This window comes from Neobacillus sp. NRS-1170, from assembly GCF_050468025.1.
Genome location: NZ_JBITPF010000060.1, coordinates 1 through 57,671, shown reverse-complemented (window position 1 = coordinate 57,671; position 57,671 = coordinate 1). Strand labels below are relative to the sequence as shown.

54 protein-coding genes (1 of these 54 running past the window's edge) are annotated in these 57,671 nt (G+C 39.3%); 52 read left to right on the top strand and 2 right to left on the bottom strand.

All coding sequences use genetic code 11. The annotated features are described in order from the left end of the window. From ribF to ACIFOT_RS23430, 38 genes are all read left to right on the top strand, one after another. Positions 1-496: the 3' portion of a bifunctional riboflavin kinase/FAD synthetase gene (gene ribF / locus ACIFOT_RS23615; protein WP_430068665.1), read on the top strand. It extends 458 nt beyond the left edge of the window; only the last 496 of its 954 coding nucleotides appear in the window; its start codon lies beyond the left edge, outside the window; its stop codon occupies positions 494-496. 170 nt (positions 497-666) lie between these two features. Beyond that, entirely contained in the window at positions 667-936 is a 270-nt protein-coding gene (gene rpsO / locus ACIFOT_RS23610; protein WP_115450510.1) for a 30S ribosomal protein S15, read from the top strand. A 305-nt stretch (positions 937-1,241) separates the two neighbouring features. Then, a complete protein-coding gene (gene pnp / locus ACIFOT_RS23605) occupies positions 1,242-3,359 on the top strand; it encodes a polyribonucleotide nucleotidyltransferase (protein ID WP_430068662.1) in 2,118 nt (705 codons plus the stop codon). Positions 3,360-3,505: 146 nt separating this feature from the next. Next, a complete protein-coding gene (locus tag ACIFOT_RS23600) occupies positions 3,506-4,453 on the top strand; it encodes a polysaccharide deacetylase family protein (RefSeq protein ID WP_430068659.1) in 948 nt (315 codons plus the stop codon). A 98-nt stretch (positions 4,454-4,551) separates the two neighbouring features. Then, positions 4,552-5,790: a M16 family metallopeptidase gene (locus ACIFOT_RS23595; RefSeq protein WP_430068656.1), complete on the top strand. Its 1,239-nt coding sequence runs from the start codon at positions 4,552-4,554 to the stop codon at positions 5,788-5,790. A 269-nt stretch (positions 5,791-6,059) separates the two neighbouring features. Further along, on the top strand, positions 6,060-6,302 hold the full coding sequence (locus ACIFOT_RS23590; RefSeq protein WP_430068653.1) for a YlmC/YmxH family sporulation protein: 243 nt from the start codon (positions 6,060-6,062) through the stop codon (positions 6,300-6,302). A gap of 160 nt (positions 6,303-6,462) precedes the next feature. After that, positions 6,463-7,365, top strand: coding sequence for a dipicolinic acid synthetase subunit A (dpaA, locus tag ACIFOT_RS23585; RefSeq protein WP_430068650.1), 903 nt, complete (start codon positions 6,463-6,465; stop codon positions 7,363-7,365). Then, complete coding sequence (gene dpaB / locus ACIFOT_RS23580; RefSeq protein ID WP_430068647.1) at positions 7,362-7,961, top strand: dipicolinate synthase subunit B; 600 nt, start codon at positions 7,362-7,364, stop codon at positions 7,959-7,961. Before dpaA ends, dpaB begins: the two co-directional genes overlap by 4 nt. Before the next feature lie 187 nt (positions 7,962-8,148). Further along, positions 8,149-9,195 (top strand): aspartate-semialdehyde dehydrogenase, encoded by a 1,047-nt coding sequence (gene asd, locus ACIFOT_RS23575; RefSeq protein WP_430068645.1) that lies wholly within the window; start codon positions 8,149-8,151, stop codon positions 9,193-9,195. Between the two features lie 34 nt (positions 9,196-9,229). Next, a complete protein-coding gene (gene dapG, locus ACIFOT_RS23570; RefSeq protein WP_430068642.1) occupies positions 9,230-10,474 on the top strand; it encodes an aspartate kinase in 1,245 nt (414 codons plus the stop codon). A 32-nt stretch (positions 10,475-10,506) separates the two neighbouring features. Continuing rightward, positions 10,507-11,379, top strand: coding sequence for a 4-hydroxy-tetrahydrodipicolinate synthase (gene dapA, locus ACIFOT_RS23565; RefSeq protein ID WP_430068639.1), 873 nt, complete (start codon positions 10,507-10,509; stop codon positions 11,377-11,379). Between the two features lie 174 nt (positions 11,380-11,553). Beyond that, entirely contained in the window at positions 11,554-13,221 is a 1,668-nt protein-coding gene (locus ACIFOT_RS23560; protein WP_430068636.1) for a ribonuclease J, read from the top strand. Positions 13,222-13,343: 122 nt separating this feature from the next. Further along, positions 13,344-14,099, top strand: a complete 756-nt coding sequence (locus ACIFOT_RS23555) for a ClpP family protease (RefSeq protein ID WP_430068633.1) — start codon at positions 13,344-13,346, stop codon at positions 14,097-14,099. Continuing rightward, a complete protein-coding gene (locus ACIFOT_RS23550) occupies positions 14,096-14,332 on the top strand; it encodes a YlzJ-like family protein (RefSeq protein WP_430068631.1) in 237 nt (78 codons plus the stop codon). The genes ACIFOT_RS23555 and ACIFOT_RS23550 overlap by 4 nt, the downstream gene beginning before the upstream one ends. A 270-nt stretch (positions 14,333-14,602) precedes the next feature. Then, positions 14,603-16,948 (top strand): DNA translocase FtsK, encoded by a 2,346-nt coding sequence (locus tag ACIFOT_RS23545; RefSeq protein WP_430068629.1) that lies wholly within the window; start codon positions 14,603-14,605, stop codon positions 16,946-16,948. A 324-nt stretch (positions 16,949-17,272) separates the two neighbouring features. Then, the gene (locus ACIFOT_RS23540; protein WP_430068627.1) at positions 17,273-17,998 is read left to right on the top strand and encodes a GntR family transcriptional regulator; all 726 of its coding nucleotides are present in this window, start codon (positions 17,273-17,275) and stop codon (positions 17,996-17,998) included. A gap of 93 nt (positions 17,999-18,091) precedes the next feature. Continuing rightward, complete coding sequence (locus tag ACIFOT_RS23535; RefSeq protein WP_430068624.1) at positions 18,092-19,177, top strand: BMP family lipoprotein; 1,086 nt, start codon at positions 18,092-18,094, stop codon at positions 19,175-19,177. Positions 19,178-19,386: 209 nt separating this feature from the next. Then, positions 19,387-20,922, top strand: a complete 1,536-nt coding sequence (locus ACIFOT_RS23530) for an ABC transporter ATP-binding protein (RefSeq protein ID WP_430068621.1) — start codon at positions 19,387-19,389, stop codon at positions 20,920-20,922. After that, a complete protein-coding gene (locus tag ACIFOT_RS23525; RefSeq protein WP_430068618.1) occupies positions 20,915-21,964 on the top strand; it encodes an ABC transporter permease in 1,050 nt (349 codons plus the stop codon). The genes ACIFOT_RS23530 and ACIFOT_RS23525 overlap by 8 nt, the downstream gene beginning before the upstream one ends. A gap of 1 nt (position 21,965) precedes the next feature. After that, complete coding sequence (locus ACIFOT_RS23520; RefSeq protein ID WP_430068615.1) at positions 21,966-22,925, top strand: ABC transporter permease; 960 nt, start codon at positions 21,966-21,968, stop codon at positions 22,923-22,925. A 170-nt stretch (positions 22,926-23,095) separates the two neighbouring features. After that, the gene (yfmF, locus tag ACIFOT_RS23515) at positions 23,096-24,376 is read left to right on the top strand and encodes an EF-P 5-aminopentanol modification-associated protein YfmF (RefSeq protein WP_430068612.1); all 1,281 of its coding nucleotides are present in this window, start codon (positions 23,096-23,098) and stop codon (positions 24,374-24,376) included. Next, complete coding sequence (gene yfmH / locus ACIFOT_RS23510) at positions 24,376-25,671, top strand: EF-P 5-aminopentanol modification-associated protein YfmH (RefSeq protein ID WP_430068609.1); 1,296 nt, start codon at positions 24,376-24,378, stop codon at positions 25,669-25,671. Before yfmF ends, yfmH begins: the two co-directional genes overlap by 1 nt. A 67-nt stretch (positions 25,672-25,738) precedes the next feature. After that, on the top strand, positions 25,739-26,461 hold the full coding sequence (gene ymfI, locus ACIFOT_RS23505) for an elongation factor P 5-aminopentanone reductase (RefSeq protein ID WP_430068605.1): 723 nt from the start codon (positions 25,739-25,741) through the stop codon (positions 26,459-26,461). Positions 26,462-26,541: 80 nt separating this feature from the next. Further along, the gene (locus tag ACIFOT_RS23500; protein ID WP_430068602.1) at positions 26,542-26,793 is read left to right on the top strand and encodes a DUF3243 domain-containing protein; all 252 of its coding nucleotides are present in this window, start codon (positions 26,542-26,544) and stop codon (positions 26,791-26,793) included. A 155-nt stretch (positions 26,794-26,948) separates the two neighbouring features. Next, positions 26,949-27,737, top strand: coding sequence for a DUF3388 domain-containing protein (locus ACIFOT_RS23495; protein ID WP_223588453.1), 789 nt, complete (start codon positions 26,949-26,951; stop codon positions 27,735-27,737). Between the two features lie 21 nt (positions 27,738-27,758). After that, the gene (locus ACIFOT_RS23490; RefSeq protein ID WP_430068599.1) at positions 27,759-28,649 is read left to right on the top strand and encodes a helix-turn-helix domain-containing protein; all 891 of its coding nucleotides are present in this window, start codon (positions 27,759-27,761) and stop codon (positions 28,647-28,649) included. A gap of 73 nt (positions 28,650-28,722) precedes the next feature. Further along, positions 28,723-29,307, top strand: a complete 585-nt coding sequence (gene pgsA, locus ACIFOT_RS23485) for a CDP-diacylglycerol--glycerol-3-phosphate 3-phosphatidyltransferase (protein WP_430068596.1) — start codon at positions 28,723-28,725, stop codon at positions 29,305-29,307. Between the two features lie 19 nt (positions 29,308-29,326). Next, positions 29,327-30,577: a competence/damage-inducible protein A gene (locus tag ACIFOT_RS23480; RefSeq protein ID WP_430068685.1), complete on the top strand. Its 1,251-nt coding sequence runs from the start codon at positions 29,327-29,329 to the stop codon at positions 30,575-30,577. A gap of 392 nt (positions 30,578-30,969) precedes the next feature. Continuing rightward, entirely contained in the window at positions 30,970-32,013 is a 1,044-nt protein-coding gene (recA, locus tag ACIFOT_RS23475) for a recombinase RecA (RefSeq protein ID WP_430068594.1), read from the top strand. Between the two features lie 326 nt (positions 32,014-32,339). Then, complete coding sequence (gene rny, locus ACIFOT_RS23470; RefSeq protein ID WP_430068591.1) at positions 32,340-33,899, top strand: ribonuclease Y; 1,560 nt, start codon at positions 32,340-32,342, stop codon at positions 33,897-33,899. 110 nt (positions 33,900-34,009) lie between these two features. Continuing rightward, the gene (locus tag ACIFOT_RS23465; protein ID WP_430068588.1) at positions 34,010-34,807 is read left to right on the top strand and encodes a TIGR00282 family metallophosphoesterase; all 798 of its coding nucleotides are present in this window, start codon (positions 34,010-34,012) and stop codon (positions 34,805-34,807) included. Positions 34,808-34,966: 159 nt separating this feature from the next. After that, positions 34,967-35,227 (top strand): stage V sporulation protein SpoVS, encoded by a 261-nt coding sequence (gene spoVS, locus ACIFOT_RS23460; RefSeq protein ID WP_038541258.1) that lies wholly within the window; start codon positions 34,967-34,969, stop codon positions 35,225-35,227. 518 nt (positions 35,228-35,745) lie between these two features. Further along, the gene (locus ACIFOT_RS23455; protein WP_430068585.1) at positions 35,746-37,482 is read left to right on the top strand and encodes a 2-oxoacid:acceptor oxidoreductase subunit alpha; all 1,737 of its coding nucleotides are present in this window, start codon (positions 35,746-35,748) and stop codon (positions 37,480-37,482) included. Further along, on the top strand, positions 37,483-38,349 hold the full coding sequence (locus ACIFOT_RS23450) for a 2-oxoacid:ferredoxin oxidoreductase subunit beta (protein ID WP_335715205.1): 867 nt from the start codon (positions 37,483-37,485) through the stop codon (positions 38,347-38,349). It begins immediately after the preceding gene. A 306-nt stretch (positions 38,350-38,655) separates the two neighbouring features. Then, positions 38,656-40,200, top strand: coding sequence for a tRNA (N6-isopentenyl adenosine(37)-C2)-methylthiotransferase MiaB (gene miaB, locus ACIFOT_RS23445; protein WP_430068582.1), 1,545 nt, complete (start codon positions 38,656-38,658; stop codon positions 40,198-40,200). 1 nt (position 40,201) lies between these two features. Next, entirely contained in the window at positions 40,202-40,657 is a 456-nt protein-coding gene (locus ACIFOT_RS23440; protein WP_335715203.1) for a RicAFT regulatory complex protein RicA family protein, read from the top strand. Between the two features lie 204 nt (positions 40,658-40,861). Beyond that, complete coding sequence (locus tag ACIFOT_RS23435) at positions 40,862-41,404, top strand: outer spore coat protein CotE (RefSeq protein WP_430068579.1); 543 nt, start codon at positions 40,862-40,864, stop codon at positions 41,402-41,404. A gap of 275 nt (positions 41,405-41,679) precedes the next feature. After that, positions 41,680-41,880 carry a hypothetical protein gene (locus tag ACIFOT_RS23430; protein ID WP_430068577.1) on the top strand — a complete coding sequence of 67 codons (201 nt, stop codon included), beginning with the start codon at positions 41,680-41,682 and terminating at the stop codon, positions 41,878-41,880. A 17-nt stretch (positions 41,881-41,897) separates the two neighbouring features. On the opposite strand, the gene ACIFOT_RS23425 is transcribed toward ACIFOT_RS23430, so the two are convergent. Beyond that, positions 41,898-42,449 carry a GNAT family N-acetyltransferase gene (locus ACIFOT_RS23425; protein ID WP_430068574.1) on the bottom strand — a complete coding sequence of 184 codons (552 nt, stop codon included), beginning with the start codon at positions 42,447-42,449 and terminating at the stop codon, positions 41,898-41,900. Between the two features lie 148 nt (positions 42,450-42,597). Here ACIFOT_RS23425 and ACIFOT_RS23420 point away from each other — a divergent pair, with 148 nt between their 5' ends. The 10 genes from ACIFOT_RS23420 to ypfJ all read left to right on the top strand — a co-directional run bounded on the left by ACIFOT_RS23420 (position 42,598) and on the right by ypfJ (position 51,288). Then, positions 42,598-43,254 (top strand): serine/threonine protein kinase, encoded by a 657-nt coding sequence (locus tag ACIFOT_RS23420; RefSeq protein WP_430068571.1) that lies wholly within the window; start codon positions 42,598-42,600, stop codon positions 43,252-43,254. Next, positions 43,251-43,994, top strand: coding sequence for a prolipoprotein diacylglyceryl transferase (locus ACIFOT_RS23415; RefSeq protein ID WP_430068568.1), 744 nt, complete (start codon positions 43,251-43,253; stop codon positions 43,992-43,994). The genes ACIFOT_RS23420 and ACIFOT_RS23415 overlap by 4 nt, the downstream gene beginning before the upstream one ends. After that, entirely contained in the window at positions 43,987-45,408 is a 1,422-nt protein-coding gene (locus ACIFOT_RS23410; protein ID WP_430068566.1) for a radical SAM protein, read from the top strand. The genes ACIFOT_RS23415 and ACIFOT_RS23410 overlap by 8 nt, the downstream gene beginning before the upstream one ends. 17 nt (positions 45,409-45,425) lie before the next feature. Beyond that, a complete protein-coding gene (locus ACIFOT_RS23405) occupies positions 45,426-45,707 on the top strand; it encodes a hypothetical protein (RefSeq protein ID WP_430068563.1) in 282 nt (93 codons plus the stop codon). A 659-nt stretch (positions 45,708-46,366) separates the two neighbouring features. Next, entirely contained in the window at positions 46,367-46,831 is a 465-nt protein-coding gene (locus ACIFOT_RS23400) for a flavin reductase family protein (RefSeq protein WP_430068560.1), read from the top strand. Between the two features lie 373 nt (positions 46,832-47,204). Then, complete coding sequence (locus ACIFOT_RS23395; protein WP_430068558.1) at positions 47,205-47,978, top strand: 2-keto-4-pentenoate hydratase; 774 nt, start codon at positions 47,205-47,207, stop codon at positions 47,976-47,978. A gap of 84 nt (positions 47,979-48,062) precedes the next feature. Next, positions 48,063-49,046, top strand: a complete 984-nt coding sequence (locus ACIFOT_RS23390; RefSeq protein WP_430068555.1) for a fumarylacetoacetate hydrolase family protein — start codon at positions 48,063-48,065, stop codon at positions 49,044-49,046. A gap of 37 nt (positions 49,047-49,083) precedes the next feature. After that, a complete protein-coding gene (locus ACIFOT_RS23385) occupies positions 49,084-49,881 on the top strand; it encodes an ABC transporter ATP-binding protein (protein ID WP_430068552.1) in 798 nt (265 codons plus the stop codon). A 172-nt stretch (positions 49,882-50,053) separates the two neighbouring features. Next, positions 50,054-50,272: a spore germination protein gene (locus ACIFOT_RS23380; protein WP_430068549.1), complete on the top strand. Its 219-nt coding sequence runs from the start codon at positions 50,054-50,056 to the stop codon at positions 50,270-50,272. Between the two features lie 179 nt (positions 50,273-50,451). Next, the gene (gene ypfJ, locus ACIFOT_RS23375) at positions 50,452-51,288 is read left to right on the top strand and encodes a KPN_02809 family neutral zinc metallopeptidase (protein ID WP_430068547.1); all 837 of its coding nucleotides are present in this window, start codon (positions 50,452-50,454) and stop codon (positions 51,286-51,288) included. Positions 51,289-51,359: 71 nt separating this feature from the next. Here the strand turns inward: ypfJ and ACIFOT_RS23370 are convergent, their stop codons facing one another. Beyond that, positions 51,360-51,683 (bottom strand): winged helix-turn-helix transcriptional regulator, encoded by a 324-nt coding sequence (locus tag ACIFOT_RS23370; RefSeq protein WP_430068544.1) that lies wholly within the window; start codon positions 51,681-51,683, stop codon positions 51,360-51,362. Positions 51,684-51,866: 183 nt separating this feature from the next. On the opposite strand from ACIFOT_RS23370, the gene ACIFOT_RS23365 reads away from it, so the two are divergent. From ACIFOT_RS23365 to ACIFOT_RS23350, 4 genes are all read left to right on the top strand, one after another. After that, positions 51,867-52,967 (top strand): FAD-dependent monooxygenase, encoded by a 1,101-nt coding sequence (locus tag ACIFOT_RS23365; protein ID WP_430068542.1) that lies wholly within the window; start codon positions 51,867-51,869, stop codon positions 52,965-52,967. Between the two features lie 33 nt (positions 52,968-53,000). Continuing rightward, complete coding sequence (locus ACIFOT_RS23360) at positions 53,001-53,732, top strand: GTP cyclohydrolase II (RefSeq protein WP_430068539.1); 732 nt, start codon at positions 53,001-53,003, stop codon at positions 53,730-53,732. A gap of 76 nt (positions 53,733-53,808) precedes the next feature. Continuing rightward, entirely contained in the window at positions 53,809-55,014 is a 1,206-nt protein-coding gene (locus ACIFOT_RS23355) for a helix-turn-helix transcriptional regulator (protein WP_430068536.1), read from the top strand. A 120-nt stretch (positions 55,015-55,134) separates the two neighbouring features. Next, complete coding sequence (locus ACIFOT_RS23350; RefSeq protein ID WP_430068534.1) at positions 55,135-57,258, top strand: glycoside hydrolase family 3 protein; 2,124 nt, start codon at positions 55,135-55,137, stop codon at positions 57,256-57,258. Positions 57,259-57,671: the final 413 nt, after the last annotated feature.

The following is a 57,671-nucleotide window of genomic DNA, read 5'->3' as shown; positions in this document are numbered from 1 at the left end:
CATTGTTCCCAAGTTTTCAGAAGGGGACGAAAAGGTAAGCTCAACAAGAATCCGAAAGATGTTAAAGGATGGGAATATGGAGGATCTTCCAATTTTACTTGGGAGGTTTTATACAACTTCTGGAATAGTCATACATGGAGACAAACGGGGAAGAACCATTGGTTTTCCTACTGCTAATATAGGCGTTAATGAAGAGTATATCATCCCTCCGCTTGGTGTCTACGCAGTTAGAATGAAGGTTAAGAATCTTTGGTATAACGGTGTTTGTAATGTGGGATATAAACCTACTTTTAATAAGGAATCTTTAAGGGTTTCCGTTGAGGTTCATTTGTTTAACTTTAATCAAGAGATTTACGGAGAAGAAGTGGTCATCGAGTGGCATCCATACCTTAGAAAGGAACAAAAATTCTCGGGAATTGAGGAGCTCGTTGCCCAAATTGAAAGAGATAAAGAAACGGCATTAGCCTATTTTGAAAAAAATCGACATTCTTTTTAACTTTGGTCGTAATTAGAAGTTTTTCCTACATTATATGAAGGTTTTAGCTTGCTTTTTGACGTAAAAGGTTGTATTCTTAAATACGTATTAAAAATAACCTTTGCTTGGCAAGTCGAATCACCAACGCTTGCTCGGTAAATGGGGATTTGTAAATTTAGGAGGTGAACTGGATGGCAATCACTCAAGAACGTAAAAATGAACTAATCAATGAGTATAAAACTCATGAGAACGACACTGGCTCTGCAGAAGTTCAAATCGCTGTCCTTACAGAATCAATCAACAATTTGAACGACCACTTACGTACTCATAAGAAAGATCACCACTCACGTCGCGGTCTTTTGAAAATGGTTGGTAAACGTCGTAATCTTTTGACTTACCTACGTAACAAAGACGTTCAACGTTACCGTGAGTTAATCAATAAGCTTGGTCTACGTCGTTAGTCTACAGAAGCGGGAATTTTCCCGCTTTTTTATTAGGTTTTTTTAAAGAATAGGTTTTATAAAATTACATTGCTAATTTTTTTAACAATGTTGATTGAAGCGCAAATCACATCAAAAAATAAAGAATTTTTTATACATATTTTAAGACTGGACTTATTTGTGCATACTATTATATGTGATTGACTTGATAACATAAGCTTTTTAGGCTTTTTTTATAATAATTAAAAGATTTAGTAAGATGATTACAGTGAAAGTAATTCTTTCGTATCATCCTCTAAGTGATTTAGATAGAGAGGGGTAAAAATATGGAACAAACGAAACACGAGTACTCCATTGATTGGGCTGGCCGCAAGCTATCTGTCGAAATTGGACAATTAGCAAAACAGGCAAATGGTGCAGTCCTTGTACGCTATGGGGATACAGCAGTCCTAAGTACTGCAACAGCTTCAAAAGAACCTAAAAATTTAGACTTTTTTCCATTAACAGTTAACTACGAAGAGCGGTTATATGCAGTTGGTAAAATCCCAGGAGGCTTTATTAAACGTGAAGGCCGTCCAAGTGAAAAGGCTATTTTAGCCAGCCGATTAATAGACCGTCCAATACGCCCGCTTTTTGCTGACGGATTCCGTAATGATGTTCAAGTGATTAGCATTGTGATGAGTGTCGATCAAGATTGTTCGACCGAAATGGCTGCGATGTTTGGTTCATCTTTGGCACTTAGTACCTCCGATATTCCATTTGAAGGTCCTATTGCCGGTGTTGTTGTTGGCCGTGTAGATAATGAATTTATCATCAATCCAACTGTCGAGCAGGCAGAAAAAAGCGATATTCACTTAACGGTAGCCGGCACGAGGGATGCTATCAACATGGTGGAAGCAGGAGCACTTGAAGTACCAGAAGAAACCATGCTTAAGGCAATTATGTTTGGACATGACGAAATTAAACGCTTGATTGAATTCCAAGAAAAAATAGTCGCTGAAATTGGCAAGCCAAAAAGAGAAATATCTCTTTATGAAATTGATAAAGAACTTGAAGCAGAAGTTAGAGAACTTTGTGAAGCCGATATGGTAAATGCCATTCAGGTTCAAGAAAAGCATGCCCGTGAAGATGCTATTAAAGAAGTAAAAAACCAGGTCATTGCCCGCTTTGAAGATCAAGAAGCAAATGATGATGATTTAAAACAAGTAAAACAAATTTTGGACAAGATTGTTAAGGGTGAAGTTCGCCGCTTAATTACTGTTGAAAAGGTCCGTCCAGACGGCCGTAAAATTGATGAAATTCGCCCATTATCTTCACAGGTAGGCATCTTACCGCGTACTCACGGTTCCGGTTTGTTTACTCGAGGTCAAACCCAAGCCTTGAGCATTTGTACGCTTGGCGCAATGGGAGATGTCCAAATCCTTGATGGACTTGGAATTGAGGAAGAGAAACGGTTCATGCATCATTATAACTTCCCATCCTTTAGTGTTGGGGAAACTGGCCCAATCCGTGGACCAGGCCGCCGTGAAATTGGCCATGGTGCACTTGGGGAAAGAGCATTAGAACCGATTATCCCATCTGAAAAGGATTTTCCATATACAATCCGCCTTGTTTCAGAAGTCCTAGAATCAAATGGTTCAACATCTCAGGCGAGTATTTGTGCAAGTACTTTAGCCATGATGGATGCTGGGGTGCCGATAAAAGCACCGGTTGCAGGTATTGCGATGGGACTTGTAAAATCAGGTGAACATTATACTGTTTTATCTGATATTCAGGGAATGGAAGATCATTTGGGAGACATGGATTTTAAAGTAGCTGGAACAGCCAAAGGGGTTACTGCCCTGCAAATGGATATTAAAATTGAAGGTCTTTCCCGTGAAATTTTAGAAGAAGCTCTTCAGCAGGCGAAAGTAGGAAGAATGCATATTTTAAATTCTATGCTGGCTACTATATCGGTACCTAGAGAGGAACTTTCACAATTTGCTCCAAAAATCTTAACGATGAACATCAACCCTGATAAGATTCGGGATGTTATTGGACCAAGTGGAAAGCAAATCAATAAAATTATTGAAGAAACTGGTGTTAAAATCGATATTGAGCAGGATGGTACGATCTTCATCGCCTCTGCTAACCAAGAAATGAACCAAAAAGCGAAGAAAATCATTGAAGATATTGTTCGCGAAGTTGAAGTTGGACAGATGTACCTAGGAAAAGTGAAGCGGATTGAAAAATTTGGTGCATTCGTCGAAATTTTTGCCGGAAAAGATGGTTTAGTCCATATTTCTGAACTTGCCGAAGAGCGTGTAGGCAAAGTCGAGGACGTTGTTAAAATCGGCGACGAACTGTTAGTAAAAGTAACTGAAATTGATAAGCAAGGCCGAGTTAACCTATCACGGAAGGCCGTTTTGAAGGAACAGAAGGAAAAAGCGGAAGAAACAAAATAAAACATTAATCAAATAAGAAAGTCAGGGGGGCGCTCCTGACTTTTCGTATGTAATGTCTAGCTTCAGCGCCTGATCAAAGCGCTTCCGCTTTTCGTTCTACCTTGTCCCCTTTTCACATATTCTTTATGGAAGGGGGAAGAACGCTGATGAGAAAGTCATTTATTTTAATAATTATTATTTTTATTGCCTGGATTTCAGTCAACAATCCATTTGTAAACAAATATGTTGCTAAGTTGACGGAAACTGCACTTCCGGCAGCAAAACAGTCTGATTCTCTTTATCAAACAATCGAGAAAAAGGCACCTACATATGAAATTTCACCTTCCGACGCTAAAATAGATCGAGTCTGGAAGGCCATTCCTGGATATAATGGGCTGAAGGTGGATATTGCCGCCTCATATAAAAATATGAAATCAAAAGGCGTTTTTGATAAAAATAAACTGGTTTTTACACAAATTAGCCCAAAAGTTCACCTTAATGATTTGCCGCCTTCCCCTATTTATAAAGGCAATCCAGATAAACCGATGGTTTCCTTTATCATAAATGTTGCATGGGGCAATGAATATTTATCACAAATGCTCGCGACGCTGAAAAGACACCATATTTCCACAAGTTTTTTTCTAGAAGGTAATTGGGTCAAAAACAATCCAGAGCTTGCAAAAATGATAGTCAGTGCTGGTCATGAGGTAGGCAATCATTCCTATTCCCACCCAGATATGAAGAGATTGACGGCCGCTCAGGCAAGGCAGCAATTAATCAGGACCAATGAAGTGATAGAAGCAGCTACTGGAGAAAAAAGTGAATGGTTTGCACCTCCAAGCGGAAGTTACAGGGATGAAACAATCAAAGTAGCCAATGAATTACACATGAAAACAGTTATGTGGACTGTAGATACAATTGATTGGCAAAAGCCTTCGCCTGAAGTATTAATTAATCGTGTCATTACAAAAATTGATAATGGTTCTATGGTACTCATGCATCCAACTGCATCAACTGCTAAATCGCTGGATCGTTTAATCACTCTAATTGAACAAAAAAATTTTAAGATTGGTACGGTTTCGGAGTTAATGAGTGAAAATAGAATCATAAAATAAATATAGTAAGAGTTCCAAAAGTTTGGAGAAAATAGTCATTAAAAGTATAATTAACAATTGGATAGTAACATCTGCTGTTTAGAGACAGGAGGAAGTCGATGATAAATAAATACACTTGCCAAAATGGAGTAAGAATTGTATTAGAAAATATTCCTACCGTACGATCTGTTGCAATTGGGATTTGGATTGGAACTGGGTCTAGGAATGAAGATCCTGCGAGAAATGGTATTTCTCATTTCCTTGAGCACATGTTCTTTAAAGGAACATCTACACGTACAGCTAAAGAAATTGCTGAGTCCTTCGATAGCATTGGGGGACAGGTAAATGCCTTCACTTCAAAGGAGTACACATGCTATTATGCAAAGGTTCTTGATACCCATTCCAAATTTGCATTAGATGTATTAGCAGATATGTTTTTTAATTCCACTTTCGTTGAAGAGGAATTAAAGAAGGAGAAAAATGTTGTCTTAGAAGAAATAAAAATGTATGAAGATACACCAGACGATATTGTTCATGATTTATTAAGCAGGGCTGTATATGAAGATCATCCGCTTGGTTTTCCCATTTTAGGAACGGAAGAAACATTAAATACCTTTAGCGGTGAAACACTTAAAGAATATATTAAAGAAAGATATACGCCTGAAAACGTTGTTATATCAATTGCAGGTAATGTATCAGAAGCATTTATTCAAGAGGTTGAAAGCTATTTCGGCTCATATCAAGGCGGCGCCAAGGATACTCCAGAGAATATTCCCGTTTTCCATTCCAATCGTATTTCGCGAAAAAAGGAAACAGAACAAGCTCATTTATGTATTGGATTTGAAGGCTTAAAGGTGGGCCATGAAGACATTTACAGTCTAATAACCCTTAACAATATATTAGGCGGCAGCATGAGTTCAAGATTGTTCCAAGAGGTTCGTGAACAAAGAGGCTTAGCTTACTCCGTATTTTCGTATCACTCAGCCTATCAGGATAGTGGAGTGGTAACGGTATATGGTGGAACTGGAGCGAAACAACTGGATGTGTTATTTGAGACAATCCAAGAAACCCTTGATAAATTGAAACAAAACGGCATTACCGAAAAAGAATTAACCAATAGTAAAGAACAGTTAAAAGGAAGCTTGATGCTAAGTTTAGAAAGCACCAATAGCAGGATGAGCCGCAATGGTAAAAATGAACTGCTGTTAAAGCGCCATCGTTCATTAGATGAAATTATCGAACAAATTGATCTAGTTTCAAAAAGCAGTGTCGATGAAATGACTAGACAAGTCTTTAATGATAAATATTCTGTGACCTTAATTAGTCCAGATGGAGAATTCCCAAATAAACTTGCTTAAAACAGTTCGGTGTACGAACTGTTTTTCTTTATTCTAGGGCTTTGTTAAAGGACATTGTTTATTGAAGCGGAAGGCGCGAGACTCCTGCGGGAGGACGGGGCAGGTGAGACCCCGCAGGCGCATAAGCGCCGAGGAGGCTCACCGGACCGCCCGCGGAAAGCGAAGCGCCTGGAGCGCAATTCAACAGCCCCAAGTTTAACCCAGTCTATTCTAAAAAAAGACTTCCCTCTATACACTAATAGAAAGGAAAAAGAGGGGAGTTCTTTTAAATGAGGCTGAGTGAATTAAGCGGTAAAGAAATTGTCGATGTTAAAAAGGCAGAACGGCTCGGAGTCCTTGGTCAAACAGATTTAGAAATTAATGAAAGTACTGGACAAATCCAAGCGCTTCTCATTCCTTCTGTAAAATGGTTCGGTTTCCGCAAACAAGGTGAAGAAATTAGAGTCCCATGGCAGCATATTAAAAAAATAGGGTCCGATATGATCATTATTGATGTTCCAGAAAATGAATAGATATTCTTGCAGCCCAAGCAAATGAAACCTTGCTTGGGCTTTTTTTATTTTACTATGGGTGGAAAACTCACCTATTTTAAGCTACTTACATAAGATGTTGAAGTGATAAGAAGAAAAGGAATCCTAAAGGGATTTTTTTAAAAAGAAGGTGAGTGTTTTCATGCTGACAGGGATGCAGATAGCCGTGATTGGTGGAGATGCCAGACAGCTGGAAATCATCCGAAAGTTAACTGAATTAGACGCGAGAATATCGCTAATTGGTTTCGAGCAGCTTGACCATGCCTTTACGGGTGCGGTTAAGGAAAAAATGGATGAAGTTGATTTTTCGAATATAGACGCTATCATCTTACCGGTGCCCGGGGCAAATTTAGAAGGACAGGTGGAAACGATCTTTTCAAATGAAAAGGTTGTTCTCACAGAAGAAATGCTCGTAAAAACACCTGAACACTGTACGATTTATTCAGGAATTAGCAACGGCTATTTGAATGGTATTACCAAACAAAGCAAACGACCACTCGTGCAATTATTCGAACGGGATGACGTGGCTATCTATAATTCAATTCCAACCGTAGAGGGAACGATTATGATGGCCATTCAGCATACTGACTTTACCATTCATGGGTCCAATGTTACCGTTTTAGGACTCGGAAGATGTGGTATGAGTGTGGCAAGAACCTTTGCTGCACTAGGAGCGAAGGTTAAGGTTGGAGCAAGAAAAAGTGAACATTTAGCAAGAATCACAGAAATGGGTTTAACCCCCTTCCATTTAAACGATCTTGTAAATCAAGTGAAGGATACCGATATTCTAATAAATACAGCACCACATTTAATTGTTACAGCTTTAGTAATATCACAAATGCCTTCACATACCCTCATTATTGATCTAGCCTCAAAACCAGGCGGAACTGATTTCAGGTATGCCGAAAAACGAGGCATCAAAGCCTTGCTTGCACCAGGACTGCCAGGTATTGTCGCACCAAAAACAGCAGGTCAAATACTGGCAAATGTCCTTGCCCAACTGCTAGAAGAAGATTTACACAGGCGAAAGGGGAAAGTGAAATGAGTTTAAAAGGTAAAAGAATTGGCTTTGGTCTAACCGGCTCCCATTGTACTTACGATGCTGTATTCCCAGAAATTGAAAAGCTGGTGCTCGCGGGCGCAGAGGTACTGCCAGTTGTGACTTTTACTGTAAAAAATACAGAAACCCGATTTGGAAAGGGTGAAGATTGGGTTGAGCGAATTGAAGATTTAACTGGTCACAAGGTTATTGATTCGATCGTCAAGGCTGAACCGTTAGGACCAAAAATACCATTAGATTGCATGGTTATTGCTCCATTGACTGGTGTATCCATGAGTAAATTTGCCAATGCCATGAATGACAGCCCAGTATTAATGGCTGCTAAAGCAACATTAAGGAACCTAAAGCCTGTGGTTCTCGGAATTTCTACAAATGATGCCCTTGGGTTAAATGGAGTAAACTTAATGAGATTAATGGCTACGAAAAATATCTTTTTCATCCCTTATGGTCAGGATGATCCTATTAAGAAGCCTAACTCTATGGTTGCGAGAATGACGATGCTATCAGAAACAGTGGAAGCAGCAATCGATGGAAGACAAATTCAGCCGGTACTTGTGGAACGATATAGAGATGGTGACTAAATAACTGACCTCTTTCGGCAAAAAGGGTTATTTCTTTCGGGGAATATGATAAAATAAATTAATCTCTCTGGCAGTGGGTTAAAAGGATAACCCACTGCTCGAGTTTACTAATACTATATTACGACAAGCTGGCTGAAGAACTACATGAAGGAAATAACCCGCCAGTCGATATGAAAGGGGAACTAGCATGAATCAAAATGGATTTCACGTTGCAGTGGTAGGGGCAACAGGAGCGGTTGGACAACAAATGATCCAAACCTTATTAAAAGAAAATTTCCCTATTAGAAAATTATCATTACTATCCTCTGCACGTTCTGCAGGAAAAATAGTTGAGGTCAATGGGCAAGAAATTACGATTCAGGAAGCAAAGCCTGAAAGCTTTGAAGGTGTAGATATTGCTCTTTTCAGTGCGGGCGGCAGTGTTTCCAAAGAACTTGCACCTGAAGCAGTAAAACGAGGCGCCATCGTCGTGGACAACACTAGTGCGTTTCGGATGGATACAGATATTCCACTAGTTGTGCCAGAAGTAAACGAAGCTGATTTGCATCAACATAATGGAATTATTGCGAATCCAAATTGCTCGACGATTCAAATGGTTGTAGCATTAGAACCTGTTCGTCAAAAATATGGCTTGAAAAAAGTTATTGTGTCAACCTATCAAGCTGTTTCCGGAGCAGGTGCGGCAGCGATTCAAGAATTGATGGATCAAACAAAAGCTATTTTAAATGAAGAGTCATATGATCCAGCTATTTTGCCAGTAAAATCAGATAAAAATCATTATCAAATTGCTTTTAATGCGATTCCGCAAATTGATAAATTCCAAGATAACGGCTTTACCTACGAAGAAATGAAAATGATTAATGAAACGAAGAAAATTATGCACCTTCCTGAGCTGCAGGTATCTGCAACGTGTGTCCGTCTGCCAGTTGCTGTTGGGCATTCTGAATCCGTCTACTTTGAAGTTGAAGCAGAGGGTGTAAGTGCGAATGACATTAAAGCACTTTTAAAGGACGCACCAGGGGTAATCTTGCAGGATGATCCTGATAATCAAATTTATCCAATGCCGGCTGATTGTGTCGGGAAAAATGATGTTTTTGTAGGACGGATTAGAAAAGATATTGATGAAGACCGCGGTTTCCATATGTGGGTAGTTTCTGACAATCTTCTAAAAGGAGCCGCCTGGAATTCAGTCCAGGTTGCTGAAAGCTTAGTGAAATTAGGTCTAGTAAAATAAAGTTACCTCAAAAAAGGTAGGGTTTGGTGTTACCATGAAGATTATCGTACAAAAATTTGGCGGGACCTCAGTAAAGGATGAGAAAAGCCGAAAACATGCACAAAGACATATTGAAAAAGCTTTAGCGGATGGCTATAAAGTGGTAGTAGTGGTTTCAGCGATGGGGAGAAAGGGAGACCCCTATGCTACTGACACACTCTTATCTTTAATAGGCGGGAACTTAAGCAAAATCTCGAAACGGGAACATGATTTATTATTGTCCTGCGGAGAGGTAATATCGAGTATTGTGTTTACGAATATGCTATTGGAAAGCGGTATAAATGCTGCAGCATTAACAGGGGCTCAAGCAGGGTTCAAGACCAATAATGACCACACCAATGCAAAAATAAACGAAATGAAATGCGAACGTCTCTTAAGAGAATTAGAAAATAACGATGTTGTTGTGGTTGCCGGCTTCCAAGGTGCCGCTAAAAATGGGGATGTAACAACCATTGGCAGAGGCGGAAGTGATACTTCAGCAGCGGCTCTTGGTGCTGCCCTTAATGCAGAGTGGATTGATATATTTACCGATGTAGAAGGGATCATGACAGCTGACCCGCGTATCGCCGAGAATGCACGTCCGCTTTCTATAGTCACCTATACTGAGGTTTGTAATATGGCCTATCAGGGTGCGAAGGTTATCCATCCAAGAGCAGTTGAAATTGCGATGCAGGCAAAAGTGCCAATTAGGATTCGCTCAACCTATACGGATACCTTGGGTACCCTGGTGACAACGTTAAATAAAGAGAATCGCGGCAGTGACATAAGAGAACGGATCGTTACGGGGATTGCCCACGTCTCAAATATCACTCAAATAAAAGTGTTTGCAAAGAAAGATCAATATTACTTGCAGGCAGAAGTTTTTAAAGCAATGGCCAAGGAAAAAATTAGTGTAGATTTTATCAATATTTCGCCAAATGGTGTTGTCTATACGGTTACTGATGAAATGACGGATCTGGCCATACAGGTTTTAAAGGAATTAGGCCATGACCCACAAGTGGAGCGTCATTGTGCCAAGGTATCCGTTGTTGGAGCAGGAATTGCAGGTGTTCCAGGGGTTACTTCCAAAATCGTAACGGCATTATCCGATCACGGAATTCGAATTTTACAATCTGCAGACAGCCATACTACAATTTGGGTTTTAGTCAAACAAGATGACTTAGTGAAATCAGTAAACGCTCTACATGATGCCTTTCAATTAGAAGAGGAGTCCCTTGAATTTAAACTTTCCGATTTATAATTTCTTACTAGGGGTTTGAAAGGAGAAAGAAAATGGTTCATTTTGGGCGAGTGTCCACGGCAATGGTTACTCCTTTTGATAATAAAGGGCATATAGATTTTGCCAAGACTACACAATTAGTTAATTATTTAATTGAAAATGGTACAGAATCACTTGTAATAGCAGGTACTACCGGTGAATCACCTACTCTTTCAAAAGAGGAAAAATTGGCCCTGTTTGATCATGTGGTGAAGGTGGTTAATAGACGTGTTCCGGTAATTGCCGGTACAGGAAGCAATAATACTTATGCTTCAGTGGAATTAACTAAAAAAGCAGAGCAGCTTGGCGTTGATGGTATTATGGTGGTTGCTCCATATTATAATAAACCTAATCAAGAAGGCTTATATCAGCATTTCAAAACAGTTGCAGAGGCGACTTCCCTTCCAGTAATGGTCTATAATATTCCTGGAAGGTCGGTTGTTAATATTCTTCCAGAGACAATTATACGCCTTGCAAAGATTTCTAATATTGTTGCAGTGAAGGAAGCAAGCGGTGATTTAAATGCCATTACACACATTATTGCCAACACGGATGATGATTTTCTCTTATATAGTGGTGATGATGCCATAACTCTTCCTGTGCTTGCTATTGGAGGTACAGGTGTAGTCTCTGTTGCTTCACATGTTATCGGAAATGAAATGCAAGAAATGATTGCAGCATTTTTTGAAGGCGAAAATAAAAAAGCTGCCAAACTTCATCAAGAACTGCTGCCAATCATGCAGGGGCTCTTTGCCGCTCCTAGTCCTGCTCCCGTTAAAACAGCGTTGCAGCTAAAAGGATTGGACGTCGGATCTGTACGATTGCCTCTAGTGGGATTAACAGAACAAGAGCGAGCAACATTAATTTCAATTTTAAAGAAAAAATAACTTTTTTAAGCCAGCCGAAAGATGAGTTCGGTTGGCTTTTCTTATTTTAAAATCCAACTACAGCTCCTGTTCAAGGCGCTTTCGCTTTTTTATGTTGTAAAGGTTTTCTAATTTCAAGTATAATAATCATAACTGATTTCGGTCGGGTCAACTCAGCATAGGAGGAAACGGAACGTGATAAAGAAAAAAAATAACTCCATTAAGTTTATTACACTTGGTGGTATTGGAGAAATCGGAAAGAATATGTATCTTGTTGAAGTAGACACGGACATATTCATCATTGATGCCGGCTTAATGTTCCCCGAGGAAGAAATGCTTGGCATTGATATGGTAATTCCTGATATTACATATTTAAAGGAAAATAAGGATCGGGTAAAAGCAATCTTTTTAACTCATGGACATGAAGACCACATCGGCGCACTTTCCTATGTTCTAAGGCAAATCGACGTACCGGTTTATGGCACAAAACTAACTTTAGCTCTTGCAAGTGCGAAGTTGAAAGAGCAAGACTTTAATGGAAAAGCAAATTTCATTGAGGTGGATTCAAATACAATCGTAGATTTAGATTCAGTTAATGTAAGCTTTTTCAGGACTAATCACAGTATCCCTGATTCGGTTGGTGTTTGTATCCATACATCTGAAGGTATTATCGTTTATACAGGTGATTTTAAATTTGACCAAGCTGCAACTAAGCTGTACAAGCCTGAGATTGGAAAAATGGCTTCTATCGGGGAACAGGGTGTACTCTGCTTAATGTCTGATAGTACGGAAGCAGAAAAACCTGGTTATACTACTTCTGAAGCCATTGTTGAGCGGGAAATGTTTAATGCCTTTTATAATGCTCCAGGAAGAATTATTGCGGCCTGCTTTGCATCAGATATTAATCGAATTCAGCATATTTTTGATGCTGCCGTAGAAAACAAACGCAAAGTTGCCGTGGTTGGCAAAAGTCTTGAACGAATCTATCATATTGCCCTCGATTTAGGGTACTTAGAGGTTGCAGAGGATTTAATCATTCCCATCCATGAAATAAAGGATTACCCTAATCATGAGATAGTTGTTCTGATGACAGGAAGCCAGGGAGAACCAATCGAAGCCCTGCAAAAAATGGCCAAGCAAACACATAAGCTAGTGAACATAGAAGCTGGTGATACGGTCCTTATCGCTGCATCACCGATGCGCGGAAGTGAAGTGTTTTTATTTAAAACTGTCGATATGCTGTTCAGAGCAGGAGCAAATGTCATCTCCGGCAAACGGACAATTCATGTCTCGAGTCACGGCAGTCAAGAAGAATTAAAGTTTATGATTAACCTCATGCAGCCAAAATTCTTTATTCCTGTTCATGGGGAATATCGAATGTTAAAGGCTCACCGAAAACTTGCGCTTGATTGCGGCCTTAAAGATGAACAAATTTTAATTCCGGACCGTGGAGATATAGTTGAACTGAAGGAAGAAAAACTAGCGATTACTGGGAAGGTTCCTTCTGGTAATGTCCTGATCGACGGAATCGGTGTTGGCGATGTAGGAAACATTGTACTGCGCGACCGAAAACTATTATCCCAAGATGGCATTTTAATTGTCGTTGTAACTTTAACAAAACAAGAGAAGAAAATTGCTGCAGGTCCTGAAATTATTTCAAGGGGATTTGTCTATGTCCGGGAATCAGAAAAATTAATGGATGAATCTACAAAATTAGTCCGCGATATCGTCGAAAGAAATATTGCAAAGGACACCTTTGAATGGGCCAGCCTAAAGCAGGAAATAAGGGATGACTTAAATCGTTCTTTATACGAAAAAACGAAAAGACGTCCAATGATACTACCAATCATTATGGAAGTATAATTAAATTAGAACAGAAAAGGCACTGGTGTACCAGTGTCTTTTTGATTTAGGAATTTCTTTTGGCATGATTTTGTATCAGTGGTAAATACTAAAAATATATCATGCTTGAAGGGAGTATTAGGATGAATAACAATTTTCAAAAAAATGACACCGGCAATGGGGAAGGAACAGAGCCTCAAAAAGAGGAAAAATCTACTTCTCCTTTAATAGAGAAAATTCAACAGCTTGGTCAGACAAATGTTCCTCAGCTCTCAACTGATTCACGAATTCATTGTTTGACGATTATTGGTCAGATAGAGGGGCATATGGCACTGCCGCCGCAAAATAAAACAACAAAATATGAGCATATTATTCCACAGCTTGTAGCTATTGAACAAAATCCTAAAATTGAAGGAGTTTTAATTATCTTGAATACGGTTGGAGGAGATGTGGAAGCAGGACTCGCCATTTCAGAAATGTTAGCAACTCTATCAAAACCAACTGTGTCAATTGTATTAGGTGGAGGTCATTCCATCGGAGTCCCTATTGCCGTTTCCTGTAATTATTCGTTTATTGCCGAGACGGCTACAATGACGATTCATCCTATCCGTTTAACGGGTTTGGTAATCGGGGTGCCGCAAACATTCGAATATTTAGACAAAATGCAGGAACGTGTGGTTAATTTTGTAACAAAACATTCCAAAATAACCGAGGAAACTTTTAAAGATTTAATGTTTGCAAAGGGGAACCTAACAAGAGATATCGGAACCAATGTCATTGGAGTTGATGCCGTTAAAACTGGATTAATTGATGAAGTGGGCGGACTTGGGCAGGCAATGAAGAAATTAAATGAAATGATTGATATGAATAAAGAGAAAAGCGAAGGGTTGATTCAATGATATTATACACGATGATGCCGCAGGAACTTATTTTTCCCTATGAAACAGAACCGTTCCAGAAGCAGCAGATGATATCTTATCAAGGGATCCCGCTTTTAGTAGAATTTACGGATCAACAAAATGTCCAGGTTGTTCGCATTTTAAGCAGTGACCCACAGCACTATCTAAATGAGAGAATATGCCCTGGTTCAAAAATTTCTTTTGCCAGCCTTGAAGGTTTGTCCGCTTTCTAAGGAAATTATGGTATAATCAGGTTATATAGACAAGAGCAGCCAATCAGGGGCTGCTCTAATTTTTAGGCTGCGTTAAAGGTCATTTTTGATATTGAAACCTTGTTGATTGGAGCGGAAGGCGCGAGACTCCTGCGGGAGTACGGGACAGGGGAGACCCCGCAGGCGCTAAAGCGCCGAGGAGGCTCCCCGAACCGCCCGCGGAAAGCGAAGCGCCTGGAGCGGAAATCAACAAGCAAGTTTCCACAGCCAATTTTTATACAGGGTGATCAGATGGCTAAAAAAAAGAGAAGACAACCTAAAAGAAGAGATAATCAAATGAAACGGACAGTTCAATATGAATTATCGGCATTAGCCCTATTAGCGTTAGCGATTATTTCGATTGCGAAGCTGGGAGCAGTGGGAAAAGCGACCGTTCTCTTTTTCCGATTCTGGATGGGTGAATGGTACATGCTTAGTTTAATCGGCTTAGTTTTATTAAGCATTTATTTAATGTGGAAACGTCAGATTCCTTTTTTCTTCCACATTAAATTAGTAGGGAGCTATTTTATTATTTCAGCTATCTTACTCTTAAGTCATGTAACCCTTTTTCATTTGTTAACGAATGATGGGAATTTTAATAATCCAAGTGTCATCAGTAACACATGGGAATTATTTAAGATGGACTTAAAAGGTGAAACTAGTACAACCGATCTCGGGGGCGGAATTTTAGGAGCTATTTTATTTGCATTATTTCACTACTTATTCGCAGAAACCGGTACAAAAATTATCGCTTTTATCTTTATATTAATCGGATTTATTTTATTGACTGGTAAATCTTTTGGTGATTTTGTCGGAAAAATAATGACTGCATTGTTTGGTTTTTCGAAAAATCAATGGGAAGCTTTTATAACGGATATGTCTGAGTGGAAACAAAAACAACAAGAGCGCCGGAACGAGAGGAAGACAAAACGACGGCAGCAACAAGAAAATCGTCAAACCGAAAGTCAGCCTCTTATAAGTTCGCAGCCTCAAGCTGAACAAGAAGAGATGATTATTCCAGAACCAATTATATCCAGTTTTGCTGACCGGGCATATGTCGAAGAGGAAACGACTCAAAGAAATCCTAAAGACACTAAAAGTAAAACAACATCACCAAAAGAAGATGATGATGACAATTCTCCGCCAATTACCTTCACTGAAGTCGAAAATGTAGCCTATGAACTGCCGCCTTTACGACTCCTTAAACATCCAAAGAAGACCGATCAAAGCGGCGAATATGAATTGATTCATGCAAATGCTGCCAAGCTTGAACGAACTTTTCAAAGCTTTGGAGTAAAAGCCCGAGTAACCCAAGTACATTTAGGTCCTGCTGTAACGAAATATGAAGTTCATCCAGATGTAGGGGTTAAAGTAAGTAAAATTGTCAGCCTGAGTGATGACTTAGCATTAGCACTTGCTGCAAAGGACATCCGAATTGAAGCGCCAATTCCGGGTAAATCAGCCATAGGAATTGAAGTTCCAAATTCAGAAGTAGCGATGGTATCCCTCAGGGAAGTACTTGAGGCAACACAAAATGACAAGCCAGAAGCGAAATTGCTGATTGGCTTGGGTAGAGATATTACAGGTGAAGCGGTCCTTGCTGAATTAAACAAAATGCCCCACATGCTTGTTGCTGGAGCAACCGGTAGTGGAAAAAGTGTTTGTATCAATGGGATTATCACCAGTATTTTAATGCGTGCCAAGCCTCATGAAGTCAAATTAATGATGATTGACCCGAAAATGGTTGAATTAAATGTTTACAATGGAATTCCTCATTTACTTGCTCCGGTTGTGACGGATGCTAAAAAAGCGTCCCAGGCATTAAAAAAGGTAGTAAGTGAAATGGAAAGAAGATATGAACTATTCTCTTATACTGGAACAAGAAATATTGAAGGGTATAATGACCATGTAAAAAGGCATAACCTTGAAGAGAATGATAAACAACCTCTATTGCCGTATATTGTTGTCATCGTAGATGAGCTGGCAGATTTAATGATGGTAGCATCGAACGATGTAGAGGATTCGATTACCCGATTGGCTCAGATGGCACGTGCGGCAGGCATTCATTTGATCATTGCTACCCAAAGGCCTTCAGTTGATGTCATCACAGGGGTAATCAAAGCAAATATTCCATCAAGAATTGCTTTTGCCGTCTCAAGCAGCACAGACTCAAGAACGATCTTAGATATGGGAGGGGCTGAAAAGCTTCTCGGAAGAGGGGATATGCTGTTTTTGCCAGTGGGTGCCTCTAAGCCTGTTCGTGTACAAGGGGCATTCCTATCTGATCAAGAGGTTGAAGAAACCGTTGAATTTGTCATTTCACAGCAAAAGGCACAATACCAAGAAGAAATGATTCCAGATGATATTCCGGAGGTAACGGGAGCCGTAGAGGATGAATTATATGATGAAGCAGTTGAATTAATTATTGAAATGCAAACAGCATCCGTATCGATGCTGCAGCGTCGTTTTCGCATAGGCTATACTCGAGCTGCCCGCCTAATTGATGAGATGGAAGCAAGAGGTGTTGTGGGTCCTTATGAAGGTAGTAAACCAAGGGCTGTTTTGCAGTCAAAACCTAAAGAGGAACAGAGTTCTTAAAAAAGGGCCCCAGGGCTCTTTTTTTTATAGTATTTTCAAGAAAATTTGATACTATAGGAGTAGATGGTTTTTAATTTCTTCTATGAAAAATATCCTACTATTTCCCTAAAAATTCCCTATTAATCAAATTAAAGATATTTATTATATCAGATTTCTTCCCGGTATTTTAAGTGAATTTGTGATAATTTCAATCTTTATGCCTTTTTTCGACAAAATTTTGAATTCCTATTTATTTATCACTTAAAAAGTGTTAATATAAATTTCGATTAGTAGGAATGATATCAGAGGTCTGATGTCTTAGGAAAAGAGCTGGAGGAAACAGCAATGTCTATTAAGTCAGATAACCGACATTTGTACTTGCAAGTGATCGATCGTTTAAAGCAGGATATTGAACGAGGGGTATATAAAGAAAAAGAAAAATTACCCTCTGAATTTGATCTTGCGAAACAACTTGGTGTAAGCAGGGCGACCCTTAGGGAAGCACTACGCATCCTTGAAGAGGAAAACGTTATTATCAGGCGCCATGGAGTTGGCACCTTTGTTAATGCAAAGCCATTGTTTACCTCAGGGATTGAACAACTTAATAGTGTCACTGACATGATTAAACAGGCTGGAATGAAACCTGGAACGATTTTCTTAAGTTCATCAACACAGGGTCCAACCGAAGAGGATATTCGTCGGTTCTCATGTTCAACTAATGAGGAAATGGTCGTGATTGAAAGGGTCAGAACTGCAAATGGGGAGCCGGTTGTTTATTGTATCGATAAAGTTCCTCAACGTATCTTGCCGGATACTTTTTCCCATGGTGAAGAATCTCTCCTAAATATAATAGAGGGAGAAGCAAACCGGAGAATTACATATGCAGTTGCCAAGATTGAGCCAATTGGCTATCATGATCGAATTTCCCCTATTTTAGAATGTGATCCAGAAACTGCATTGTTGGTATTAAAACAAATGCATTTCGATGAAATGGATGAACCTGTCCTATTTTCGGTAAACTATTTTAAAGCTGATAAGTTTAGTTTTCATGTCTTAAGAAAAAGAACATAAATTTTTTTACAGTTCTATGAAAACGCAAACAGTCTTGCTTTTCAAACATTTCTACTAAAAAACAATTAAAAATTTCTTAGGGGGTACAATACCTTGAAAATGCGTAAAGTTGGAATGGCGCTATCATTAGTTCTTGCTGCTGGAACACTTTTAGGTGCTTGTGGAAAAAGCGATGACAACAAGGGTACAGAGACTACTAAAGGTGGAGAAAAGGCAAAGAAATTCTCCGTAGCAATGGTTACTGACGTCGGCGGCGTAGATGACAAATCCTTTAACCAGTCTGCATGGGAAGGTCTTCAAAAATTTGGTCAAGACAACGGAATGAAAAAAGGTAAGGGCGGATATGATTACCTTCAATCCAAATCTGACGCAGATTACTCCACAAACTTAAATACTCTTGCACGTCAAGATTTCAATTTAGTATATGGTATCGGTTTCTTAATGCAAGCTGCAGTTGAAGAAATCTCGAAACAACAAAAAGATACAAACTTCGCTATTATTGATGCGGAAGTTAAACAACCTAACGTTGCCAGCGTACTTTTCAAAGAGCAAGAAGCAGCATTCCTTGCTGGTGTAGCAGCAGCACTACAAACAAAATCTAACCACATTGGTTTCATTGGCGGAATGGAAATTCCTGTAATCGAGCGTTTTGAATCAGGATTCTTAGCTGGTGTTAAGGCTGCTAAGCCTGAGGTGAAAGTGGATATTCAATATGCTGGTGCATTTGATAAAGCTGAACTTGGCCAATCCATCGCATCTAAAATGTACTCTTCTGGCGCGGACGTAATTTTCCACGCAGCTGGTGGTACTGGTAACGGTCTATTCAAAGAAGCAACTGACCGTAAAGCAAAAGACCCTAGCAAAGAGATTTGGGCAATCGGTGTTGACCGTGACCAAGCTGATATGGGTCCAGACGTTGTTCTAACTTCTGCTCTTAAACGTGTAGACGTAGCGGTACAAGACCTTTCTAAGAAAGCAATGGATGGTAAATTCCCTGGCGGCGAAAGCATTTTATACGGTTTAGCTGAAGATGGAGTAGGCGTAGCGCCTATTAACAGCAAAGCATCTAACAAAGATGCTATCGAAGCAGCTGTTAAAGACTGGGTTGAAAAAATCAAATCAGGTGCTGTAAAAGTTCCTGGAACTCGTGATGAATTAAAGAATTTTAGCGCAAAATAAATGACATAAAAGGAATAAGTGGGATAAAAACATTCCTGCTTATTCTTTCTTAATGAAAATCCTAACTGAAGCGTAGAATGATATTCTACTTTTCATTTAAGATTTTATCGGGGGAAATTTCCCTGTTTTTTTAAACCACTGAAAGGTCTGACCTCTTACTACTCTTGGTCGAAATTTCCTTTTACCTTTATCACAGGGAGTGAGAAAAAATGGAATATGTAATTGAGATGCTTAACATCCGTAAAGAGTTTGGCGGCTTTGTTGCGAATGATAACATTACCCTTCAATTAAAAAAGGGAGAAATTCATGCTTTACTCGGTGAAAATGGAGCGGGTAAATCAACATTAATGAACGTGCTTTTTGGACTTTATCAGCCAGAACAAGGTGAAATCCGAGTAAAAGGAAAGCCAGTAAATATTACGAATCCTAATATCGCGAATGATCTTGGAATTGGGATGGTGCATCAGCACTTTATGCTCGTGGATACATTTACGGTAACCGAAAATATTATCCTTGGCAGAGAAATCACGTCTGCTGGCCGAATTGATATTAAAAAAGCAGAGCAAGAAGTACGTCAAATTTCTGAACGTTACGGACTATCAGTAGATCCGCAGGCTAAAATCTCTGATATTACGGTTGGAATGCAGCAAAGGGTCGAAATTTTAAAAACTCTATACCGCGGAGCGGAGATTCTAATTTTTGACGAGCCGTCAGCTGTATTAACACCTCAGGAAATCAAAGAGCTAATGCAAATTATGAAAACGCTTATTAAGGAAGGAAAATCCATCATTCTCATTACCCATAAGTTAAAGGAAATTATGGAAGTAGCGGATCGCTGTACCGTTATTCGTAAAGGTAAGGGGATTGGAACTGTAACTGTAAGCGAAACAAATCCGAATGAGCTTGCAAGCCTTATGGTAGGTCGCGAGGTTGTCTTTAAAACGGAAAAGAAAGAAGCAGCGCCAAAACAAAATGTTCTGGAAGTTAATGATTTAGTCGTAAAGGATACCCGTGGGGTATCGATTGTTAACGGTTTATCTCTTGACGTTAGAGCTGGAGAAATTGTCGGAATAGCAGGTATCGATGGAAATGGTCAATCTGAACTAATTGAGGCCATTACCGGCCTGCGCAAATCAGAAAGTGGCAGCGTCAAGTTAAATGGAAAAGAATTATTGAATATGACACCGAGAAAAATTACCGAATCTGGTGTTGGTCATATTCCACAGGACCGCCATAAACATGGACTAGTTTTAAATTATCCAATTGGCGAGAACATTGTTTTACAGAATTATTATAAAAAGCCTTATTCCAAAAATGGAGTTCTTAACTTCAGAGAAATATATAAGTATGCAAAGAAAATTATTAGTGAATTTGACGTTCGGACTCCAAGTGAATATACCTTGGCGCGTGCTCTTTCTGGAGGAAACCAGCAAAAAGCGATTATCGGACGTGAGGTTGACCGCAATCCAGACTTACTGATTGCTGCACAGCCTACTCGCGGCTTGGATGTCGGAGCAATCGAATTCATTCACAAGCGCTTAATTGAACAGCGGGATAATGGAAAAGCAGTCTTGCTTCTTTCCTTTGAATTAGATGAAATTATGAATGTCAGCGACCGGATTGCCGTTATATACGAGGGGAAAATCGTAGCTGTTGTTAATCCAAAAGAAACAACTGAACAAGAACTAGGATTATTGATGGCAGGATCGAATAGAAAGGAAGCGGGTGAAGGAACGCATGTCTAAACGCTTAACAGGCATTTTAACGCCAATTATTGCAGTATTATTAGGTATTATTGTCGGAACAATCATTATGTTGGCCAGCGGTTATAATCCTGTAGACGCCTATACCGCTTTATGGAATGGGGCATTTGGTGAAACGTATTATGTTGGGGAAGTAGTCAGACAATTTACACCTTATATTTTAGCTGGTTTAGCGGTAGCATTTGCTTTCCGTGTAGGCTTATTTAATATCGGGGTTGAGGGACAATTTATTGTAGGCTGGCTGGCTTCAGTTTGGGTCGGTGTATCGTTTGATCTTCCGCGTGTCATCCATTTGCCGCTTGCTATTTTAGCAGCGATGGTTGCGGGAGCACTCTGGGCCTTTATTCCTGGCTTTTTAAAAGCACGTTTCCGTGTTCATGAAGTAATTGTAACAATCATGATGAACTATGTTGCTCTTCATACAACCAACTATATTATTAGAAACTTCCTTGCTGCAAAAAGCGGCGACAAAACAGAACAAATTCATGAGTCCGCGTCACTGCGTTCTGAATTTCTTCAAAGTATTACGGATTACTCTCGTCTTCATTGGGGAATTATTATCGCAATTGTATGTTGTATTATTATGTGGTTTTTACTTGAAAGAACAACAAGAGGTTTTGAACTAAGGGCTGTTGGATTTAACCAGCATGCTGCACATTACGCAGGGATGAGTGTCAATAAAAATATTATACTTTCCATGTTAATTTCTGGTGCATTCGCAGGCCTTGCCGGTGCAATGGAAGGATTAGGAACGTTTGGCTATGCTGCAGTTAAAGGCGGCTTTACCGGTGTCGGATTTGAGGGGATTGCTGTTGCTCTATTAGGGGCAAACACATCTCTAGGTGTATTTTTTTCTGCAATCTTATTCGGTATTTTAGAAGTTGGAGCTCTGAACATGCCTCTCGAAGCGGGTGTACCAAACGAGCTTGTAAGTATCATTATTGCATTGATTGTATTCTTTGTAGCATCAAGCTACATCATAAGAGTATTTCTTGACCGATTCAGTAAAAAGGAGGTGAAGTAAGTTGAGTTTAATGGATATCTTAATGATTGTTGTTCCATCCACGTTGTTGTGGGCAGCTCCACTTGTCTTCACTGCATTAGGCGGAATTTTCTCGGAACGTTCAGGGGTCGTTAATATCGGACTTGAAGGGTTAATGGTAGTCGGAGCTTTTTCAGCGATTGTTTTTAACTTAACCTTTGTAGATACCTTCGGCAGTGCAACTCCTTGGATTGCTTTAATCGTCGCTATGATTGCCGGGGCTATATTCTCCTTATTTCATGCCGTTGCATCGATTACATTCCGTGCTGATCATACCGTTTCGGGTGTTGCGATTAACTTACTTGCAACAGGACTTACTCTGTTCTTGGTCAAATTAATTTATGATAAAGGTGAAACTGGAATTATCAGCAAAGGTTTCAGAAAGATTGATATTCCGATTTTAAAAGATATCCCTTTTATCGGAAAAATCTTCTTCCAAAATACGTATTGGACATCTTTTTTAGCGATAATAGTTGCTATCATTGTATGGTATATCGTATTTAAAACTCCATTCGGTCTTCGTCTTCGCTCAGTAGGTGAACACCCAATGGCAGCAGACACAATGGGAATCAACGTTACTAAAATGCGCTATCTTGGCGTTATTATTTCAGGAGCTCTTGGCGGAATTGGCGGTGCTGTTTATGCACAATCAATTACTTCAAACTTCAGCCACTCTACGATTAGCGGGCAGGGTTTCATGGCGCTCGCCGCAATGATTTTTGGTAAATGGCATCCACTTGGTGCTCTTGGTGCTGCATTATTCTTTGGCTTCGCACAAAGTATTAGTATCATCGGTTCAAGTTTGCCATTCCTAAAAGAAATTCCAAATGTATATTTATTAATCGCTCCTTACGTGTTAACTATCTTAGCATTAACCGGATTCATCGGTCGTGCCGATGCACCAAAAGCAGTTGGTACACACTATATTAAAGGAAGCCGTTAATACTAATTAAAACCCACAGTTCCATGTGAACTGTGGGTTTATTTTTTTTGAAAAATAAGAGTAAACGCTTGAATTGACCAAGCTTGGCAAATTATAGTAAAAAGTATAGGTTTCTTTTGAAAGGAAAAGATATAAAGAAAACTGTTCTTACATATTAAGGAGGAAAGCTAATGGAGGGTGCAGTTGAAAAAGTTATTGAAATGCAGGGATATAAACTCCATATTGTTGAAACAGAAAAATATAAAACAAATACTTTTGTATGGAGGATGAAAGCCCCTTTAACAAAAGAAGATGTGACAAAAAGGGCGCTTCTTCCGCAAGTATTACAAAGCAGTACGGCACAGTATTCTTCAACAACAGCCTTACGTTCTTATTTAGATGAACTATATGGAGCCACCCTGTATGTGGATTTAGCCAAGAAAGGCGAATACCATGTTATGAGCTTCTCTTTGGAAATCGCCAATGAAAAATTCTTAAGTGATTCAGAACCTTTATTAAAAAAGGGATTTGAATTATTAGCGGAAGTATTAACAAAACCAAACACCTCAGGTAACGCCTTTGATAAAGATACCGTTGAAAAAGAAAAGCGGACGCTAAAGCAAAGGATTCAATCCGTATATGATGATAAAATGCGTTACTCGAATGTTCGTTTATTAGAGGAAATGTGTAAGGGGGAACCGTACGCCCTCCAGGTAAATGGGGAAGCTCAGGATGTTGACTCAATTACTCCAGAAAATTTATTCGAGTTTTATAATCAAGTCTTTTTAGAAGATGAAATGGATCTTTATATTATTGGTGATGTTAAAGAAGAAGAAGTTAAAAAATATGCTTCAGAATTGCTTCATTTTGAAAATCGATCGCCAAAAGAACGTGCAAAACAAGAAAATTCAAAACCTGAAAAAGTCAATGAGGTTAAAGAACAGCAGGATGTAAAGCAAGGGAAACTAAATATGGGTTATCGAACCAATATTGTCTATGGTGATCCTGATTATTTTGCCCTGCAAGTGTTCAATGGCATATTCGGGGGCTTTTCACATTCTAAGTTGTTTATCAATGTCCGTGAAAAGGCAAGTCTTGCCTATTATGCATCAAGCCGGCTTGAAAGTCATAAAGGCTTGATGATGGTTATGTCAGGTATTGACTTAAAGAATTATGACCAAGCCGTCGGTATTATTAACGAACAAATGGATGCAATGAAAAATGGAGACTTTACGGATCAGGAATTGGATCAAACCAAAGCGGTAATACGTAATCAAATTCTCGAAACCATTGATACTTCCAGAGGGTTAACGGAGATTTTATATCATAATGTCATCGCGGAAACACAAATTAGTCTTGACACGTGGCTCTCTGAGATGGAAAAGGCTACCAAGGAAGAGATTACTGCGGTAGCGAAAAAAATTGAGTTAGATACGATTTATTTCCTAACAGGATCGGAGGCGGGTGCATAATGGAAAAGATTAATTTTGACCAGCTTCAAGAAGAACTTTATCATGAAAAATTGCCCAATGGCCTACAGGTCTATATTTTGCCGAAGAAGGGTTTTAATAAAACCTATGCAACCTTTACGACAAAGTACGGATCGGTCGATAACAACTTTGCCCCCCTGGGGAAAGATGAGTATGTGAAAGTCCCCGATGGAATTGCTCACTTTTTAGAACATAAGTTATTCGAAAAGGAAGACGGGGATGTTTTTCAGCAATTCAGCAGGCAGGGAGCTTCTGCCAATGCCTTTACTTCGTTTACACGAACGGCTTATTTGTTCTCGAGCACATCAGATGTCGAAAAGAACCTGGAAACATTGGTTGACTTTGTTCAAGATCCCTATTTTTCTGAAAAAACGGTGGAAAAGGAAAAAGGAATCATCGGTCAAGAAATTACCATGTATGATGATAATCCCGATTGGCGCTTATATTTTGGTTTAATTCAAAATCTTTATAAGAATCATCCAGTTAAAATTGATATTGCCGGTACGATCGAATCGATTTCTCATATCACGAAGGATTGGCTTTATGAATGTTACAATACCTTTTATCATCCAAGCAACATGCTGCTGTTTATTGTCGGCCCAGTTGACCCGGAGCGCTTTATGACCCAGGTAAGAGAAAACCAGGCAAAGAAAGAATACAAAGATATGCCAGAAATCAAGCGTAAATTTGAAGAAGAACCTTTAGATGCAGCTGAGAAAAAACAGGTGCTGCAGATGAATGTGCAAACGTCTAAATGTCTTGTGGGAATTAAAGCGCTTCATGTAGATCAAACGGGAAATGAAATGTTAAAAAATGAATTAACGATGAATGTCCTCCTTGATTTGCTGTTCGGCAAAAGCTCAGCAAATTTCGATCAGCTTTATAATGAAGGGTTAATTGACGAAACGTTTTCCTATGATTATACCCAGGAACAAGGCTTTGGCTTTGCGATGGTTGGCGGAGATACCGGCGAACCTGATCAGCTTTCGGAAAAGTTAGAAAAAATGCTTATAGAGGCAAAGAATGGAGCGGCTTTCACGGAGGAACAATTAGCGAGGGCAAAAAAGAAGAAAATCGGTGCCTTTTTACGTGCGGTCAATTCCCCTGAATACATTGCAAATCAATTTACACGATATGCTTTTAACGATATGAATTTATTCGATGTTGTCCCAACGCTTGAAAAAATAACCTTGAAAGATGTACAATCACTGGCATCAGAGGTTATTTCAGAAGAACGTTTTTCAGTATGTCAAGTAATTCCTAAAAACAAGAAATAGAAAAGCGGAGGCGCCGCAAAAGCTGGCGCTTTTTCGCTTTGTCAATTATTTAGAGAGAGTGACGAGAATGAAAAAATATGCATTGATAACGGGGGCGAGTGGTGGAATCGGTCAAGCGGTTGCTTATAATCTGGCAGCAAAAGGATACAACCTATACTTGCATTACAATCAGAATGAAGCCTCAATTAAAGCACTATTAGACAAGATTGTTCCATTTGGCGGTGAATACATGCCAATTAGTGCTGACCTTTCTGCACCAGATGGTTATAAACTAATTTGCCCGCACATCTTTTCGCTGGACGCGATGATCCATTGCGGCGGAAACAGTCAATACGGCCTCCTTGTCGATTTGGAACATAGGGATGCAGAAGCCTTATTAAATGTTCATATTCTCAATCCTTTAATGCTGAGCAAAGAACTCCTCCCCAAACTTTTGAGTAAAGGGTCAGGCAGTATTATTGTCATTACTTCTATCTGGGGTCAAACAGGTGCTGCCTGTGAGGTAGCCTATTCAACAGCCAAAGGCGCTCAGATTGGTTTTGTAAAGGCACTTAGTAAGGAAGTAGCCTTAAATGGCATTCGTGTTAATGCCATTGCCCCTGGAGCCATAAATACGCCAATGATGGAAGGATTTTCACAGGATGAGATAAAAGGGATTGAATATGAAATTCCAATGGGTAGACTTGGGCAGCCTGAGGAAATTGCTAAAAGTGTAGCCTTTTTGCTTTCAGAAGAATCAAGTTATATTACTGGCCAAGTCCTTGCCGTTAATGGCGGTTGGTATACATAAAAGTTCAAAAGTTTCTATGTATAGTTCATGCCTCCCCTTCACAAAATAACCGTGTACCATTTTAAAGGAGGTAATTTACTATGTCAGTTTTAGATAACTGGAAACAGTGGGAAGACTTTCTTGCTAATCGTCTCCATCATGCACAAAATGAGGGAATGAGTGAGGGGGCAATTAGCAAACTTGCTCTTCAGATTGGTGATTATTTAGCAAACCAAGTCGAGCCAAAAAATGAGCAAGAAAGAATTCTATCAGACCTCTGGTCAGTTGCTGACCCAGAAGAGCAGCAGGCAATTGCCAATATGATGGTTAAACTTATTAAGAATAATGGATAATCATTAAAAAGAGAGGAGGCAGCTCCTCTCTTTTTATTTCAGAGATATATTCCACGTTTTTTCTTTCATCTTGCATCAAAATCATTTATGATAAGGTTTAGATAAAAAGATATATGAAAAATTTGTCGAAACTTCTTTAGGGGGTAAGCAGTTTTATGAAGAAAGAATGGTATTTAGAATATGAGATTCAAAAAAATAGGCCTGGACTTTTAGGCGACATTTCATCCCTCTTAGGAATGCTTTCTATTAATATTGTAACCATCAACGGAGTTGATGAAGGCAGACGGGGTCTTTTGATTTTAGCAAAAGATGACGATCAAATTAAACGACTTGAGTCAATTTTAAATACAATGGACACAATAAAATTAATAAAACTAAGAGAACCAAAACTGCGTGATCGTCTGGCTGTTAGACATGGCCGATATATTCAGAGAGACGCAGATGATAAAAAAACATTCCGCTTTGTAAGGGATGAGCTTGGATTATTAGTTGATTTTATGGCAGAATTATTTAAGCAGGAGGGGCATAAGCTGATAGGTATTCGTGGAATGCCTCGTGTAGGAAAAACGGAATCAATTGTTGCCTCTAGTGTTTGTGCCAATAAGAGGTGGTTATTCGTCTCTTCTACCCTCTTAAAACAAACGATTCGGAACCAACTTATTGAGGATGAGTACAATGCTGACAACCTATTCATCTTGGATGGAATTGTTTCCACACGCCGTGCCAATGAACGACATTGGCAGCTCGTTCGTGAGATTATGCGATTGCCTTCTGTTAAAGTAATAGAACACCCTGATATCTTTGTCCAAAACTCCGAGTACACCCTCGATGATTTTGACTATATTATCGAGCTGAGGAATAATGTTGATGAAGAGATTACATATGAGGTAGTGGACCAAAATAATTTATTCTCCGGATCTGATTTTGGAGATTTTGATTTTTAAAAATTGGAAGGTGTTAATAAAGTGACTGAACTAGGGAATCGACTAAAAGAAGCCCGAATAGAAAAAGGATTTAGCTTAGATGATTTACAAACGATGACAAAAATTCAAAAGCGCTATTTAATCGGCATTGAAGAAGGCAACTATTCAAGTATGCCTGGGAATTTTTATGTCCGTGCCTTCATTAAGCAGTATGCAGAAGCACTAAACCTAAATCCTGATGAAATTTTTGAAACATATAAAAGTGAAATTCCGGCAAGCTTAAATGATGAATTACCTCAACTCTCAAGGGTCAAAACCCATAAAGCGATTTCGGAGGGGAATTCAAAAATCTTTGATATCCTTCCGAAAGTATTAATTGGTGTTTTTGTCATTGGCGTTGCTGGTCTATTATATTATTTTCTTTATAATCATGCGGGTAAGAATTCCAATGAATCGTTAAGCAAGGATAACGAACAAGTTAAATTCGTTAAATCAGAGAATCTCGAAAAAGCAAAAGCAAATGAGCTTGAGAAGAAAGATTCTGAAAAAGCGAAGGAACCTAAAAAAGAAGAAGAGAAGCCGCCAGTTGTTGAAGCACCTAAGCAAGAATTAGCGGTCGTTCAAAGCAGTGGAAGGAATTCTACCTATTCTTTGAAAAATGCAGACAAGTTTATCGTGAAATTGGTAGCTACTGGTAAATCTTGGGTTGGTGTTAAAAATAGTACGGGAAAAATGGTCAATCAATGGACTCTTGATAAAGATAAGCTACCAAGCCAAACAGTAGATTTGACAACAGAAAGCAATGCTGTAATTCGGGTAGGGAACGCTGCAGGCGTTGAAATCTATGTGAATGACCAAAAACTCGAGTACGCTATCGCACCGACGCAAAATGTACAGAACATTAAGATTCAATATGTTCCCAAAACCCAATAGTCATCTAGTGATGACTATTTTTGGCATGCATAATAGTTAGTTGTTGCGTTTTCTTATATAGGAGGATACACAAATGAATTTACCTAATAAAATTACGGTTTCAAGAATATTGCTTATTCCATTGTTCTTGATTATCATGCTTGTCCCTTTTGATTGGGGTGACATGACCTTTCTTGGAGCAGACATGCCTGTAACTCATTTTGTCGGAGCGTTGATTTTTATCATTGCGTCGACAACCGACTGGATTGATGGGTATTATGCCCGTAAATTGAACCTTGTCACAAATATGGGGAAATTTCTTGATCCGCTTGCTGATAAATTACTTGTTTCAGCTGCACTTATCGTTCTCGTTGAGCTTAATGATATTTATGCACCATCATGGATTGTCATCATTATTATCAGCAGGGAATTCGCTGTAACCGGTCTCCGCCTCTTGCTTGCAGGAGAAGGGGAAGTAGTGGCAGCGAATATGCTTGGAAAAATTAAAACCTGGACACAGATTATCGCGATTTCTTCGCTTTTATTACATAATATTATTTTTGCTATGATTCCATTTCGTTTTGATATCGTTGCGTTATGGGTTGCGATGATTTTTACGATTTGGTCTGGCTGGGACTATTTTGCTAAAAATAGTCATGTTTTAAAAAATTCTAAATAGACTTTGGGGGCGATTCATGATGAATGCTGAGATTATCGCTGTTGGTTCGGAGCTGTTGCTCGGTCAAATTGTAAATACGAACGCGCGCTTTTTGTCTCAGCAATTAGCTGGGCTCGGTGTTGATGTTTTTTTTCACACGGTTGTTGGCGATAATTCGGACAGGCTTAAGAACGCGATTGAAATTGCCGAAAAGCGTTCGCAAATCATCATTTTTACTGGCGGTCTCGGACCGACAAAGGATGATTTGACGAAGGAAACGATTGCCCGCCATCTAGGCAAAGAGCTTGTAATGGATGAAGCGGCTTTAACTTCGATTGAGGATTATTTCAAAAGGACAAACCGTGTGATGACGGATAACAACCGAAAGCAAGCTCTTGTATTAGCAGGTTCAGATATTCTTCCGAATGATCATGGCATGGCGCCTGGAATGGTACTCGAGCAGGATGCCCATATTTATATGCTTCTGCCAGGTCCTCCAAAGGAAATGGAGCCGATGTTCCTTCATTATGGAAGGAAAGCATTTTCTCCTGAAGGCGACACCAATGAGAGGATTGTTTCGCGAGTTTTGCGGTTTTTCGGTATTGGGGAAGCGGCTTTGGAAACGGAGATATTGGATTTAATAGACGCTCAAAGCAATCCTACCATTGCTCCACTTGCCGGAGATGGTGAGGTTACCTTAAGGCTTACAGCCAAGCATACGGATGAAACTGTTGCAGGAACGATGCTTGATGAGGTGGAAAGTAAGATAAATCAGCGCGTTGGTGAGTTTTTATATGGCTATGACAATACTTCTCTTTTGAATGAATTGACGAAAATTTTAAAAGAAAAGAAGTTAACGATTACGGCTGCTGAGAGTTTAACTGGCGGGATGTTTCAAAAAGAAATTACCTCGGTTTCAGGCGCGAGCTCTGTTTTTAACGGAGGAGTTGTCTGTTATTCAAATGAGGTAAAACAACGGGTTTTGAGGGTCTCTGCTGAGACGCTAGATAAGTTTGGCTCCGTAAGTGAGCAATGTGCTTCGGAGTTGGCGGAAAACGCAGCTTCGATTTTTGGCACTGATATTGGGATTAGTTTTACCGGTGTGGCGGGTCCTGATGAATTAGAGGGTAAACCGGTAGGCACGGTTTACATTGGGATTGCGTTCAAGGGGATGCCGACAGCTGTTGAAAAGCTTGTGCTTGCTGGCACCCGGGAAGCTAACAGGGTTCGTGCTGTTAAGTATGGATGCTATTATTTAATAAAGATGTTGAAAGAATCACAGAATGCTTAATAAGGTTCTGTGATTTTTTTATGGGTTATGTAGGAGTTTCATTGCCCATCTGAGTGGAAAAAGCGGTCGTACGGTAAATGAAATGTCGCTTCATTGCCCGAGAACGATGAAAAAGTGGTCAAACGGTAAATGAAACGGTTTATGCATACTTTTAAATCAGTTTTCAGTTAACTTCATGAAAAGTAGTTTTCTCTGCAAAATCATCTTGAAAAACAGTTTATTATGGGGATATTTGTCTGTCTTAACAGTATAAATAGTTTAGAAAAAAGTCGAATGAATGTTCGATTTTTTACTCGACAAATATCCTAAAAGAGGTTATATTATTAATAGGTTTTATTTGATAGATTTAGGCAATAAGCTTGTGTTTATATAGATAAGGGAGGAAATGATTCGTGAGTGATCGTAAAGCGGCCTTAGAAATGGCGCTAAAACAAATCGAAAAGCAATTTGGTAAAGGCTCAATAATGAAAATGGGTGAGCAAACAGAAACAAAAATTTCAACTGTTCCATCTGGATCATTAGCACTTGACACAGCACTTGGAGTAGGTGGATATCCAAGAGGACGTATTATCGAAATTTACGGGCCAGAGAGCTCAGGTAAAACAACCGTAGCCCTTCATGCCATCGCTGAAGTCCAGGCAAAAGGCGGACAAGCAGCGTTTATCGATGCTGAACATGCCCTAGACCCAGCGTATGCCCAAAAATTAGGCGTCAACATTGATGAACTATTATTATCCCAGCCAGACACTGGTGAACAAGCACTAGAAATCGCTGAAGCACTAGTACGAAGCGGAGCAATCGATATTATTGTTATTGACTCTGTAGCTGCTCTAGTACCTAAAGCGGAAATCGAAGGTGAAATGGGAGACTCACACGTTGGATTGCAAGCTCGTTTGATGTCTCAAGCACTTCGTAAACTTTCAGGTGCAATCAATAAATCAAAAACAATCGCTGTCTTTATCAACCAGATTCGTGAAAAAGTCGGCGTTATGTTCGGGAACCCTGAAACAACTCCTGGGGGCCGCGCCCTCAAGTTCTATTCCACCATCCGTCTAGAAGTACGCCGTGCTGAAACACTAAAGCAAGGCAATGACATGGTCGGAAACAAAACAAAAATTAAAGTCGTAAAGAACAAAGTTGCCCCTCCATTCCGTACAGCAGAAGTCGATATTATGTATGGAGAAGGAATTTCAAAAGAAGGCGAAATCATCGATTTAGGTTCCGAATTAGATATCGTTTCTAAGAGCGGTTCTTGGTATTCTTATAACGATGAAAGACTAGGCCAAGGTCGTGAAAATGCAAAGCTTTACCTAAAAGAAAACCCTAGTGTCCGCCTTGAAATTCAACAAAAAATCCGTGATCACTATGGCTTAGATGGTGATAAAACAGTGACTGAAACTGATGATGACGAGCAATTTGAGTTACTAGATAAATAAAAAGAAGAGCAAAGCCCAAGAAAAAGGGTTTTGCTTTTTTAAAACAATTTGCATAAATATACACAAAAAGGTATAAACATTCACTTGGAACCAAGTAATAAAAATGAAGAAGTGATGGTGAATTCGAAATATTTCAAAAAGCTATTTGGACAAAACCTTGACAATGTATATTCCCACAATTACAATTAACATGTATATTTTACATTTTTGGAAATATTACAATGCGAAAAGCCGTAGTGCTTGCTGTATGTTGAGTCTAAACAATGTACATGCCGACACTTAAAAAAAAAATCAAACAAAAGTTCATAGCAAGAGGAGGTGTAACGATGGAACCAATTACTATCATCTCCATTTTGCTTGGCCTTATCGTCGGTGCCGTTGTTGGCTATTTTATTCGTAGATCCATTGCTGAAGCAAAAATAGCGGGGGCAAAGAATGCTGCAGAGCAGATTCTTGAAGATGCGAAACGTGATGCTGATTCATTAAAAAAGGAAGCCCTGTTAGAGGCAAAGGATGAAATTCACAAGCTTCGAACTGAAGCGGAACGTGAGGTTCGTGAACGAAGAAATGAACTGCAAAAACAAGAAAACCGTTTACTGCAAAGAGAAGAGAATTTAGATCGAAAGGATGAAGCGTTAAATAAGCGTGAAATTCTATTAGAAAAGAAGGATGATTCTCTAAACCAAAGACAACAGCATATTGAAGAGATGGAAAGCAAAGTGGACGAGTTGGTACGAACACAACAAACAGAACTTGAACGAATTTCGAGCTTAACTCGTGAGGAAGCTAAGTCGATCATAATAGACCGCATGGAACAGGAACTTACTGTAGAAACCGCGGTTATGATCAAGGAAAGCGAAAATCGTGCAAAAGAGGAAGCTGATAAAAAAGCGAAGGAAATCCTTTCGTTAGCAATCCAACGTTGCGCTGCTGACCATGTTGCGGAAACGACAGTCTCTGTCGTCAACCTTCCAAATGATGAAATGAAGGGCCGTATCATTGGCCGTGAAGGTCGAAACATCCGTACACTTGAAACATTAACAGGAATTGATTTAATTATTGACGATACTCCTGAAGCTGTTATTCTATCAGGCTTTGACCCTATTCGTCGTGAAACGGCTCGCTTAGCACTTGAAAAGCTTGTACAAGATGGCCGTATCCACCCTGCAAGAATTGAGGAAATGGTTGAGAAGTCTCGTCGCGAAGTGGATGAGTATATCCGCGAAGTGGGTGAACAAACCACATTTGAAGTGGGCGTACATGGACTCCATCCAGATCTTATCAAAATTCTTGGCCGCTTAAAGTTCCGTACAAGTTACGGTCAAAATGTGCTTAAGCATTCTATGGAAGTGGCACAGCTTTCAGGTTTGCTGGCCGCTGAACTTGGTCAAGATGAAACATTAGCAAGACGTGCCGGATTGCTTCATGATATCGGTAAAGCAATTGACCATGAAGTGGAAGGAAGCCATGTTGAGATCGGGGTAGAACTTGCAACGAAATACAAGGAACATCCTGTGGTTATCAACAGTATTGCTTCACATCATGGTGATACAGAGCCAACTTCAACCATTGCCGTTTTAGTTGCTGCTGCTGATGCCCTATCTGCTGCAAGACCAGGTGCTCGTAGTGAAACGCTTGAAAACTATATTCGCCGTCTTGAAAAGCTTGAAGAGATTTCAGAATCCTATGAAGGTGTTGAGAAATCCTTTGCTATTCAAGCAGGCCGTGAAGTGCGGATTATCGTTAGACCGGATACGATTGACGATCTTGCTGCACATCGCCTTGCACGCGATATTCGCAAGCGAATCGAAGAAGAGCTCGATTATCCAGGACATATTAAAGTCACAGTTATCCGTGAAACACGGGCTGTAGAATATGCAAAATAAAGCGGTGCGCATGCACCGCTTTATTTTTTGGGGACTCTTAAGCGATTAAATACTGGGCAACTGTGATACAATTTAATCAATACTATTTTTATTTATGAAAGGGCAATAACATGAATTTATTATTTATCGGTGATGTTGTCGGTTCACCTGGAAGAGATATGGTGAAGGAGTACTTGCCAAAGCTCAAAGAAAAATATCGACCTCATTTAACGATTATCAATGGCGAAAATGCCGCAGGTGGAAAAGGAATTACTGAAAAAATTTACCGTCAGTTTTTAGAACAAGGTGCTCAGGCAGTAACATTAGGGAATCATGCCTGGGATAATCGGGAAATTTTTGAGTTTATTGATACAGCCAAATACTTGGTTCGACCAGCAAACTTTCCAAAAGATACGCCGGGGAAAGGGATCGTTTTTCTAAAAATAAATGAGTTTGAAGTGGCAATCATTAATCTGCAGGGACGCACCTTCATGAACCCAATTGATTGTCCCTTCCAAAAAGCAGATGAACTCGTTTCCCTTGCAAAAGCAAGAACCCCCTTTATATTTGTAGATTTTCATGCAGAAGTAACAAGTGAGAAACAGGCAATGGGCTGGTACTTAGATGGAAGGGTATCTGCAGTTGTAGGGACCCACACGCATGTCCAGACGGCCGATAATCGTATCTTGCCTGGGGGAACGGCCTATTTAACAGATGTCGGCATGACTGGCCCATATGACGGCATTTTAGGGGTGGAAAAAGAAGCCGTCCTCAAACGCTTCCTAACAAGCCTTCCGGTTCGGTTTGAAGTACCTTCTGGGGGAAGAAACCAGCTTAGTGCCGTTTTAATTGATTTGGACCGAAAAACAGGCCTTGCTAAAAAGATTCAACCAATTCTAATAAATGATGATCATCCGTTTTATTCTTAGGAGCAAATTACCCAATTTGCTCTTTTTATTTTCCTTTTTATCGTCCAAGCCGGAATATGTCAATTTCAAAGTGAATATAGTAGCAGTGGAATGCTATATACCTGATTTGTTCATGAAACTGCTCATGCGGGATCGGGATTTTACAAGGGGGAGCTAGGAATGGAAATATTAAAAGTTTCAGCAAAATCTAATCCTAATTCTGTAGCTGGTGCACTTGCCGGAGTTCTGCGTGAAAGAGGTGCAGCGGAAATACAGGCTATTGGTGCGGGTGCATTAAATCAAGCCGTAAAGGCAGTAGCCATTGCTCGAGGATTTGTAGCACCTAGCGGAGTTGATTTGATCTGTGTCCCTGCGTTTACCGATATTTTGATTGACGGGGAAGAACGCACAGCTATAAAGTTAATTGTGGAGCCGCGTTAGAGAGAGTATCAGCATTCAAATCGTGGAGAAAAGGAAGCACTATTACCTCTGCCTGTCTGGGTTACATCCAGCAGGTTTTTTTATACCTATTTTTTACAAATATGGTTACAAATTTTCTGAATGGAAACAATGCTATTGAAATTGAAATAATATTATTCTGATATAGAACAGCAAGGTTCAGAGATGTCCATATCGAAAGTACATAAGTAGGTGAAAAATTAGAAAAACTGCATAAGAAAAAAGGATTGAACTGTTGTGATGCAAGGCCTAACGTTGATGTAAATAGCAAAGTTAAAATAATAAAAAAATATACATATTTTAGACAATAATTCGCTTGAAAGGGTTGCAATTTTGAGTACATAGGTCTAGAATTGAAAGCGTTTAGTACGTATCCATTTTTCTAGATTTTATGTCTTTAAAGCGTTAAACAAACAAAATTCTAGTGATTTACTCGGAAAAGTGCTACACTATGAATGATTTAATTACTTATTTTTTACATATCCAAAGGGGTGTAAGTCATGATCAATCAACTTTCGTGGAAAGTTGGCGGACAACAAGGGGAAGGTATTGAAAGTACTGGGGAAATCTTTGCAATCGCACTGAATCGCCTGGGATATTACTTGTATGGTTATCGTCACTTTTCATCTCGTATCAAAGGCGGCCATACGAACAATAAGATTCGCGTGAGCACAACAGAAGTTCGTTCCATTTCTGACGATCTTGATATCCTTGTCGCGTTTGACCAAGAGACAATTGATTTAAATTACAAGGAACTTCACAGTAAAGGTGTAATCCTTGCTGATGCAAAGTTTGATCCAAAAAAGCCTGAAGATACTGAAGCATCCCTGTATGCGGTTCCATTCACAGAGATTGCTACTCAGCTTGGAACTTCTTTAATGAAGAACATGGTTGCTATTGGTGCAACATCTGCAGTATTAGACTTAGATATTCATGTATTTGAAGTAGTAGTTCGCGAGATTTTTGGCAAAAAAGGCGATCAAGTTGTTGCGAAAAACATGGATGCCATCAAAGCGGGCTTTGATTATATGAAAGAAAAAATGGATGCAAATGTTCCAACAATGGTACTTGAAAAAGCAGATGGCAAACATCGTATGTTTATGATTGGAAATGATGCGATTGCTTTAGGCGCACTTGCTGCTGGATGCCGTTTCATGGCTGCATACCCTATTACACCTGCATCTGATATCATGGAATATTTAATTAAAAAATTACCTGCCGTTGGCGGTACAGTTATCCAGACAGAAGATGAAATCGCTGCAGCTACCATGACAATTGGAGCAAGCTACGGTGGTGTTCGTGCACTTACTGCTTCTTCAGGTCCTGGATTATCATTGAAAATGGAAGCAATTGGACTAGCTGGTATTACAGAAACTCCGCTTGTTATTGTGGACACTCAACGTGGTGGTCCTTCAACAGGGCTTCCGACAAAACAAGAACAATCAGATTTAATGGCAATGATTTATGGTACACATGGTGAAATTCCGAAAATCGTTATGGCTCCAAGTACTGTACAAGAGGCTTTCTATGATACTGCTGAAGCGTTCAACTTGGCAGAAGAGTATCAATGCCCTGTCATCGTTTTATCTGACCTTCAATTATCTTTAGGAAAACAAACAGTTGAACCGCTTGATGTTTCTAAAGTCGAAATTAGACGCGGTAAGCTTGTAAGTGAAGAGCTTCCTGAAATTGAAAACAAAGGTTACTTTAAGCGTTACGAAGTTACAGAAGATGGTGTTTCACCACGTACAATTCCAGGAATGAAAAATGGTATTCACCATGTTACTGGAGTAGAGCATGCTGAAACAGGTAAACCATCTGAATCTGCAACAAATCGGAATGCTCAAATGGATAAACGTTTCCGGAAGGTTGAAAATATTCGCTTTAATACACCTGTTTATAAAAATGCGCCACACGAGGATGCAGATCTGTTAATCGTTGGTTTTAACTCAACACGTGGTGTGATCGAAGAAGCGATGGGACGCTTAGAAAAAGATGGATTGAAAGTAAACCATGCACAAATTCGTTTAATTCATCCATTCCCTTCAGACGAAGTGCTTCCACTTGTTCGTTCTGCCAAAAAAGTGATTGTAGTGGAAAACAATGCGACTGGACAGTTAGCAAATATCATGAAAATGAATATCGGTCATGCTGAAAAAATTACTAAATTCCTAAAATATGACGGAAATCCATTTTTGCCTCACGAAGTTCATTCAAAATGTAAGGAGTTGTTCTAAATGGCCACTTTTAAAGACTTTCGAAATGATGTAAAACCGAACTGGTGCCCAGGCTGTGGCGACTTCTCTGTACAGGCTGCAATGCAACGTGCGGCGGCAAATGTTGGTCTAGTACCGGAAAATTTAGCCGTTATTTCAGGGATTGGCTGTTCTGGTCGTATCTCTGGTTATATCAATGCTTACGGTTTCCATGGAATCCATGGCCGTTCACTTCCAATTGCCCAAGGTGTTAAAATGGCCAATCGTGATTTAACGGTTATCGCTTCCGGTGGTGACGGTGACGGTTATGCAATTGGTATGGCTCATACCGTTCACGCCATTCGCCGTAACATTGACATTACCTACGTTGTAATGGATAACCAAATTTATGGTTTAACAAAAGGACAAACATCTCCACGTTCGGCTGTTGGATTTAAAACAAAGTCTACGCCGATGGGGTCAATCGAACAATCGATTTCACCTATGGAATTGGCTTTAACAGTAGGAGCTACTTTTGTTGCTCAAAGTTTCTCTACTGATTTAAAAGACCTTACAGCATTAATTGAAGCGGGGATTAATCATAAAGGCTTCTCATTAATCAATGTATTTAGCCCATGTGTAACCTATAATAAAGTAAATACCTACGACTGGTTTAAAGAAAACTTAACAAAGCTTAGTGATGTTGAAGGATACGATCCATCAAACCGTGAAATGGCAATGCAGACATTAATGAAGCATAACGGCTTAGTTACTGGACTAATTTACCAAAACACGGAGCGTCCATCTTATCAAGAATTACTAACTGGTTACTCAGAAGATCCGTTAGTAGATGCAAATCTAAACCTTGATCAAGCACACTTCGATAAATTAGTTGCAGAATTTATGTAATAATCATTAAAATTCCGGGAAAATGTATTTCTCGGGATTTTTTTCATTATTTAAGTGAAAAACATCACATATAAATTGACTCTCTTCCATTATCATTATTATTTGACGGCATTATTATGATTACATAATTATCTATATAGTAGCGTGTTTACAGGGTTTGCTATTGTTTTCAGTCTTGTAAACCTTTATACTATAATAATGTGCAGATGGAGCAATCGGCATCCTATCTTTTTAGCACAGGTAAATAATTACAAACAATAATCTTATAGACGTATTTTATTTTAAATGAAAGGGGTCTTTACACACATGAATGAAAAGCAACGATTAGAAGGTCAGAAAGTAGCAGCTGCTAATTCTTCGGACAAAAAATCCGCCAAGGATTATAGCAAATACTTTGAGCAAGTCATTACCGCACCTTCTTTAAAAGATGCAAAAAAGCGTGGTAAAGAAGAAGTTAAATATCATAATGATTTTGCTATTCCTGAAGAATTCAAAGGAATGGGTGAAGGTAGAAAGTTCTATATTAGAACATATGGCTGCCAAATGAACGAGCATGATACGGAAGTTATGGCTGGGATCTTTTTAGCATTAGGCTATGAGCCAACAGACAATACGGAGGATGCCAACGTTATTCTCCTCAATACCTGTGCCATCCGTGAAAATGCTGAGAATAAAGTATTTGGCGAACTTGGCCACTTAAAAGCATTGAAAATGGAAAAGCCAGACTTACTACTAGGTGTATGCGGATGTATGTCTCAAGAGGAATCTGTAGTTAATAAAATCTTGAAAACGTATCAACAAGTTGACATGATTTTTGGAACTCACAATATTCACCGCTTGCCAAATATTTTGCATGAAGCCTATATGTCAAAGGAAATGGTAATTGAAGTATGGTCTAAGGAAGGAGACGTTATTGAAAACCTTCCAAAAGTCCGCCGCGGAAATATCAAAGCCTGGGTTAACATTATGTACGGTTGTGATAAATTTTGTACGTATTGCATTGTTCCGTATACACGTGGGAAAGAAAGAAGCCGTCGTCCAGAAGAAATTATCCAAGAGGTGCGCCATTTGGCAGCACAAGGCTACCAGGAAGTTACCTTACTTGGTCAAAACGTAAATGCTTATGGTAAAGATTTAGAAGGCATGAATTATGGTTTAGGCGACTTGATGGATGAATTGCGTAAGATTGATATCCCAAGAATTCGTTTTACGACGAGCCATCCACGTGATTTTGATGATCACTTAATTGAAGTTCTTGCCAAAGGCGGAAATTTAATGGATCATATCCATTTACCAGTTCAATCTGGTTCAACAGATGTATTAAAAATTATGGCTCGTAAATACACAAGAGAGCAATATCTGGAGCTTGTTAAAAAGATTAAAGCAGCCATTCCAAATGTTGCTTTGACCACAGATATTATTGTTGGGTATCCAAACGAGACGGATGAACAGTTTGAAGAAACGATGTCTCTATATAAAGAAGTGGGTTATGAATTAGCCTATACATTTATTTACTCTCCACGGGAAGGAACTCCTGCTGCCAAAATGGAGGATAATGTCCCAATGGAAGTAAAGAAAGCGCGTCTACAGCGTTTAAATGCTCTTGTGAATGAACTTTCTCTCGAAGCAATGAAAAAGCACGAGGGTCAGGTTCTTGATGTACTTATCGAAGGCGAAAGTAAGAATAACCCTGATGTCCTTGCCGGGTACACTTCAAGAAACAAGCTTGTGAACGTCGTAGCGCCTAAAACAGCTATCGGAAAAATCATCAAAGTAAAAATTACAGAAGCCAAAACATGGTCATTAAACGGAGAAATGGTTGAAGAACTAGAAGCAGCAGAGGTGAAATAAGGTGGCGAAGTATACTAAAGACGATATCGTCGCTCGTGCTACAGAATTAGCACGGATGATTGCAGAAACAGAAGAAGTTGACTTTTTTAAACGAGCAGAAGCTCAAATTCATGAAAATCCTAAGGTTAAAACATTAATTTCAGATATTAAAGGTTTGCAAAAGCAAGCAGTGAACCTTCAACATTATGGGAAACCAGAAGCATTGAAAAAGGTGGAAGACAAAATTGCATCTATTGAACAGGAATTGGATGAAATTCCTGTTGTTCAAGACTTTAAGCAATCTCAAGTGGATGTAAATGAATTGCTTCAGATTATTGCTTCAACCATTTCTAATACTGTAACCGACGAAATCATCATTTCCACTGGTGGGAACGTATTGATGGGGGAAACAGGTGCCAGTATGAAAAGTGGCGGCGGAGAATGTGCCAGCCACGACGACTGCGATCACGATCATTAATCAATAGAGCCAGGCTTATTAAATAAGCCGGCTCTATTTTTTTACCTTTTTTTAAAGTACAAGTCAAATAGGCACATACCTAGTTAACCCGCATAAAATGAATCATATCTAAACATTTAACCAGTATTTCCAAAATTATATATCACACTAGTCTATAAATTAGCATAGGATGAATTGAAACTGAATGAGGAGGGTTCGCGCGAAATGGGAGATTACAGAGAGATATTTGCAAAAGCCGTCGTAGCGAAAGGACGTAAATTTACCCAGTCCAATCATACAATAAGCCCGGCACACAGTCCAACCAGCATCCTTGGCTGTTGGATCATCAACCATAAATATAACGCGAAGAAAGTCGGCAAGACTGTAGAGATACACGGCTCGTATGACATCAACGTTTGGTACTCTTTTAACGATAACACCAAAACAGAAGTAGTAACTGAACGTGTTACCTACACAGATGTCATTAAGTTAAAGTATCGTGATCATGACTGCTTGGATGACAATGAGATTGTTGCCCGCGTGCTGCAGCAGCCAAATTGTACAGAAGCAGTTATCTCCCCAAATGGTAATCGCATCATTGTACATGTGGAAAGGGAATTCCTTGTTGAAGTGATTGGCGAGACAAAAATTTGTGTTGCCGTCTCTAAAAGCCATAAATGTGATGACGATGACTGGGGAGCGGATGTAGACGACGAAGAATTTGAAGAACTAAATCCAGATTTCTTAGTCGGCGGAGAAGAAGAATAACATGAACTAGGAGGTTTTTACTTCCTAGTTTTTTTCTTTTTGGCTGTGTTAAAGGCCGTTGTTGATTTTATAACAATGTTGATTGGAGCGGAAGGCGCTCAGACTCCAGCGGGAGTACGGGGCAGGGGAGACCCCACAGGCGCTTTAGCGCCGACGAGGCTTCCCGGCACGCCCGCTAACCGCTTGCGCTTGGAGCGCAAATCAACAATAAAGTTTAACAAAGATGAATTTTTTCCAGCAAAAGGATGCACCTTAATTCTAGGAGGTGTGATTCATTGGAACCTAGACAACCGGGAAATAAAAAGCTGCCTGATTTTGATCATTTAAACGACCGAATTATTGCAGAAAGCTCATCAGAACCAATGCTCGTCATTAAAACAAATCTGGACCCAAAAGATTCAACAGAAAATAATCCATATTATCATGACACTGACGCCAAAAATCCAAAAGCGTTTAAGGAGTATTTTGAAGAATAGGATAAGCCAGGTAAACTTTAACCCTGGCTTTTTGTCCATTCTGGTTTTAATAATGACAAAACATATGTATCATGATTTTGATCATTTTGTCTAATGTAACCCCGCAGCAACCCTTCATTCGTAAAGCCAATTTTTTTTAGTAGATGTAAGGATGCCTCATTTTCTGGATATACAACGGCTCCGATTCGAAATAAGTCCAATTGGCCAAAGGAAAATCGCAGAACCTCATTAATTGCCTCGCTGGCATATCCTTTTTTCCAAAAGGCTGGATGCAATTCATAGCCGATTTCGGCTCGTTTATTTTTCAAATTCAGGACATTTAATCCGATTGTACCAATAATCCTTTGATTTTCCTTCAGTTTGATTCCCCAGCGGATCCCGCGCTTTTCATGAAAGTTTTTCTGGAACATGTCAATTAATCGTGTTGCTTCCGCCTGCAAAATGAAGGGGTCGGTCCCATAAAACCTCGTAACTTCTTCTAATGATAAAATTTCATAAATGCTATCCATATGTTTATGCGTTATTTCAATTAATTTCAGTCTTTTCGTTCCTAAAATGGGAAAATCCAAATGTTATCACCCCTTATTTATCAGTGTAAAGGGTGAGGTATTAAAAATAAAGATATTATCAATCTAGGAATAACATTTTTTCTTGATTGAATGTAAGATAAGATGAGAAAATATTTTTAGCAAAGTTTTTCGAATTGAGGGTGTGTGAATGCAGCTAGGCAAATATATATCATTAATAGAAACCGAATTATTACCGCAAATTTTTCTAAGTACTCCGAGCCCTTTCGATCCTATCATTGTCGAAAATCGTTCAAGCTCATGGAGAACGGTAGGAAGCGGTAATTACGCTGGGGTTTTTTCGAACGATGTTAATCCTTTATTGGTTGTAAAGGTTTACGGAAGAGATCCTGATGAGTTAAAAAAAGAAATTGAAGTCTATAAAAAATTAGGGGACCATAAAGCATACTCCAATCTCTATGCATATAGTGACAGCTATTTAGTTTTAAAAAAAATTGACGGGATTACTTTATTTGATGCTTTAGTAAAGGGTGTACCAATTCCTGAAAGTGTGATTGAGGATATTGATAATGGGCTGGAATATGCTCGATCGGTTGGTTTGAATCCCTTCGATGTTCACGGCAAAAATGTCGTCATGTCAAATGGACGCGGATATATCGTGGATGTTTCAGATTTCTACAAGCATGGCTATTGCAGTAAGTGGGATGACTTAAAAAAAGCGTATTACAAGATTTATAAACCTTTTCTTAAAAAATACCATCCTTCGATTCCTTTTTATGTTGTGGATGGTATTAGAAAAGGATATCGATTATACAGGAAGTTTTTTAGAAAGGCGGGAAAAATGTGAATTTCCCTTTCTATATTTTCGGCATCCATCCCCATTTGTTATTTGAATCATTAGCGTACTTTATTGGCTTTCGTGTATATTTATACACCCGAAATAAAGAAAGAATACCAATGGATAAAGCCTTATGGGTTATTGTTGGTGCCACTTTAGGTGCTGCCATTGGTTCAAAATTTCTCTATTGGCTGGAAGACCCGAACAAGACACTGGAAAACTGGGATAATCTTGTTTATCTGATTGAAGGAAAAACAATTGTTGGCGGTTTGTTAGGTGGTTTAATAGGGGTTGAAACAGCGAAAAAATGGATCGGTTGGACCCGTTCTACTGGTGATGATTTTGTTCTCCCATTAGCAGTTGGAATGATGATTGGGAGAATAGGCTGCTTTTTAACTGGTTTAGATGACCATACATATGGGGTTGCTACTTCATGGATAACCGGTGTTGACTTTGGGGATGGAATAAATCGCCATCCAACCCAATTATATGAAATTGTTTTCTTGGGGATTTTAGCTATGGTGCTTTTTCAATTTAAAAAGAAAAATATCGGCTGGGAAGGATTGCTGTTCCAGCTATTCATGTTAAGTTACCTTACGTTTCGCTTCATGATTGATTTTATTAAACCTACTCCGCATCCATATTGGATTCTTAATAATATTCAGCTTGCTAGTTTACTAGGAATCGCGTATTACATATGGCTGATAAATAAAAAACAAATAGAAAAAAGGAGAGAAATCCATGCCTAACCGTCCTTATTTATTTTATGAGTTAACAAACAGTATTTGTTCGACTTGTTTACGGAAGGTGGAAGCGAAAGTTATTATTGAAAACGAAAAAGTCTTCCTTGTGAAGCATTGTATCCACCATGGAAGAGAAAAGGTTTTGATTTCAAGGGATGTCGAATATTATAAATGGTGCCGTGAGTTCATAAAGCCTTCGGAAATGCCGTACCGCTGGAATACCCCCATTAAATATGGCTGTCCTTATGATTGCGGTCTATGCCCAGACCATGAACAACACAGTTGTTTGACCTTATTAGAAATTACCGAGAAATGCAATCTTCAATGTCCCATTTGCTATGCCGAGTCATCACCCCATAAAGGCGGCTTCCGCAGTCTCGAAAAAATCGAATTTATGCTCGATAACATTATTAAAAATGAACGGAATCCTGATATTGTCCAGATTAGCGGCGGGGAACCGACGATACATCCGCAGTTTTTTGAAATACTTGATATGGCAAAAGCGAGGCCTATTCGGCATATTATGGTGAATACAAATGGGCTTCGTATTGCGAATGATAAAGAATTTGTGAAGCGTTTGGCCACCTATTCTCCAGGTTTTGAAATCTATCTTCAATTTGATAGTTTTGAAAAAGAAGCCCTTGAGGAATTGAGGGGAGTAGATTTAAGAGATGTTAGACAAAAAGCGATCGAGAATTTAAATGAATACAATATTTCAACGACGCTAGTTGTTACTTTGAAAAAGGGTTTGAATGACCAGGAGGTAGGAAAAATCATTCAATATGGCCTGAAACAAAAATGTATCAGAGGGGTCACTTTCCAACCAATTCAAGCTGCTGGCAGATTGGAAGACTATGATCCTTCAACCAATCGCTTAACCTTAAGCGAAGTCCGGCAAATGATCATCGACCAGTCCAATGTGTTTGGTACAAAGGATATCATACCAGTTCCGTGTCACCCAGATTGTCTTGCCATGGGCTACGCTCTGAAACTAAATGGTTCAGTTACCCCTTTAACAGGATTAATTGATCCAAATATTCTGCTTGAAGGAGAACGAAATACTATCGTTTTTGAGCAGGACGATAATATTAAAAATATGATTTTTAAATTGTTCTCATTAAATCATTCACCAGATTCCTCGGCATTGTCGCTGAAAGATTTATTATGCTGTTTACCAAAGGTAGCAATGCCAGGTCCGATTGGCTATGACAATGTGTTCCGCGTCATCATTATGCAATTTTTAGATGCCTATAATTTTGATGTCCGCTCAGTCAAGAAATCCTGTGTTCATATCGCACATCCAGATGGCCGTATCATTCCATTTGATACCTATAATTTATTTTACCGTGATGATAAAGAGCAAGAGCTTATGAAAATTCGAGCTGAGCTTGAGGGGAAAACCTTCATTAACGCTGAATAAAAAGGGAGTGTAGCTATTTGAGTCAAAATCAGGGGAATCAGAAGGACGGCTCCTTAAAAGACCTATGGATTGGAATTGGGATCACACTCGGAATTTACTTGATTGGATTACTAGTATTATTAATTGGCTCACCTTTTTTTCTTGGTTATGTAGGTTTAGCTGCAATCGCCCTTTTGGTGATTCCAATTGTATGTTTCACAAAAGGAAAAAAACGGATGGGCCAAGGTGCATTAATTGGAATTGGATTAAATATTTTATTATTTACCGCGTGTTTTGGAATTCTCATTTCTAATTTTTAAGTTGATGATAAGTAATGCAGCAGGCACAATTTCTTTTGGGCCTGCTTTTTAAATGATGTGCAAATAATCGGTCGAAAAGAGGTGGCATAGAGCCATGCTGTTCTTAAAATTATAATAAAATTCGATGAGAGCGGTTCATAAAACCCGACAGTTAAAAATTTTAGCTTTGACGGTCGATAAGAACGGTTCATAAATCCCGCAAGCTAAGAATTTTAGCTTTGACGGTCGATAAGAACGATTCATAAAGCCCGTCAGCTAAGGATTTTCCCCTTGACGGTCGATAAGGGCGGTTCATAAAGCCCGTCAGCTAAGGATTTTCCCCTTGACGGTCGATAAGAACGGTTCATAAAGCCCGCCAGCTAAGGATTTTCACCATGACGGTCGATATGAGCGGTTCATAAAGCCCGTCAGCTAAAGATTTTCCCTTTGACGGTCGATAAGAGCGGTTCATAAAGCCCGCCAGGACAGAATTTTAACCTTGACGGTCGATAAGGGCGGTTCATAAAACCTGTCAGCTCAGAAATTTCGCCATGCCGGTCGATAAGAACGGTTCATAAATCCAGTCTGTTCATTGGGCACTTAAATTGATTAATTAATCATTTCAATATCACTGTAAACATATTCATTAAAGAGTATGTAAACAGGGAGTGGTGGAATAAATGGATGATCGTCAATTTCGTAACGCAATGGGGAAATTTGCTACAGGCGTAACAGTGGTGGCAACACAAGTGGATGGAAAGATGCATGGAATGACAGCAAATGCCTTCATGTCTGTCTCTCTTAATCCGAAACTAGTAGTAGTCTCAATAGCTGAAAAAGCACACATGCTGGAAAAAATGAAACAAAGCAAATCGTTTTCGGTGAATATATTGGCTGCTGATCAGCAGGAATTGTCGATGATATTTGCTGGACAACTTAAAGAACATCGTGAAGTACATTTTGACTGGCTGGGAGGAGTACCTGTTTTAAATGGGTCGCTGGCGCAAATTACCTGTGAAGTCTCAGCTGCTCATGTAGAAGGTGACCATACCTTGTTTATTGGGAGAGTCAAAGAAATCAACATAGAAGACTATGAGCCGCTTATTTATTTCAGTGGAAGGTACCGGAAATTAACAGAGGAATAATCTCTATTTTAGAAAAAATCTTTCAGCTAAAATTTTACCTGAAACCTAATTCCGAAAAATGCGCCGTGATATCTGGCGCATTTTTTGTGTTAATTTCGGCTGTAGAATTACAGCTAGTAAAAGAAAGTACATATTTTTAAGCTTTTTTGAGAGAACTCCCTTAACTAAAATCGAATACTTATTTTCTTTAATTAACCTTTTGAATCCAATGTTTCTACTAAAATATTTTGATTATTTGATATTGAGTGTGTATTTGTAATATTATGAAATTAAGAGGTTTATTCTATGATAGCAAAGAGGGGTTTTAAGTATAGATTTTCTGAAGAAAAAGCTGTTACCGTTTAGTCATAAGTTTTAATGGAGGGCGACACTAATGGATATTCAAAAAGCAGCAACTGCCTTATTGGAGGCGGAAATCCACAAAAAACCGATTAAGCCTTTCACGTCATCAACAGAAGTTATTTCTGTTGATGATGCCTATCAAATCCAGCTTCAGCAAATCCGCCGAAAGGTAGAAAATGGTTCGGTGATTGTTGGAAGAAAAATTGGCCTTACAAGTAAAGCCATGCAGGAAATGTTTAATGTAAATCAACCTGATTATGGACATATCCTAAATGACATGATTTTTGACGATGGTGAGACCATATCGCTTGATCGATTTATTCAGCCGAAAGTCGAATTTGAAATTGCCTTTGTCTTGAAAAAAGATTTACAAGGTCCTGGGATTACGTTAAAGGATGTAATTGATGCAACAGATTATGTTGTTCCGGCATTGGAAATCATCGATAGCAGGATAAAGGATTGGCAGATAAAATTCGAAGATACAGTAGCTGACAATGGTTCATCAGCCGGGGCGATAATCGGTAAAAAAACGACCCCAATCAATGGTCATGACCTCGCTAGAATTGGGATGAGGGTTTATAAAAACGGTGAATTTTTAGATTCAGCAGTCGGAGCAGCGGTAATGGGACATCCGGCCATGGCGGTTGCCTGGCTGGCAAATGCGCTCGGCAGCTACGGAATTTCTCTTCATGCAGGAGAATTCATTCTAGCAGGAGCACTTTCAAAGGCAGTTGTCATCGAACGTGGTGACACTTTCACGGCAGAATTTGATCATCTTGGTTCAGTATCTGCAAGGTTTAAATAGGAAATGAAATGGAGACTCCTTGTATACAGAATGTAAGGAGTCTTTATATTAACTAAATTTTGATGAATGAGAGGAGACAGGAAAATGGGGTTACAGATTGTAAGATTTGAAAAAGACCAAAAAGAACGATGGGGAGTTCTTTCAGGAGAAACAATCAGTGTATTACAAGGTACATATAGCAGCTTAGCTGATTTTTTGGAAAAGGGGAAAGAGGAAGCAGCAAAAATAAAAGAACAGGCAAAGGCAGAGAGCATTTCATTAAATGAAGTAACATTGTTGAGTCCGGTGACCAAGCCCGCGAGAATAATTTGTCAGGGTGTAAATTACGCTACACATCGTTCAGAGACAGGAATGGAAGCAACAAGGCCGCCTTTCAATATGATTTTTAGTAAAGCAGATAGTTCTCTGTGCGGTGCATATAGTGAAATTGTTCGTCCTTTGAATGTAAAACTGCTGGACTATGAACTTGAACTAGGGCTGGTAATCGGAGCGGATATCACAGAGCAAGTGAAAGTGAACGACGAAAATCTTCATCAATATATTGCCGGTCTGGTTATTGTTAATGACGTTTCTGCCCGTGATGTACAATTACCTCAGGGCCAATGGCTAAAAGGAAAAAGCTTTCGAACTTTTTGTCCTGTAGGTCCTTATCTTTACTTGCTTGACAAGGATGAACTGCCGTTGATTCATGATCTTCAGCTAAATCTTTGGGTAAATGATGAATTAAGGCAATCCTGCAACTCTAGTCAACTATTATATAAGCCTGCTGAAACACTATCTGAGCTCTCAGAGGTGATGGATCTTTCTCAAGGGGATCTGATCGTAACCGGCACTGGCGGCGGGGTCGCACTGAATCTTTCACCAGAAGTAAATGCGCTGCTATCAAATTTGTCTGTCCCGTATCAGCAAAAGCTGGATTTGCTTGTGGAAAAGCAATTAGAAGGTGGAAAATACCTTAACGATGGCGATATCATTCGCTGCCAAATTAAAAGTGCAAATGGGAAAATGGATCTCGGCGAGCAAAAAAATAAAGTGGTTAAGAGCAAAAACCTTATTAGTTCAATATAGACCCTTGAATTGAATCCGTAAGGAAAGGAGAAACAAGATGATTGTACAACTTGATAACGTCTCGTTGAAGCGGGATGGAAAGTGGATTTTACAAAACGTTAAGTGGCAAATTGAAAAAGGGGACCATTGGGTATTATTTGGATTAAATGGCTCCGGTAAAACAGCCATCTTAAATCTGCTTAACGCGTACTTTTTCCCGACAAAAGGGAAGATAAATGTACTAGGAATGGAATTCGGAAAAAGCTACCTGGGTGAGAAGCTTCGAAAGCAGATTGGGTTTGTTTCGTCCTCCCTTCAAGAAAAATTCCATTCCGGAGATAATGCCTTTGAAGTGGTCCTAAGCGGAGCATTTGCTTCCATTGGACTATACGAAATCCCAACAGATGAAATGAGAGAAAGGGCAGGTTCTTTAATAGAGGTGCTTGGCTGCAACGCGTATGCCAACCGAAATTATGAAACATTATCCCAAGGAGAAAAGCAGCGGGTCCTGATTGCCCGTGCCTTAATGGCTGACCCATCTTTGCTCATACTTGACGAGCCAACCAACGGATTGGACTTTATTGCCCGTGAGCAGCTGTTGGAATCTATCGAAAGTATTGCGGCACAGCCTGATGCGCCAACCATTATCTATGTAACTCATCATGTGGAGGAAATCCTGCCAGCTTTCAATAAAACACTATTACTGAAAGAAGGGCAGGTTTATGCAGCTGGAAATACAGAAGAAATGATTTCAAGTGAAAATCTCACTCCATTCTTCGAGCTCCCTGTAAATGTCTTTTGGGAGAATAACCGACCGCTTCTTTCTAAAAAGAAAGAGAAAGTTTTCTCAACGTAATTATCAAAAAGAGGGAATCAAGTTTCCTTCTTTTTGGTTCGAAAATTGTTCAAAAAGTATCGTGTGCTTTTGAAATCAATTTTGGTTACGAAGTGTCATTTTATATGCATGAACAAAATGTTCGAACTTGGCATACATTGCTTTAAGGAATTTAACTTAAAGGATGGTCTATATGTCCGGTTTTCCAATTCAAGTTAAAATTGATACTGTTACTGGCGGGGTTATCCAATTTGGCGGAGCAGTATTTGTATCTCCCAAAAATGCTTTGAAGAGTACACATGGTTCAGGCGCTTCAAATAATGGTGTTAATATCCTAAATATTAATGGGCCTAGTGCAACCAACACAGTGGATCTTGATGTAATTGACCAGCCAATTGTTAATGATAATTAATTTAAGTTATTTGATGTTTAGGTGTGTAATAAAAAACCGCTTCCTAAAAAAATTGAGGAGGCGGTTTTTAATTTAATAAAGTAATTTCCAGAATATAGACATTTTTATTTCTCTCTAATGTGGGAATAACATAATGGAAATAGTTATAGTTAAATCTCGAAGCTTAGGGAGGTAAAAATATGATATGGAAGGGAAGACGGCAAAGCACGAACATTGAAGATAGAAGAGGCATAGGTGTTGGTGGCAAAACCATGATTGGCGGCGGTATTGGCGGAGTAATTATTCTCATCCTCTTTACAATGCTCGGAGGAAACCCTGGAGATATAATTAGTAACACACCATCAAATACAGATTCAAATTTAAATGTTTCATACAATGAATCGGCACAAGAGAAGGAACAAGCTGGCTTTGTTTCAGTAGTCCTGGCTGATACAGAGGATGTCTGGTCAGATGAATTTAAGAAGAGAGGGCTGAAATACGAAAATCCTAAGCTTGTTTTGTACAGAGGCAGTGTCCAGTCAGCCTGTGGGTCGGCCAGTGCGGCAGTAGGGCCGTTTTATTGTCCGGCTGACCATAAACTTTACATTGATTTGAGTTTTTATGAAGAGTTAAAACAAAAATTCCAGGCACCTGGTGACTTTGCAATGGCGTACGTCATCGCCCATGAGGTAGGACACCACGTCCAAACCCTTCTGCATCTGGGAGATCAAGAATCCGCAGCCGAAAAACGAACAAATGAGTACTCTGTCCGGTTTGAATTGCAGGCCGATTATTTGGCGGGTGTTTGGGCTCACTATGCAGAGGGGAAAGGCTATCTTGAAAAAGGCGACCTTGAAGAGGCACTGAATGCGGCAAAGGCTGTAGGTGATGATAATATCCAGAAGAAAGCACAGGGCTATGTTGTTCCTGAAAGCTTCACCCACGGAACCTCTGAGCAGAGAAAACGCTGGTTTAATAAGGGATTTGAAAAGGGAACGATTGAGGGCGGAGATACCTTTAAAGCGGCAAACCTTTAAGGTTTAAACCGTTCGAACGAAAGAAGGATGAATCTGGAAAGTGTAATCTTTAGTAGATTCATCCTTTATTTTTATTGATTGGTTTCAACTGGCAGCCAGGTTTGGGACCATTTTTCTATTTCTTTTATAATCGGCTGTAAAGCTTGCCCTTTTTCGGTTAAGGAATATTCAATTCGTACTGGTGTTTCCGGGAATACTTCACGTTTAACGATATCAAGATTTTCTAAATCCTTTAGTCGCTCCGAAAGAACCCTCCCGCTTATTCCCATAGAAGATTCTAATGCGCAGAAGCGCTTCGGTCCTGATAACAATTGATAAAGGACAAGACCGGTCCACCGTTGGCTCAGGATCCCCATGGCTTTTTCGAATCGAGGACACATGATAGACTGATTCATTGTTCATCACCCTTTATTAGTATATTATTATTAATTGTATAATTACAATATATTACAAATTAATTTGACATAAGTAAGTTTTAAAAATATAATTACTTACATAAAGTAACTAACTAATTTCATTTTACTCTAACCAATTGGTTTTATCAATACGTCATTAACATAAAAAAGGGGTTTTCAATCATGAATATGGAGTCGGATGTTTGCATTGTAGGTGCAGGTCCCGGCGGCGCCCTTTTAGGATATTTGCTTGCGAAAAAAGGCATTTCAACGATTGTTCTCGAACGTCATGAGGGGATAGACAAGGAATTCAGGGGCGAACATCTTAATCAGGACGGAGAAAGAATCTTAAAAAAACATGGTCTTTATCATAAAGTCGAGCAAGCTGGACTGCTTTTTATGGACCGAATCGAATATAGGTACAATGGAGAGGTAATCAAGACAGTCACACCTGCCCATGGAGAGAAACATGTCGGTATCCATGTTCCACAAAAGAATTTGTTAAGTGCGTTGATTTCAGCTTCTGAATCCTTTACGAATTACAAATTGATGATGTCGACAAAGGTGACTGAGTTAATTTTTGATAAAACTGGCAGTGTTGCCGGTCTGAAAGCTAATAAGGGCGACGAAGAAATGACCATCCACTGTAAGGTCGTTGTTGGTGCAGATGGGCGGTTCTCGTCTGTAAGAAAACTGGCAGAATTCCCCTTTACAACGATTAAACATGGGTATGATCTGCTATGGGCAAAGATTCCAAGTCCGGCAGGTTGGGAGCCGGTCATTAAAAATGCACTAATCGATGGACAGCAGCTTGCTTTATTTACTCAAGCAGGCGGGTTTATCCAGATTGGCTGGAATATTGAGGAGAATTCGTATCCAACTTTGAAAAAACAATCTTTCGCTCCATTTATTGAGCGAGTAATAGCGGCTTTTCCAGAGTTAACTGAAACGCTTCGAACACGAATTCAATCCTGGAACGATTTTATTTTATTAAAGGTACAAAGCTGTCAATGTCCAACCTGGGTAATGGACGGAGTCGTGATTATGGGGGACGCAGCTCATACGATGAGTCCGACTGGAGCCTTTGGCATTAATTGTGCCTTAATGGATGCGGATTCTTTAGTTGATGTCATAAGCGAGGCACTGTACAAACAGGATGTGAGTGCTGCTCAATTAAAACAGTTTGAACTTTCGCGGCGTGATGACGTCAAAAGACTACAAATGCAGCAGTTTGTGAAAGAGAGAACGTATCAAGATAATTTTGTCGTTTCGGTATTATCTTAAATCTATGAAAATATAGAATCGGGGGAAATCATAGTGGAACAAGTACAATTAAATTCAAATGTTTCCTCTTTATTAGAGGATAAAATAAAAATGATAAAGAAAGGCAATGAAGCCATTTATCTGGTTGGGCCAATCAAGCTGCCTGTTAACTTAGATGGGAAAACAGTCGAGTTTAAATGGTATAGCTGGCTGAAGAGCGAAAATGCAACGGAAGATTTTCAGCGTGTGATTGATCAATTATCTTCTGCTAATCTAGCAGATTATCAGCAATCAAGTGTGCTCATTTTTGGGGATTTTGAATATGGTGAGGAGGCATTAATTAGAATGCACTCGATCTGCCATACGGGAGACATCTTTGGCAGCAAGCGCTGCGATTGTGGTTTTCAGCTTAAACAATCGATGAAGATGATTACCGAACATGGAACAGGGGCTTTATTTTATTTAGCCAATCATGAAGGCAGAGGTATTGGCTTATTTAGCAAGGCAATCGCCTATATCCTTCAGGAAAATGGATTCGATACCGTAGAGGCGAATGAGGAACTTGGTTTTGCGGATGATTCAAGGAACTACGATGATGCCATCGAAGTCCTTAGAGCATTAAGAACCAAACCGGTAACACTCATTACAAACAATCCGAAAAAACTTAAAGCATTGAAAGCAGCGGGGCTTCCTGTTTCCGGAAGAACTCCACTTTGGGGGGATATCTCCGAGTACAATGAAAAATACTTACAAACGAAAGTAAAAAAATCAGGACATATGGGGTAGGTGCGAGCAAGGAGAAATTTTCCTTGCTTTTTTTCACATTATAAAAAGGTATGAATGAATTTGAAGGATGATGAACGTGGATGAACTGTTGAGTAAATGCTGGCTAATTAAAAATGCATTTAAAATAGATGTACAAGTGGTTGATCATCAATTACAAACGATATTACACATATCAGATGACAGTGAGCCTTACATATTTATTGAAAGTCGAAAGAGAATGTATGTAGACGTTCAAAAAGCGGTAGAAGAGGCAAATAAATATAGTTTTTGTTTTCATACAGATTCTTTTCAACTTTCGTATTTGGCAGTTGGCCTGCATGAGGATGGACAGTTTCAAGGGATGTTTTTAGCAGGACCTTTCTTGAATGAGCGGGTAACTGACCAATTTATTTGGAATGTCATGAAGGAAAATCATCTTGAAAATAATTGGTTAAAACCAATTGAGAAATTTTATAAATCATTACCTTATTTGGGACAATCCTACTTGGCAATCGGGGATTTGTTAGTCAATTTATTAGTTAATCCGCGGGTTGCCTCCCAATTCATTACGACGAAAAAAAGCAATGAGCCCTATCAACCGGATGTACAGCCGCAGAATTATGATATGGATGGGTTTGAAGTTAAATTAAGGTATGAGGCAGAGAAGAAATTTTTACATTTTATCGAATTAGGTGATAAAGAAAATGCAATGAAAGCTTTGATTGACTATACAGGTGATTTTTCATATAGAGTTCCGGGGAATCCTTTGAGGGCGAAAAAGAATCTTAGTTTTTCAAGCAATACGCTGAACCGGTTAGCGGCTGCAAAGGGAGGAGTGGAACCTCAGTATTTACATGCGATTTCGGAAAAATTTGCCCTTAGGATTGAGGCAGCGGTTACAATGGCTGAATTAGATTCGTTAAGCTTCAATATGATAGATGAATATTGTGAGGCGGTTAAGAATTTTGCTTTTAAAGGTCACAGTAAAGTGGTAAGGAAAGCGTTAATGTATATCAATCTCAATTTTCAGGAACCAATCAATTTGCAAAAGATAGCAGATGAAATTGGGGTTAATCGGTCCTACCTCGCGAAGAAATTTAAAGAAGAAATGAATATTAGTTTGATTGATTATCTTCATCAAAAGCGAATTAATGAGGCAGTTTTTCTTATGGAACAAGGGCGGTTATCCATAACTGACATTGGATTACAAGTGGGATTTAGCAGCTATAACTATTTTTGTAAAATATTTAAAGAGGTAAAAGGAATGACCGCTACAGATTTTATCAAGGCGGTACATAAATAGAAAAATATTTATTACCAGTAGGCAATTTTATATAAAAGTCAGCAATTTTGGGTGTGAAACCGTGTTCAAAACGCTAATATGAATCTAAGGGATATGCATCAAGCTTAGGAGGCGTTAATTATGGAACAAAAACATAAACAGCCGAATCTAGAAGTTAGAGTCAAGAATATCATTGAAGTTGATGGATTAAAATTTAAAGATTTGAATGGGAATGGGAAACTGGATCCTTATAAGGATTGGCGATTGAGTCCGAAAGAACGTGCCGAGAATCTAGTATCATTGATGAATATCGATGAAAAGGTCGGTATGATGCTTATCAATACACGTCAGATGGGCCTTTCTCAAAAAGATAAGAGCAAGACAAGTCATGATGGCGTGCTGGATGAAGGTATTGTGGAGAAAGGTGAAAATATTTTTGCTGCTTCAAAAATATGGGGAACAACCCATACCATTGAAAATATGCATTTGCGGCACTTCATTCTTCGTGACAATTGGAGCCCGGCTCAAATGGCGGAGTGGGTCAATACCATGAATGAGGTATGTGAGGGAACACGCCTTGGTATTCCTTGTTTAATCGCATCGAATTCAAGAAACGAAAATACAGAGTTTATCTTTGGTATGAATGATGCAGCTGGGATTTTCTCCACTTGGCCGGGAACGTTAGGACTTGCTGCAGCAGCTAAAGGTGAGATTAAAAATGGCGGCGATGCCTCCCTTATCAGCCAATTTGCCGAAATTGCACACGATGAGTGGGATGCGGTTGGGATAAGAAAGGGTTATATGTATATGGCTGATACCGTCACAGACCCAAGATGGCAGCGGATTTATGGTACGTTTGGTGAAGACCCGGAATTTATTTCAGATGCGATCGGACGTCTGATTGATGGATTTCAAGGGGAGGAAGTAGGAAACCATAGTATTGCGATGACAACCAAGGATTTTCCTGGCGGCGGAGCAAGGGAAAATGGATTTGATCCTCATTATGAAGAAGGAAAGTGGAATCTATACCCAACGCCAGGAAGCTTAGAAAAGTATCACCTGCCGCCGTTCCAGGCAGCGTCAGAACATGGAACTTCATCATTTATGCCCTATTACTCCATTCCAAGCATCAAAAAAAGTGTAGTCCAAGAATTCCAAGGTGAAGACATCCCTTTTGAAGAGGTGGGCTTCACATTTAATCATTATTTCTTAAATCATATCCTTAGAGGAAAGCTTGGGTTCAAAGGATATATCAATAGTGACAGCGGTGTTACAAATAAAATGAGCTGGGGCGTTGAATCCTTAAGCGAAGCAGAACGTTTTGCAAAAGCGATCAATGCCGGAACAGATCTTGTTTCAGATACAAATGATGTTGAAAATCTTAAAAAGGCCATCGAAAACGGCTGGATCAGTGAAAAACGCATCGATGAAGCAAATGTAAGACTCCTTACAGAAATGTTTGCTTTAGGACTATTCGATGATCGGACCTACGTTTCACCAGATCATGCCACTGAAGTGGTTAGTAATCCGGCTAACTGGGGTGCAGCATATGAAGCACATAAAAAATCAGTAACTGTTCTAAAAAACCATAAACAGACCTTGCCATTAACAGCGGATAAGCTTGAGAATAAGAAGGTTTATATAGAAGTTTTTCACAAGGAACCAGAACGAGCAGCTTCTTACACGGAAAAAGCAAGGAAGGAATGCCAAGAGTTAGGCCAATTTACTTTGACGGATAACTACGAAGAAGCTGATGCAGCGATTTTGTTTTTAAGTCCAAAATCCGGTGCTTATTTCAACGCGACACCTGGACTTTTAGAACTTGAAATATGCGAGAATAAGACTTTAACTGCTTTAGATGGTTCTACGTATCAAGAAACTACTTTGACTGAAATGGGTCATCTAAAGGAAGTAGCGGACAGTATCCATATCCGAGGAGGAAAAGTCATTATTAGCGTGAATGTCATTCTGCCGTGGATCCTTGGAAATGTTGAACCTCTTGCAGATGTATTGATTGCGGGATACGATACCTACTATAAGGCGCAGTATGAGGTAATGGCGGGCAATAGCCGTCCAGTTGGGATATTACCGTTAACATTGCCTGCGAGTAATGCAGTCATAGCAGTTGATGAAAATGGTAATTGTGTGTCAAGAAACGATGTACCAGGTTACGACAAGGATCAATATATGCCTGACGGACTCCAATATGCCTATAAGGATAGCGATGGTAATGTCTATAAGCTTGGTCATGGGTTAACATTTTAATACAGCTAAAGGCAGGCAAGAATTCTTGTCTACCATGAAAAAGCGTTAAACCCTGGTCAATGGGGTTTGACGCTTTTTTTTATTTATTAATTGTTATTTGATATGCAAAAAACCGCCTCATATCCAAGTAGCAGCTAATAAAGCCCGTCAGCACTAAAAAATGGTGGAAACGGTCGATAAGAGCGGTTCATAAAGCCCGTCAGCAGTAAAAAATAGAGGCGACGGTCGATAAGAGCAGTTCATAAAGCCCGTCAGCACTAAAAAATAGAGTCGAAGGTCGATAAGAGCGGTTCATAAAGCCCGTGAGCACTAAAAAATGGAGGCGACGGTCGATAAGAGCGGTTCATAAAGCACGTGAGCACTAAAAAATGGAGGCAACGGTCGATAAGAATGGATAAAGTCCATATAATTGT

Bases quoted from the DNA above. Each gene is read 5' to 3' on its own strand.
- rpsO (WP_115450510.1), top strand. From the start codon at position 667: ATGGCAATCACTCAAGAACGTAAAAATGAACTAATCAATGAGTATAAA.
- pnp (WP_430068662.1), top strand. From the start codon at position 1,242: ATGGAACAAACGAAACACGAGTACTCCATTGATTGGGCTGGCCGCAAG.
- ACIFOT_RS23600 (WP_430068659.1), top strand. From the start codon at position 3,506: ATGAGAAAGTCATTTATTTTAATAATTATTATTTTTATTGCCTGGATT.
- ACIFOT_RS23595 (WP_430068656.1), top strand. From the start codon at position 4,552: ATGATAAATAAATACACTTGCCAAAATGGAGTAAGAATTGTATTAGAA.
- ACIFOT_RS23590 (WP_430068653.1), top strand. From the start codon at position 6,060: ATGAGGCTGAGTGAATTAAGCGGTAAAGAAATTGTCGATGTTAAAAAG.
- dpaA (WP_430068650.1), top strand. From the start codon at position 6,463: ATGCTGACAGGGATGCAGATAGCCGTGATTGGTGGAGATGCCAGACAG.
- dpaB (WP_430068647.1), top strand. From the start codon at position 7,362: ATGAGTTTAAAAGGTAAAAGAATTGGCTTTGGTCTAACCGGCTCCCAT.
- asd (WP_430068645.1), top strand. From the start codon at position 8,149: ATGAATCAAAATGGATTTCACGTTGCAGTGGTAGGGGCAACAGGAGCG.
- dapG (WP_430068642.1), top strand. From the start codon at position 9,230: ATGAAGATTATCGTACAAAAATTTGGCGGGACCTCAGTAAAGGATGAG.
- dapA (WP_430068639.1), top strand. From the start codon at position 10,507: ATGGTTCATTTTGGGCGAGTGTCCACGGCAATGGTTACTCCTTTTGAT.
- ACIFOT_RS23555 (WP_430068633.1), top strand. From the start codon at position 13,344: ATGAATAACAATTTTCAAAAAAATGACACCGGCAATGGGGAAGGAACA.
- ACIFOT_RS23550 (WP_430068631.1), top strand. From the start codon at position 14,096: ATGATATTATACACGATGATGCCGCAGGAACTTATTTTTCCCTATGAA.
- ACIFOT_RS23545 (WP_430068629.1), top strand. From the start codon at position 14,603: ATGGCTAAAAAAAAGAGAAGACAACCTAAAAGAAGAGATAATCAAATG.
- ACIFOT_RS23540 (WP_430068627.1), top strand. From the start codon at position 17,273: ATGTCTATTAAGTCAGATAACCGACATTTGTACTTGCAAGTGATCGAT.
- ACIFOT_RS23530 (WP_430068621.1), top strand. From the start codon at position 19,387: ATGGAATATGTAATTGAGATGCTTAACATCCGTAAAGAGTTTGGCGGC.
- ACIFOT_RS23525 (WP_430068618.1), top strand. From the start codon at position 20,915: ATGTCTAAACGCTTAACAGGCATTTTAACGCCAATTATTGCAGTATTA.
- yfmF (WP_430068612.1), top strand. From the start codon at position 23,096: ATGGAGGGTGCAGTTGAAAAAGTTATTGAAATGCAGGGATATAAACTC.
- yfmH (WP_430068609.1), top strand. From the start codon at position 24,376: ATGGAAAAGATTAATTTTGACCAGCTTCAAGAAGAACTTTATCATGAA.
- ymfI (WP_430068605.1), top strand. From the start codon at position 25,739: ATGAAAAAATATGCATTGATAACGGGGGCGAGTGGTGGAATCGGTCAA.
- ACIFOT_RS23500 (WP_430068602.1), top strand. From the start codon at position 26,542: ATGTCAGTTTTAGATAACTGGAAACAGTGGGAAGACTTTCTTGCTAAT.
- ACIFOT_RS23495 (WP_223588453.1), top strand. From the start codon at position 26,949: ATGAAGAAAGAATGGTATTTAGAATATGAGATTCAAAAAAATAGGCCT.
- pgsA (WP_430068596.1), top strand. From the start codon at position 28,723: ATGAATTTACCTAATAAAATTACGGTTTCAAGAATATTGCTTATTCCA.
- ACIFOT_RS23480 (WP_430068685.1), top strand. From the start codon at position 29,327: ATGAATGCTGAGATTATCGCTGTTGGTTCGGAGCTGTTGCTCGGTCAA.
- rny (WP_430068591.1), top strand. From the start codon at position 32,340: ATGGAACCAATTACTATCATCTCCATTTTGCTTGGCCTTATCGTCGGT.
- ACIFOT_RS23465 (WP_430068588.1), top strand. From the start codon at position 34,010: ATGAATTTATTATTTATCGGTGATGTTGTCGGTTCACCTGGAAGAGAT.
- spoVS (WP_038541258.1), top strand. From the start codon at position 34,967: ATGGAAATATTAAAAGTTTCAGCAAAATCTAATCCTAATTCTGTAGCT.
- ACIFOT_RS23455 (WP_430068585.1), top strand. From the start codon at position 35,746: ATGATCAATCAACTTTCGTGGAAAGTTGGCGGACAACAAGGGGAAGGT.
- ACIFOT_RS23450 (WP_335715205.1), top strand. From the start codon at position 37,483: ATGGCCACTTTTAAAGACTTTCGAAATGATGTAAAACCGAACTGGTGC.
- miaB (WP_430068582.1), top strand. From the start codon at position 38,656: ATGAATGAAAAGCAACGATTAGAAGGTCAGAAAGTAGCAGCTGCTAAT.
- ACIFOT_RS23435 (WP_430068579.1), top strand. From the start codon at position 40,862: ATGGGAGATTACAGAGAGATATTTGCAAAAGCCGTCGTAGCGAAAGGA.
- ACIFOT_RS23420 (WP_430068571.1), top strand. From the start codon at position 42,598: ATGCAGCTAGGCAAATATATATCATTAATAGAAACCGAATTATTACCG.
- ACIFOT_RS23410 (WP_430068566.1), top strand. From the start codon at position 43,987: ATGCCTAACCGTCCTTATTTATTTTATGAGTTAACAAACAGTATTTGT.
- ACIFOT_RS23400 (WP_430068560.1), top strand. From the start codon at position 46,367: ATGGATGATCGTCAATTTCGTAACGCAATGGGGAAATTTGCTACAGGC.
- ACIFOT_RS23395 (WP_430068558.1), top strand. From the start codon at position 47,205: ATGGATATTCAAAAAGCAGCAACTGCCTTATTGGAGGCGGAAATCCAC.
- ACIFOT_RS23390 (WP_430068555.1), top strand. From the start codon at position 48,063: ATGGGGTTACAGATTGTAAGATTTGAAAAAGACCAAAAAGAACGATGG.
- ACIFOT_RS23385 (WP_430068552.1), top strand. From the start codon at position 49,084: ATGATTGTACAACTTGATAACGTCTCGTTGAAGCGGGATGGAAAGTGG.
- ACIFOT_RS23380 (WP_430068549.1), top strand. From the start codon at position 50,054: ATGTCCGGTTTTCCAATTCAAGTTAAAATTGATACTGTTACTGGCGGG.
- ypfJ (WP_430068547.1), top strand. From the start codon at position 50,452: ATGATATGGAAGGGAAGACGGCAAAGCACGAACATTGAAGATAGAAGA.
- ACIFOT_RS23370 (WP_430068544.1), bottom strand. From the start codon at position 51,683: ATGAATCAGTCTATCATGTGTCCTCGATTCGAAAAAGCCATGGGGATC.
- ACIFOT_RS23365 (WP_430068542.1), top strand. From the start codon at position 51,867: ATGAATATGGAGTCGGATGTTTGCATTGTAGGTGCAGGTCCCGGCGGC.
- ACIFOT_RS23350 (WP_430068534.1), top strand. From the start codon at position 55,135: ATGGAACAAAAACATAAACAGCCGAATCTAGAAGTTAGAGTCAAGAAT.